The following is a 46,585-nucleotide window of genomic DNA, read 5'->3' as shown; positions in this document are numbered from 1 at the left end:
CGACAGACTCGTAGTCTGTAGCATCTTCAATCGTTTCATGAGCCAGTACTAATTCTTGAGCCAACATAAAAAATCCCCACTAACTTTGTTAGTGGGGATTATCATACGACCCGAAGATCATTCAAGTCTCTAAACCGATCGGCATTAGCTTCGTTTGAAGCGGCTTTTGCTATTCAGAGAAATAATATACTCAAAATAATTGGAGTTTCAGCTAGGCAACAAGTAAGTTCATCCCTATGCGCATAGGTGTTCTATGTAATTAGGGTGAACTTACGCAGTTAACAACGCTGCAACTTCAAGTATGAAGAGTAGATTACTCTTCTTCTTTCTTCTCTGCAGCTTTCACAGCAATCGCTAGTTCTTCAAGCGAAGCTGGGTTAGCTAGGCTTGGAGCGTCTGTTAGTAGACAAGAAGCATTCGTTGTTTTCGGGAACGCGATAACGTCACGGATGTTCTCTGTACCACAAAGTAGCATTACTAGACGGTCAAGACCGAATGCAAGACCTGCGTGTGGCGGTGTACCGAACTTAAGTGCGTCTAGTAGGAAACCAAACTTCGCTTGCTGCTCGTCAGCTTCAATACCTAGAATATCAAATACTGCAGATTGCATTTCCGCGTTGTGGATACGTACAGAACCGCCGCCTACTTCGTAGCCGTTTAGAACCATGTCGTATGCGTTTGAGTTAGCCGCTGCTGGGTTCGCTTTTAGCTCTTCCGCGTTCACACCTAGTGGCGATGTGAATGGGTGGTGCATAGCGTGTAGGTTGCCTTCGTCATCTTCTTCGAACATTGGGAAGTCAACAACCCATAGTGGCGCCCATGCAGACTCGTTTGTTAGTTCTAGATCGATGCCTAGTTTCAAACGAAGTGCACCTAGAGCTTCAGATACTGTGTTTGCTTTATCTGCGCCAAATAGAATGATGTCGCCAGATTCTGCTTGAGTGCGATCAAGAATACCGTTAATTACGTCTTCGTTTAGGAACTTAGCCACTGGAGATTGGATGCCTTCCATGCCTGCTGCACGGTCGTTAACCTTCATCCAAGCCAGACCTTTCGCGCCGTAGATGCCTACAAACTCGCCGTAGCTATCGATTTGCTTACGAGTTAGCTTAGCGCCACCCGGTACTCGGATAACTGCCACACGGCCTTTCTCATCGTTAGCAGGACCAGAGAATACTTTGAACTCTACGCCTTTAACCAAGTCAGCAACGTCTACTAGCTCTAGTGGGTTACGTAGATCTGGCTTATCGCTGCCGAAACGACGCATCGCTTCAGAGAATGGCATGATTGGGAACTCGCCTAGATCTACGTCTAGAAGCTCTTGCCACATATCGCGAACCATTTTCTCAGTAGTCGCACGTACTTGCTCAGCCGTCATGAATGACGTTTCGATATCGATCTGAGTGAATTCTGGTTGACGGTCAGCACGCAAGTCTTCATCACGGAAACACTTAACGATTTGGTAGTAACGGTCAAAACCAGACATCATTAGTAGCTGTTTGAATAGCTGTGGAGACTGAGGAAGCGCGTAGAAACTGCCTTTGTGAACACGGCTTGGCACTAGGTAGTCACGAGCACCTTCTGGTGTCGCTTTAGTTAGTACTGGCGTTTCGATATCTAGGAAACCATTGTCATCTAGGAAACGACGAACAAAGCTAGACGCTTTAGCACGTAGCTTGATGCGGTCGCTCATTTCAGGGCGACGTAGGTCTAGGTAACGGTACTTAAGACGTTGCTCTTCTGAGTTCTTCTGGTTGAAGTCTAGTGGCAGTACGTCTGCACGGTTGATGATTTCAAGACCTTTCGCAATGATCTCTACTTCACCCGTTGCCATATCTTTGTTTACTTGGCTGTCTGGACGAACGCGTACTTCACCCGTTAGCTTGATACAGAATTCATTACGAAGTGTGTTAGCTACTTCGTACGCATCTGCCATATCTGGGTCAACAACTACCTGAACGATACCTTCACGATCTCGCATATCGATGAAAATAAGACCGCCCAAATCACGGCGACGGTTAACCCAGCCGCAAAGTTCTACAGTTTGTCCTGCAAGGGACTTGTTCAGGTGACCACAGTAATGGGTACGCATAATGAATTTCCCAATCTCTTAAAATTTGTTGATTACTATCTATCGGTGTACATTTATCGATAGAGCAAAGTTCCATTTATACGCTGAAAGTTAGATGAAATCGACTACCCAGCGTACAATTTATTGCGATTTATTATCTATTGATGCTTTTTAAACCAACAAAGGCGTAAAACTGCACCAATAGCAAAAAAATTGTCGATGATTATAGCCCTATATTGGTCCGTTGAGCAAAACTCTCGCGCAACTCGTATTCATGTGAACCGTAATAACAAATATGCACCTTTATCCAATTCGCCTAGGCCTCACCATGTGGTCCAACAATCAATGGCAACAAAGCTTTTATGGCCGCGGCACTCAGCCAAGCCAAAGGCTGGAAAAGTACGCCAGTGTCTTTCATACGGTTGAAGGCAACACCACATTTTACGCCACACCCAACACGACAACGGTCAGAAACTGGCACGCCGCAACTCACGATAAGTTTCGTTTCACGTTTAAACTGCCGCAGCACATTACTCACCAACAAATGCTGCAAGGTTGTCAAAGTGAATTGAAAAGTTTTATGGCGATTATGGAACCACTGCACGAACGAATTGGTCAGTGGACAATACAGTTACCCGCCGCATTTGGTCCGCAAAACCTTGAACAACTAAAGCGTTTTTGCGCCTTGTTTCCACCCAATTTTCCTATTGGCGTCGAAGTCCGTCACCCCGCTTTCTTTGACAAGGGAGACGATGAAAAACGGTTAAATCAATGGTTAGTGGAAAAAGGGTTTGATCGCATCATTATGGACAGTCGCCCGGTGTTCTCTGAACAAATCACCTCGACCCACCCTCACTATGAATCCCTGTTAGATGCTCAACAGAAGAAACCAAGAGTGCCGGTTCATGCCATCGCGACCGGAAATAACCCGCTGATTCGCTTTATCGGCCATCCTGAAGAGGCGCTCAACCATTCCTTCTTTACACCTTGGCTGACAAAATTGCCGCAATGGATCGCAAAAGGGAAACAGCCTTATTTGATGATTCATACCTCAGACAATCTGATTGCTCCTGAGCTCGCCGCGAAACTCTACAGCCAATTGCAATTACATGCCGAACTGCCTGACTTAGCTGAGTTTCCTGGTGGTAACGGCAATGCTCAAATACAGATGTTTTAAGCTATTCAGCGACAGAACATGACATGGCGACGAATTTCTCATAAAATACGCGCCTTTTTGTGGCAGATGCACAAGCTATACCGCCATGCTTTGATAGTTATGAGAACAGAGTTATGAACCCTAAGAGCAATCCAGATACTATTTTTTCGGCTCCAATCGATAAAATTGGGGATTTCACCTTTGACGAGCGTGTTGCGGAAGTGTTCCCCGACATGATTCAGCGCTCTGTTCCTGGTTATAGCAATATCATTTCTGCTATCGGCATGCTGGCTGAGCGATTTGTTAAACCACACTCAAATGTTTACGACTTGGGTTGTTCTCTGGGTGCTGCAACCTTATCAATGCGTCGTCATATTCAGCAAGAAGGTTGTCAAATCATCGCCGTCGATAATTCATCAGCGATGGTTGAACGTTGTAAGTTACACGTTAACGCCTACCGCAGTGATACTCCGGTTGATGTGGTTGAAGCTGACATTCGCGATATCGACATTAATAATGCCTCTGTGGTTGTGCTTAACTTTACGCTGCAATTCCTATCGCCAGAAGATCGTTACACGCTGCTAGAAAAAATCTATGCCGGTCTTCGCCCAGGCGGCATTTTGATCTTATCGGAAAAATTTGTATTTGAAGATCAAGCATCTAACGAACTATTGATCGATCTGCATCACGACTTTAAACGTGCTAACGGTTACAGCGAACTCGAAATCAGCCAAAAACGCAGCGCGATTGAAAATGTAATGCGTCCAGATTCTAAGAAAGAACACAAAGAACGCTTTGCTAAAATCGGCTTCAGCAGTTACGACGTGTGGTTCCAGTGTTTTAACTTCGGTTCGATGTTCGCGATAAAATAAACTTCGCAAATTATCTATCGCTTTCGTCCCCTAGTGTAGGGAATGACATAATTAATTTTTTAACGACCAACTCAGTGAAAAACTATGTTTAATTTTGCTAACTTTTTCCAACTTATTGCCCAAGATACTCGTCTACAACCTTGGCTTAATGTGCTACCTCAGCAACTGACAGATTGGCAAAACGCTGAACATGGTGATTTCGGCCGTTGGCTAAAAGCACTCAATAAAATCCCAGAAGGTCACCCAGATCAAATTGATATCAAAAATGCGGTGATGCTGACCAACGACACCCCATTCCATACTGGTGAAATTAAAAAGTTAGAGAGCCTACTGCGTACCTTCCACCCTTGGCGTAAAGGTCCATACACAGTGCACGGCATTCATATTGACACCGAATGGCGCAGCGACTGGAAGTGGGATCGTGTACTACCGCATATCTCTCCGCTAAAAAATCGTAGTGTGTTAGATGTAGGTTGCGGCAATGGCTACCACATGTGGCGTATGCTAGGTGAAGGCGCGCGCCTCACTGTTGGTATCGACCCATCACACCTATTTTTGATTCAGTTTGAAGCTATCCGCAAACTAATGGGCGGCGATCAACGTGCGCACCTTCTGCCATTAGGTATTGAGCAACTGCCAAAACTTGAAGCGTTTGATACTGTGTTTAGCATGGGTGTGCTTTATCACCGCTGCTCACCACTGGATCACCTCATTCAGCTTAAAAACCAGTTAGTTTCAGGCGGCGAGCTAATACTAGAAACCTTGGTGATTGAAGGCGATGAAACGTCTGTGCTTGTTCCTGTCGATCGTTACGCGCAAATGCGTAATGTCTATTTCTTCCCGTCGGCTCGCGCCTTGAAGGTATGGCTAGAAAATGTCGGCTTTGAAGATGTTCGAATTGTCGATGAAAACGTGACGTCAACCGATGAGCAACGTACCACCGATTGGATGACGCATAACTCATTACCAGATTACTTAGACCCTAACGACCCGTCTAAGACAGTTGAGGGGCACCCAGCGCCACGTCGCGCGGTACTGGTTGCTACTAAACCTTAGTCGGAAATGTGAGTGAAACGGACAAATTGACAAAGAGTTAACTCAACTCGAGTATCAAACCGTTTCTCTTATGTTTAATCCCCCATACAATGATAAGGATGCAATGCATCCTTATTTTTTTGCGTATACCACTTATTCCTCATTTTTTGAGAGCTTAGGCCACACAACCACTTGTTTGCGGCAAATTTTATACGCTAAACTTGTTATTTATCTTCAATTTAAATTCATTCAGGTTTATCAATGTTGAAAAGATTGACCCCTATTATGGCGATGCTGGTACTTTCAGGCTGTACCCTGACTAACAGTACGCAATATCACCAAGAAACCTTAGCGGCAATTCAAGCCTCTGAAGCAAATCTAACCAATCAATATGAAAACCTAAATTTACAGCTAAGCAATCAATCTGATTACATCGAAAGCCTCGAAGATCAGGTTCATGATTTAGAACAGCAACTGAATGCCTTCAAGCAAGAAGCATTAGAAGAAGTTCGTAAAAAGCCAGAGCCGGTAGTGATCCCCGCTCCTGCACCGGTTGCTCAAACTCCCACTCATGGAATTATCCTTGGCGAAGTCGAGTCAGTAACAATCGACTCGATTAAACAATCTTTTGATGCGCGCGTAGATACCGGCGCAGCAACTTCATCATTAAATGCCGTAGACATTGAACAGTTCGAACGCAATGGCAAGAACTGGGTTCGATTCCACCTGTCTGATGGCGATAGAGAACTCAACGATACCAATTGGATTGAAGCACCTATCGTTCGATTCGTGAAAATCCGTCAATCAACCACCGAAGACGTTGAAAGACGCGCAGTCGTTGAGTTATGGGTTAAACTCGGAAAAATCCATGAAAAAGCACAATTTACATTGGCAGACCGTTCTCAAATGAGCCATCCTGTGCTCTTAGGCCGTGAATTCATTAGAGATATTGCGATGGTTGATGTAAGCAAAAAATACATCCACACGGAAGTCCCAAAAAAATAATAAGGTAGCGTAAGCTTATGACGTCAAAAATCCCGTTTTATATATCAGTCGCAATGATTATCGTTGCTGGTATTGTCTTAAGTATGTTTCGTCATCAGAACTACGGTGTTCCTTGGACGCCAGGTGAAACGAGCCAAATTTGGGATATCGAAGCTCGCGTAGAGTTCAACGGGCAAGATAAGCCGGTTAAAGTATCTCTCGCGGCGCCACATACACAAAGTGGCTTTACCCTAATCAACCAGTCTTCATCTTCACAAGGTTATGGTGTTTCCTACATTAACACTGAATCTGGCCGACGCGCTGAATGGTCTAACCGCCAAGCGGCTGGCGCCCAAACGATTTACTACAAAGTTCAATTCCTAGTTGACCCTCAAGCGAATGTAGACCCAATCCCGCCAAGCGGAGACATCACGCCACCGACCTTTGATGGCCCAGCAGAAGCTGCAGCAATCGCCGTCATTGAACGCGCAAATCAGCGTTCAGCTGACGACATCACCTTTACACGTGAACTGATTAAGTCTCTCAACGACAGCGACAGCCAGAATGCCTCTCTGCTCCTCAATCATATGACTAAAGTGGATGCGGTCGATAAGATTTTGGCTTATGCGAAGATTCCAAGCAAAGTTGTTGGCGTTATTGAGTTAGAAGATGGCCGTCGCCGCCAAACGATTCAACACATGAACCAAGTGTGGGATGGTAACAACTGGGTACTGTTTAATGCCAACGATCCGAACCAAGTGATTAAAGAAAATATCCTGGTTTGGGATGAGTCTAATGTTTCCCTGCTTGACGTGGTTGGCGGTAATAACAGCCAAGTTCACTTCTCGATGATTGCTCAAGATGTTTCTCCTTCTCAAGCAACTCAGCAGAAAGTCGAAGCAGATGGGCTACTAAACTTCTCAATTCATAGCCTACCACTGGAAGAGCAAGCGATGTTTAAGACCATCATGCTGATTCCAATTGGTGCACTCATTGTTGTTTTCCTACGTGTCATCATCGGTCTTAAAACATCGGGCACATTCATGCCTGTACTGATCGCTGTCGCCTTCGTCCAAACGCAACTGGTGACGGGTATTGTTGGTTTCTTACTGATCGTCGGTACTGGTCTGGTTATCCGTAGTTATCTATCCAAGCTCAACTTGTTGTTGGTTGCACGAATATCCGCGGTGATCATCACGGTAATTATGATCATTTCAGTATTTACAGTTGTCGCATTTAAGATTGGATTGACTGAAGGTTTATCTATTACCTTCTTCCCAATGATCATCTTGTCTTGGACGATTGAACGTATGTCGATCCTATGGGAAGAAGAAGGTGCCAAAGAGGTTGTTCTTCAAGGTGGCGGTTCACTGCTGACTGCGGTACTGGTTTACCTTGCAATGACTAACCCATACATTCAGCACCTAACGTTTAACTTTATTGGCCTACAGCTAATCGTTCTAGGCGGTATTCTACTGCTAGGTACTTACACAGGTTACCGTTTGACAGAGCTTCGTCGCTTTAAACCACTTGCGGAGGACTAAACATGTTTTCACGTTTTACCTCTCAATTTACTTCGCCGGGTAAACTGCGCCATAAAGGTATTATGGGCATGAACCAGCGAAACCATAGTTACATTGGGCGATACAATGATCGCTCAAAGTACCCTTTGGTTGACGACAAGTTAAAAACCAAGATCATTGCCCAGCAGCACGGTGCAACCACACCCGAGCTGATTGGCAAGATCTGTAATCAGGCAGAAGTAAGAACCATCCATAAGATGGTTGAGAATTGGCCTGGTTTCGTAATCAAGCCAGCTCAAGGTAGTGGCGGTAAAGGTATCTTGGTTATCACGTCACATAAAGATGGCGTGTACACCAAGCCATCGGGTGCCACTATCAACAAAGAGGATGTAGAACGTCACATCAGTAACGCACTAGCAGGACTGTTCTCGCTAGGTGGTAAGAACGACGTAGCTATCGTTGAGAACCTAATTAAGTTTGATGATTGCTTCGAAGGCTTCAGTTATGAAGGTGTACCTGACGTTCGTATCATCGTCTTTAAGGGCTACCCTGTCATGGCGATGATGCGCTGCTCAACGGCGGCGTCTGACGGCAAAGCTAACCTTCACCAAGGTGCGGTTGGCGTCGGTATTGATATCGCAACTGGTAAGGCAATTCGAGCGGTTCAGTTTGACCAACCGATCACTCACCACCCTGATACTGGTAAAGATCTATCAACACTACAAGTTCCTCACTGGGAACGTTTGTTAGTTCTAGCATCCAGCGCGTGGGAAATGACGGGGTTGGGCTATATGGGTACCGACATGGTACTTGATAGAGATGAAGGTCCAATGGTCCTTGAGCTAAACGCTCGACCAGGCTTAGCTATTCAAATTGCCAATGGTGCAGGTCTATTACCTAGACTGCACCACATTGAAAGCCTCGGCATGCCGGCTGAATACCCAAAACCAGCGGAACGCGTTGAGTACGCTGCTAAACAGTTTGGATCTTCCGCGCAATTCTAGTTCGCAGTTAGGTTTCAATAATAAAAGCCGAGGTTATCATGACCTCGGCTTTTGTTTTTATTCAGTAACGAATGCCTTTCTCTAGCTAAGCAAGCTCACACTCGGCCGTGTTAGTTTGTTTTAGCAAGGCATACTGCTGCTTGATACTATCGCCAACTTTCTCTGCAATCATAATGGTGGGCGCGTTAGTATTGCCTCCAACTAACGTTGGCATAATTGAAGCGTCTACGACTCTTAACCCACTCATTCCGTATACATTTAGGTTACTGTCTACCACAGCAAACTTGTCATCCGCTGTGCCCATTTTACAGGTACCCACTGGATGATATTGGGTATCGGCTCGATTACGGATGTCTTCTTCTATCGCCTTGTCATCCATTGCATCGACTGGATAAAAATTCTCCCCGCGCACATCATCAAACGCCCTACTCTCTAGCATTTGATGTTGTTTCTTCCAACCCTTAATCATGACTTCCATATCTTCAGAGTGACTAAAGAACGCAGGATCGATACTAGGTGGATCATATGGACTAGCACTATTCAGCTTTACCGTCCCAACGCTCTTTGGACGCAATAAGGTCACATGAGAGCTAAAACCATGGCTCGCATGAATCTTGCGCGCATGATCATCTACCACAGCAACAACAAACACAAACTCTAAGTCAGGCACTTGTACATCGGTATCTGAACATAAAAACCCAATCCCTTCGGCAAAGTTACTGCTCATTTTGCCGCAGCGCTGCCTCATCCACTGAGGAACTGCTTTGCTCATCTCAGCGGCCATTCGCAGTGACACTCCAAAGGTCTCTCGTTTGGCACTGCTACGATAGGTCTGAACCAAATCAATATGGTCTTGTAGATTTTCCCCCACTCCAGGCAAGTCATGAACTTGCTCAATACCATGAGCATCGAGATCTTTTTTAGCGCCGACACCTGACAACATCAGAAGTTGAGGAGAGCCAAACGCACCTGCCGACAATATTACTTCTTTGGTGCACTTGATCTGAAAGCGTTGCCCCTTCAAACCATACTCAACACCAGTTGCCTTTTTACCTTCAAATAGAACTTTGTGAGTTGTGGCCTTAGTGATAACGGTCAGATTAGGTCTAGCTAAATTTGGGGTGAGGTACGCTTTAGCGGCGCTACAGCGTTCACCATTTAACTGAGTAACTTGCGTTGGCATCGCCCCCAATTGCTTTGCGCCATTAATATCATGATTTTGGGGAACACCTATCGATTCGCAAGCTTGTAAATAACGCTCTAGCAGCTCACTTGGCGAACGAAGGTTAGCCACATTCAAGGGACCACCTTGACCATGAAACTGGTCATGATGAACTTCGTTGTTTTCTGCTTTTTTGAAATACGGCAGGCAGTCATCATAGCCCCAGCCTTTGTTGCCTAAGCTTTCCCATAAATCATAGTCATAGCGGTGTCCCCGAGCGTACATCATCGCATTAATTGAACTAGAACCGCCTAAGGTTTTTCCTCTAGGTTGATAGCCTTTGCGCCCGTTCAGTCCCGGTTGCGGAATCGTTTCAAACCCCCAGTTGTTTATCTTCGTTGGCATCATCGCCACCATACCAATCGGAGTATGAATAAACGCGCTGGTATCTTTACCGCCTGCTTCGAGCAAACAAACGCTAACATGAGGGTCTTCTGTTAATCGAGACGCTAAGACACAGCCCGCAGAGCCGCCCCCGACAACGATAAAATCATAACTGTCCATCAGCGGTTTCCTCTGCATCTAATGCGTGAAGTTCACGTTTTAGGATTTTTCCCGTTGCCGTCATGGGTAAGCTTTGACGGATAAAAATGCGACGTGGGTATTTGTAATCTGCGAGCTGCTCACGGCACCAAGATATCAAAGCCTCGCTGTTGCAATGTGAGTCTCTATGAAGCACAACATGCGCATTCACCTCTTCTCCAAGGCGCTCATCTGGCTCTCCAACAACGGCGACCATTTCGACGTCAGGGTGGCACATCAGCACTTCTTCTACCTCACGCGGATAAATGTTATACCCACCACGAATAATCATGTCCTTGACGCGATCGACGATAAACAAATTGCCATGCTCATCAATACGCCCGATATCCCCAGTTAAAAACCAGCCGTCTCGAATGGAGTCCTGTGTCGCTTCTGGCCTGCGATAGTAACCTTTCATAACACTTGGACTTTTAATACACACTTCACCGAGCTCCCCTGCCGATAACGTATCACCTTTGGCATCAATGATTTTAATCACGTGACCACATAACGGCTGTCCAACACTTCCCGGTAACCTATCCCCATCGATATGGTTAAATGTCGCGACAGGCGCCGTTTCCGACAATCCATAACCTTCGAGAACAGGGAGCTCGAAACGGCGTTCAAACTGACGAATCACTTCTACTGGCATAGAGGCTCCGCCTGAGACTCCGAGCCTTAAACTGTGTTTAACCAATTCTGATTGCTCGGGTGATTGCTCACCTGCTCTTAACAGTGCGATGTACATGGTCGGTACACCAGCAAACACGCTGATCTTATGTTGGATGATTTGCTCAATGACAAATTGCGGCTCAAAGCGGGGAACCAATACCAAGGTAGAACCGGTCAAAATACTCGCGTTCATCATCACCGTTTGGCCAAAACTGTGAAAGAGAGGAAGTGTAGCCATGGTGGTGTCGCTGTATTCCAAGCGCATTAAGTACTGAGAAGACATCGCATTACTGTGCATATTGGAGTGTGAAAGCTCCGCTCCTTTAGGCTGCCCTGTGGTACCAGACGTATAAAGAATCACTGCTGTATCATTACTGCTTAGTGCGACGGACTCAAAAGGTACGTTTTCTTCAGTGAACCAATCTTCTATCGCATATTCACCTTCGTCACATTGGTGAGATAACGAAACAAAGTACTGACACTGTTGTGATTGCTCAAACCCTTGTCGACCAAACTGACCGATCGGTAACTCATCATTACCTTCAAAACAGAAGTAGGCTTTCGCTTCTGAATCATTCAGGTGGTAAGCAATTTCTCTACCTTTAAACAATACATTGAGGGGAACGACCACGCACCCTGCTTTCAAGATCCCGTAATAAACTATCGGAAAATAACTCACATTTGGGCAAGAAAGTGCCACTTTGTCTCCGGCAGTTAGGCCTAGTCGTTTGAGGTTTTCAGCAACATTACTCGCCAATTTGTCGAACAATGCGAAACTGACTTCTTCATCGCCCATCCTTAGGGCCGCTTTGGTAGGGAAAAGCGCTGCACTACGCTCTAAGTTAACAGCAAGGTTATGCATCCATGATCTCCTTTTCAACAATGGTCAGCAGTACCTGACCACTGCAGATAGATTATTTAGGGTAATTGAAGCTTAGTGGGTTAAGTATCCTTGTTTAGATCTGCATCGGGCTTACCCACAAATGTTCTGAGGATAAGTTTTTGCACTAGGTTGCCATAAGGCGGAGAAAATAGCTGAATCGGAAACCAATCTCGCATTTTCAGTACGGTACGAGCGTGGCTTAACTCTCGAAATCCTTCTTCTCCGTGGTAATTGCCAATACCCGAGTTACCAATACCTCCAAATGGCACTGAATGATTAAGTACGTGCCAACCCCAATCATTGATAGTGACACCGCCACTGTGGGTTTGTTGCAAAAACGCCTCACGCTGCTTTGCGTTATGACTAAACAAATAGCACGCAAGTGGCCTTGGTCTGTCGGTGACATATTCAATCACCTCTTCTATCGAGCGATAGGTATGCACTGGTAGCAAGGGACCAAAAATCTCTTCTTGGCAGATACGCATATTTGGCGTCAGGTTAGTCGCGACATACAAAGGTGTCTTTCTCCCCTCACCCGGTTTAAGACATTGAGTGACCGTCGCACCTTTGCTGCAAGCATCATTAAGTAATTCGTGGAATCGTTGGTGCTGAGCCTCATCGACAAGCGCTGTATAGTCTTGGTTACCTTGGATTTGTCCGTACATGTTTTGATGTGCGTCTTTCAACGCTTCAACAAACTGCTGCTGTTTCTCTTCTGGGACGAACGCATAGTCAGGTGCAATACAAATCTGGCCAGAGTTAAACCCTTTGCCATGAGCAATGCGCTCCGCGGCCTTACCTACATCGTAATCATCAAACACCACGACGGGGGACTTGCCCCCAAGCTCCAAGGTAACAGGAGTAAGATTGGCAGCGGCATTCGCCATAATGATTTTTCCGCTAGCGGGAGAGCCAGTAAAAATCAGGTGATCAAACGGAAGGTGAGAAATCTCCATCGCTTGAGGGTGGTTACCATCCACAATGCAGACCAAATTCTCTGGATAAATCTCTGCTAACATACGGCGTAGTTGACGCGTCGTTGCTGGGCAATTAGGCGGCATCTTAATCATGCAGCGATTGCCCGCCGCCAAAGCGGTAATCATGGGGCCAATAGACAAATAAAGAGGAAAGTTCCAAGGGCATATGATGCCCACGACCCCTTTGGGTTGATAGCGGACTTGCAGCTGATTGCCTTTGAAAATCCACTCTGTCGCTCTACTGCTCGGCTTCATCCATTTGTTCAAATGACGAACCACGTGATTGATATCCAGTATTGGAGCAAGCACATCAGCCATGATCGACTCCGTATGGCTACGACCACCGAAGTCTTCACTCATCGCGTCCGCTAACACATTTTGATAGCGCGAAAGCTGCCTTTTTAATGCGACCAATCGCTGCTTTCTCACCGACAAGCTTGGTAGTGGATCGGATTGATAGGCCAGTTTAAGTTCGGAAAACCAAAACTCTAACTCGCTGTGTTGTGAATCATTGATCGCCGTTAGCTCTTGCTCGCACTGTAGTTCGGTTTCGTTATTGGCCAGTACACTCATGTTGGTCTCCCACTATTCAATCTGTCGATTGCAACATTTCGATAACATGTGGCCAAGGTTGCAAAAAGACAAAAATAGGTGATATTCGGACAGCTTTGAGACAATGGTGACGGAATCACATTTCGACTGACGCTAGGATAATGGTTCGCATAAAGGGGGAAGAATGGAATACACCGCCGTTTACGAACCAGATACTCAATCTTGTGGCATCCTAGACTTACAACTGCTTAGCCGTTATCTAGAGACCAAGGTCGATGTTGAACACTTACTTGATGGTAGTAATGTCGACGCTGCTGCGCTGTATGTTCCAGATACTCACATCACATTGGCGCAAAAACTGGCCATCTTCAGCAATGCGCTTGAACACTCACAAGAACGCGGATTGGGTTTGAAAGTCGGCCAACAAGCGCGGTTTAGTGACTTTGGCGTACTCGGTTACGCCGTGTTTAGTAGCAATACGTTACTTGATGCGTTAATGATGGGCTTTAAGTATTTACGACTTGCCGGCCCTGTGTTGAAGAAAAAGATGTGGGTTGAGGATAACCAAGGTTACTTTCGCGCTGAACAACTGATCGATCTTCAGTCCCTATTACCGTTTTGTTGTGAATATTGGTTTGCTGCGATTCAGAATTTATGTGAAGAAGTGATGCAACAGCCGTTTCCATCCACGCTAATCAGGTTCCCCTATCCCGAGCCTGAATATAGCGAACTCTATGAACAAATATTCCACTGCAAAATCGAATTCAATAGCGAACAACTAGAATGGCAATTCGACGCGACGAAACTGTATGAACCGCTCCCAGCAGCCAATACGATGACGCTCCAGATGTGTTTGAAATCTTGCGACGAGATGTTGGAAAAGGTCACTGGGGATGCCAGTCTGAAAGAGAAAATCACACAAATGTTTGTTGAACGATTAGGCGACTATCCTTCGATTGAAGAACTATCTGCCGAGTTAGGCATGTCGTCAAGAACGTTAAGACGGCATCTTAAAGCAGAAGAGACCAGCTATCAGCAGATCCTCGATCACGTGCGTTTACACCTCGCTCGCCATTACCTTACCTCCACGCAGATGTCTGTCGAGGAAATCGCGGAACGCATTGGCTTCTCAGACAGCGCCAACTTTCGCCATGCTTTTCGAAAATGGAGCGGTTGCACGCCGCGACAATATCGCCAAACGCCTATAGAAGAGAGCGCTAAATAACCGCCTGCCGTAATGAAAAAGCCCGCATCTTGAGATGCGGGCTTTTAATTTTACTTGGGTTTAGCGTTAGAGTTCTTCAACCAATTGCTGAACTTCACTTTTCGGTTTCTTCTCTTGGCCAAAGCCGCGCAGACCGACTACGTGCACGTGTTCGTGGTCTTTAAACACCTTACGCACCAGTTTGTAGGTCGTACCTTTCTCTGGGCTGATGTTCTCTGGCGCCGCAATAAGAAGCTGCATATCCAGACGGTCACAAAGCTCGAATAGAGTCGAGATAGACTTCGCATCCAGACGCGCTGCTTCATCAAGGAACAATAGGCGACAAGGCACAATGTCTTTGCTACGCAGACGACGTGACTCTTCTTCCCAACTTTGTACAACCATCAGTAGGATTGACTGACCAGTACCGATCGCTTCACCGGTTGATAGCGCACCAGACTCAGCTTGTAGCCAACCATCAGAGCCACGGTTAACTTCAACGCTTAGCTCTAGGTAGTTACGGTAGTCGAGTAGCTCTTCACCCAGAACTTGCGGTGAACGTTGGCCCATGTCGATATGCGGGTTCACACGCTGGAACAATTTCGCCATCGCTTCTGAGAAGGTAAAGCGCGAAGATTCGAACAAGTCTTTATGTTGATCTTGCTGCGTTGACAGACCGTTAAGCAGTACTTCGTGGCTTTCACGGATCTTCACATTTAGACGTACCCCCTTAACCTGACCAAACGAGATGTTTGATAGGCCTTGGTTAAGCATACGAATACGGTTTTGCTCACGCTGAATCGTCTTCTTGATGATGCTCGCCACAGACTCAGAGCTGATTGCTAGGCGGTTTTCACGCTGCGTTAGCTCTTCTGTTAGACGTGCAAGCTCTACTTCCATCTCTTCAATCGCTTCAACTGGATCGTCGGTGCGAATGATGTCTTGGCGAATACGCTCACGTAGATGCTGGTAAACGGCAATGTAGAACAGAACTTTACGCTCAGGACGGGCATTGTCTTCAGATAGACGCAGTGCATCACGCAGATCTTCGTTGTCCGCAACTGCTAGACGTAGTGCACCCAATGATTTATCTGACATTGAACGTAGCTCATCGGCTGACATGTAGGCAAGTTCACGTTTGTGCAGACGACGTTCAACATCGTTTTCACGCGCTAAGCGCAGTACGCTACACCAGCCTGCTTTCGCGGCAACCACTAAGGTACGCAGCTCAACATACTCTTTCTGAACTTTCTTCAGGCGCTTCGCCAGCGACTTCATTTCCAGCTCAGTTGAGGTGATGGTACGCTCGTACTCACTCTTACGTGAACGAGAAGTGTGTAGACGCTCTTGCAGTTCATCACGACGACGTTGTGCACGCTCTGCTGCGCCTTCATCCGCCGTTACACCGTATTCTTGTAGCTCTTGCTTGAACTCTTGCACGGTCTCAAGTTTCGCTTGGTGCGAACTCTTAAGTGATGCCAATACTTGGTTGTATTGGTTCATCTGACCTTGTGCTTGCTTTAGTTCGTCACGAGTACGTGTACGTGCTTTTTCTGCTTCTACCAGCTTAGCTTTAAGCTGCTCACTCAGTTCGCTGCTCTGGTTCAATAGGTCAACAGAATCTGAGTAAGCGAAGTAGTGACGACGTTCAACGAGATCAGCCAGTGCGAAGATTTGTGTCTTCAGCGCTTGCAGTTTCTGGTCAGCCGCTTGGTATTCACTCTCTAGTGCGTCAAACTGCTCTGGATCGGCATCCAGCGCTGAAACAATCTTCTCAAGCTCTGATAGCGCCTTGCCATGGTTAGCAACAAACGCTTTCGCTTCGGTCAGTTTTTCGATGTTCTGCTCAAGCTCGTCAAACTGAGCCGCTAGCGCATCATCTTCAATCAACGCCATATTTGGCGCAATCTTATCCAGTGCTGATAGTGCTTGTTTGCTCACCTGCAGTTGGCTACGTTGCTGCTGCTCTTTGGCATCCAGTTCAGCCAGCAGACGCGCAGCTTGGTTACGTTTTTCACGTACACCCACCAGCGCTTGTTCAGGATCAGATTCGAACGCTACCTGAATGTGTTTGGCGACAAAGTTGTTGAACGCTTGGTATAGACGCTGAAGTTTCTGCGAATCAAACGCCGCTTTCGCATGCTGCTCAACTACTTCATCACGTTCGTTACGTAGCAGCTCTAAACGCTGTTCACGTGCCGCGCGGCCAAACAGAGGAATCTCAGGTAGACGTGAGTAACGCATCTGACGATCGTTCATACGAACGCACACTGCGCCTTCTAGCTCTTCTGCATCGAAAGAGCTGTCATCAAACGCGTCGATATCGCCTTCGATGATGTACAAATCTTCTGGACAGTCGTCTAACTCAACTAGCTTCTCTTCGATACCTGATAGGTCAGACACCACAATCGCGTGACGAGCAGGGCCGTACATTGCGCTGAAATATGGCGCATCATCGATAGTGATGTCGTCATAAATCTCAGACAGCAGTACGCCGCCTAATGTATCGGCTAAGCCTTTAAGACGCGGGTCGTTTGAACCACCAGGCGATGCTAGACGCTCAATTTCAGTATCTAGCTGCGAGCGACGCTCTGCCAGTTTATCTTTCGCTAGTGATTGCTGCTTTTCGTCTTCCAGCACCACTTGCATGTGCGCCATGACCGATTGGCTATCTTCTAGCGCTGCGCCACTTTGCTCGCGTAAGCTTTCAAGTGCATCGTTCGCGGCAATCCAGGTCGGTGCAATCGCTTCAAGCTTATTAATCTCAGAAGCGGCATCTTGCTCAAGACGACGCTGTTCACTACGCTGCTCACGAAGATCCTCTTGAGACATATCAAGGGATTCGATTTGCATTGCATGACGTTCACGCTCTTGTTCAAACGCAAGCTCATCAACTAAATCAACGTTGTGCTGCTTTTGGTACTCCGCAACCAACTCTTGTGTTTGACGTTGCTTATGAAGACGACGCTCAACATCACGGTGCTGCGCACGCCATTGCTGTTCATTTTGTGCTAATTGCTGAGCATCACGACCTTGTTGAATCGCTGTTTTCGCTTTAGCCGCTGCGTCCTGACGCTCAACAGAGCCAACAATCGAGCGAACAAGTTTAAGCGCTGCTTCAAACTGCTCTGCCGCCGCTGAAGACATATCTAGCTTGTGTTTGGTTGCCAGAAGTTCAGTGGTGCTTTGTGCTTCTTGTGCCTTCAGTTCATTGACTAAGGTTTGTGCTGACTCTGCCGTTAGGCCGTCATTACCCAGTAACTGCTTGGCTTTATCCAGCGCTTGCACCGCTTGTTGGTATTGCAATGCGCGAGTCTGCTGAACATCTAGGGCTTGTTGGTAGTCAGCAAGCTGAGTCTTCAAGCTATCCACTTCTTCTTCAGAAACGGTGGCTTGCTCTTCAGCCATCAGAACACGCTCTTGCGCTTCTTCAACCACCATCATCTGCTCTTCAAGACGCTCTTGCAGCTCTTCAAGATCTTCTTGGTAGCGCTCGATTTTCTCTTGCTGACGCAGCGCATTTTGCACTAACTGTAAGTGATCCGATGCCGCTTGGTAGTCTTGCTCAAGCGAAGACTCAGACTCTACTAACAGCTCAAGCTCTTCTTGAACGCGGTTAAGCAGGTTGTTTTGCTCTAGCAGAGTTTCACGAGAACCAAATAGCTCTGAACGCAGTGATAAAGTCTTATCTAACTTGTTACGACGATCATTAGCATGACGCATGTAGTCCGCAGCAACATAGTTGGTCGACTCGGTAATCAAGTGTTTGAACAGGTCACGGTCTGCTTGAGTGGTTTTGATCGCTTCTAGCGTCATGCGGTTTTCACGCAGCGCTGATTCCATATCTTGGAACGCTTTCTTAACCCCGCCGTTTTGTGGCAATAGGTAATCACGCAGTGAGCGCGTAATCGCACTTGAAATACCACCGTAAAGCGAGGCTTCAATCAGGCGGTAGAACTTAGAACGATCGCTAGAGTTACGCAATTTCTTCGGAATCACACCGAATTCAAACATCTGTGAATGATATTCCACTACCGAAGAGAATGCTTTGAATTGAACGCCTTCAAACTCAGCAATCGCTTCTTTCACTTCGTTGATCTGACGAACACGCGCTTGAGTTGCCGATACGCTTTCAATTAGAACATCAGTCGGTTTTACGTGACTTGGCAGACCTTGAATAACGAAAGGTTTGATGTCGACTTTCTTGTCACGGCCAGCAACTTGCTGAAGCTTAACCGCAAACAATAGACGCTGGTTACGTGAGTTGACTACATCAAGCGCGGCGTAACATGCGCCCGCTTGCAACTTACCATAAAGGCCTTTGTCACGTGATGACTGGCTACTACCGGCTTCTGTTGTGTTACGGAAGTGCAGTAACGTTTGGTCAGGGATCAATGCGGTGATAAATGCCGCCATCGTGGTCGACTTACCCGCACCATTACCACCAGAAAGCGTGGTTACTAGTCCATCAATATCAAATGTACGTGCAAAGAAGCCGTTCCAGTTGACCATGGTCAGCGATTGATATTTACCTCGTTCAATCATGCTTCACCTTCTTCTATCATTTCTTCGGCTTGATCTTCTTCGCTTGCAGGCTGCTCTAGTAAGCTGCCTTGGCTTGGTTCTTTGGTGTGTACTACTGCTTCACCATCACGGATCAGACGTAGTTGAGCTTCACGCATATCATCGCCAACACGTACATCGGCACCAAAGCGGAATACCGACTCACTGATGCTGAATTTACCGGTTTCACCAATATTTATGATCATACCTAGGCGACGTAGACGACGTAGCGATGTACGAACTTTTTCAAACAGCTTTTCTTTATCTAAATCAGAGCCTGTCGCGCGGTTAGTTACCAGCTTCATTAGCTTGCTTTCGTCAGCAAGAGCCAATAACTCCTCGTATAGCTCTTGATTGGTAAAGATACCTTCGTGAGCCAAACGCTCTGGGCTTAAATAAAGGAAACACAGTACCTTACCCACTAGCATGTCGAGCTCTGACAATACACTGCGGCCAATCAAAGAAGTCGAACGTGGACGCAGGTAGAAGAAACCTTCCGGTGCTTTCACTAACTCAGTGTTGTAACGTTGATAAAACGATGACAGCTCGATTTCGAAATCTGACAGCAGTGCATGGTTATCAAGGTCTTCACTTGAAATATGACGCCCTGCTCGCAGCATGCTATCTAGCGCTGGGAATAGAGGGTTAGAAATTGCTTTTGCCAGCTTATCTGACATGTATTCATTAATATCGGTCGATGACATTTGCTTGTACCTTTGCACCAAAATCGTTAATCGCTTGCCAATCTGGCTGGATCGCTTGATAGTCGGACTCTGAATAGCCCAGACGCACAGCTTGGTCGATAACAATTCGTGCTAAATCAAAATGATGAGTCTGTGGATGCTGCGCAAGATAATCACGTAACACTAAGCCCAAATCGATTGGTGTACCTTGTTCTTTGTGCACTTTTAGCATGCCACCAATACGCTCTGACAGCTCATCGTTGACCTGTTGAAACTCTTCGTATTCCACTTCTAATGGCACTTGACCGGTAACTTCGTCATCACGAAGTACCAAAGCTTCATCACGAAGCTCTGAGAGACGCTCAGCATCTGCATAAGTCAGATACCAAGGCATATCGAAATAGTCTTTCACTGATTGGCGTAAGCGCGAGCTGAATGCTCGGTTCTTATCCATATCAATGGCAGTTCGGATAAACTTATGTACGTGGCGGTCATAGCCAATCCAAAGGTCAATCGCTTGCTGACCCCAACTGGTTATGCGGTCCAGCTTCATTTGCAGACCGAACAGTGTCTCAGCGATAAACTCTAATTCGTCATCACCGTAAACCAGTTCTTGGATATCTAAGATTTGAGTCTGAAGTTCATCGCCAGCCGCTTGCAATGTATCTTGCAGCTCTTTCAGTGTGTTCGACGTTTCAGATAGCAGCGATTCACAGTTGTTGATCGCATCACGCCAATCTTTATTCAGCAGCTCAGCGATCTGAATCTTCACAGATTGCTGCTGCTCATCCATCACACGCTGGTTAAGATCGATCTGATCGAAGATCTCGCCCACAGAGTACTTCAGCACGCCGTAGACGTTTTTACGCCAGTGACCCGGTGTGCCACCTTGACGAGCCGATTCAATCGCTTTCGCCATCTCATCAGCCACCATAGAGAGCTGAATCGATAGTTTTAGCTTAGAAAACTCACGGTGACGCACGTAGTAATCGGTAATACCAATCGCAAGCGGTGATAGACGGTAGATACTCGCACCGTCCGTCACTTCGCTGGTAAAACGGCTAATTAGGCGCTGCTTTACCATCTCGTTAATCGCGTTATTGGCACGAAATGCCGATGCATCACCCGTTTCTTCGAATAATCGAGTAACGATAGTGAACGCATCATGGAGTTCGCCCTCTCCTAGTTCTTCATCAAACCTTTCGTTACTGAGCACAGCAATAGCAATCAAAAATGCTAGCCGCTCTGTCGTGAGGTTCAATGAGAAGTCATTCTGCTTAACCCAGCCAACCAATTCATCGATGGGTTGCTCAGCAGCATTTAGAGTCATCTCGCTCATTGTTAGTCCTGCTTTTCTTTCTTTTGTGCCCATACATGTATGTATCGGCCTAACGAGAGGTATGGCTCTTGTCTACAAAGTTGTTTCTCTAGTGCTAACACATCTTCATATTCGTAGTCACCCATGTACTCCATATTGCCTATGTAGTCACTGAAACAACGAATACCAGATTTACCGCAAATCGTGAAACCAGCGTCTTCTATCCATTGATAGACCTCTTCTGGTTTTAAGCCCTTTTGCGGCTGCAGCTTAAATCGTTTTCGATGTGGCATTCCATCGAGTACATGAGGAATATTGCCACACACTACGTTCTTATATACCAATCCATGATGGTTATAGAACATAATTGACGCCACCCCACCCGGCTTCACCTGTTCAAGTACATTTTCCAGTGCGGGTTTAGGGTCTGCTAACCACTCCATCACAGCATGAAAAAGCACCACGTCAACGTGCTTATCGAGATGTTTCTCAATAGATTGAACAGGAGAATGAATGAAGCGATACTGCTCAAGCAGGCCGTTATTTGCAATATCCTGCTCTGCTAATTGCAGCATTTCAGAAGATAGATCACATAACGCTACATGATGTCCGAGCTTAGCAAGCTTTTGAGACATTTGTGCCAATCCACCACCTGCATCAAGCACATTAAGTTGTTTATTTGCCCCATCAACAGTATGAAGTACCTGTTGAAGATCTTCCCAAACAATGACTTGGCGTATCTCGCCTTTATCAGAGCCGTAAATATTTTTTGCAAATTTGTGGGCAATATCGTCGAAATTGCGGTCTTCAGTCACAGCAGCATGAGTTATTATGTCTAATCGTGCTGCTATTCTGTCACAAGAAAGGCAGGAATAAAGAGGCTTTCTCTTAAAATATAATCAATTGATGTTTTTTCGGACTATTTAAGTATGTTTGAGCTTAAAAAAGTTGTGTCTTCTTTACTAATGCCCCTACCAGCGATGTTAATCATTGGTATGTTGGGCCTTATGTTAATCATGTTCACGCGTAAACAGAAGACAGGATGCTTTGTTGTTTTATTCTCATTTATTGGCATTTTCTTAATTGCCTTCCAACCGGTTTCTTCTCGATTATTGATGCCATTAGAGCGCCAGTACTCTGCATTTTTCCCGGTCGATGAATCTATAGACTACGTTATGGTGTTAGGGAGTGGTCACGTTGTCGATGACAAGATCCCTCCTACTTCAGAATTAAGTCGTACTGGTTTGATGCGTTTAGCTGAGGGTATCCGCATTATGCGCATCTATCCTGGTTCTAAACTGATCTTGTCTGGTTATGCGGGTGGCTCAGAAGTGAGTAATGCACGTATGATGGCAAAGGTAGCGTTATCACTCGGCGTTTCAAAATCTGACATTATCCTGCTGGAAACAGCAAAAGATACTTGGGAAGAAGCAAGGCAGGCTGCTGCTTTCGTTACAACGAAGAAATTGGTTGTTGTCACTTCAGCTAGCCATATGAAGCGTGCATTGAATGAGTTTCACTCGGCAGGCATGGACCCTTACCCTGCGCCAACTAACTACCTAGCTCACGATAACATTACTCAAGCATGGGAAAAGTACACGCCAAAAGGCAAATACCTTGAGCAAACTGAACGCTACTGGCATGAAACGCTGGGGCGTATATGGCAATCACTACGCGACTGGGCATCAGACTATGAAGAACAAAGTCTCAATGCTGGCGAAAGTGCGCTTTAACAGATAAAAAAATACCGAGGCATGCCTCGGTATTTTTATGTTTGAATCTCGTTAGTCACCAGCGAACATGTAACCTTCACCGTGCACTGTAACAAAGATTTGTGGATTCTTAGGGTCGAACTCCATCTTGGCACGCATACGACGAATAAGCACATCAATCGTACGATCGTTTGGCGCATCAACACGGTGACTAATCATGTTTAGAATACGCTCACGGCTTAATACTTGGTTCGGGTACGAAGACAGTGCCACTAGCAACTCGTACTCTGCTTTCGTTAACTTAACTGGCTCGCCGTTACGGCTCAAAGCGCGACGTTGAACATCGAACGTCCAATCACCGAAGCGAACCATATTTTCGTTCGCCTTATCGCTCTCAACACTTCCTGCAGAGTTACGCGCAGCAGAAATTCGCCACAGCAAGTTTTTAACTCGAACCAGTAGCTCGCGCAGTTCAAAAGGTTTAGTGACATAATCGTCTGCGCCCATTTCTAGGCCAACAATTTTATCAATGCTATCCGTGCGTCCTGTTACCAGGATAATTCCAATGTCAGACTGACTGCGAAGTTCGCGAGTTAACATTAAACCATCTTCACCAGGTAGGTTAATGTCCAACATCACCAAATCAATCGCATTACTTTGTAGCATGTCGCGCATTTGCTCGCCGCTTTCCGCTTCACTGACGTTGTAACCTTCATTTTGAAAGTACCCCACCAACTTACTGCGAGTAACTGCGTCATCTTCTACAACTAGTACGTGATAACTCATCTACACCACTTAATTTACATTGGGATTTGCTCTTTCTATTATTCTATTCATAAATAGTAACATTTCTAGTATTTATCACTTTAAAAGCTAGAAAGATGATTTTTTATTGATTCAAGACAAAACTTTTCCGCACATTAATATCTTCCAATATTTGATTTTATCTTGTCATATAAGTGGTTACCGCTGTTCATCTTTATTGGTTACAATAGCGGTAATTATTTGGGGAGTAACACCTAATGCAAGAAATCAAAGCATTCAATGAAAAACGCGCTGAAATCTACTGGTGGCTGTCGAGCCTTTTCGCTAAAGAGCTAACTCAAGAGAACATCACGCAATATCATTCGCCTGAGATCCGTTCTTTTCTTACTGGATTGGGCGAAAACGAGCAACTTAAGCCGTCAATCGACCGCATTACTGATGCTCTAAACCGTCTTATGGACCGCGAAGACGCACAACTTGAGCTAGCGGCTGATTTTTGTGACCTTTTCTTAAAGTCAGATAAAGACTCTGCCCTGCCATACGCGTCAATGTATATCGGTAAGTCTGGCCTATTAAACGATACGCCAGCGAAAGAGATGGAAGAAGTGATGGCTGAGCATGGTGTCGAGGTAGACAAAAACCTTAACGAACCAGCAGACCACATTGCGATTGAGCTCGATTTCTTAGGTAACTTGATCATCCGTTCAAATGAAGCAGAAGACGAAGCTAAGATCGAAGAAGCTTTTGCTGTTCAAGAACAGTTTATTCGTCAACACCTTCTAAGCTGGACGCCACAGTTTTCAGACAAGTGTCAGAAGTTTGATGAGTTCGGTTTCTACTCTGCAATCAGCACATTCGCTGTTGCCTTCTTAGCTTTAGATTGTAGCTATCTGTTAGGCGAATAAAGACAACATTGTGACCTCCGGCAGGTTGCTTTAGTGTTTTTTGTTTGCTCTTAAGAGTTTTGCGGTCTAAAATTGTGACCGCAAACGATAAAAACAAACGAATCAAATACAAACCGCTAAATAGAGCGGTTTTTGTGTTTCTGATACTTTCTGCCTAGGTATTCTAAACTGAATATAATTCCGGGGCAGTCATCGACAGGACAGAACCTTATGGCCACTATTAAAGACGTTGCTCGCCTAGCTGGTGTATCAACGACAACTGTGTCACATGTAATCAATAAAACGCGCTTTGTTGCTGAAGCTACTCAAGAAAAAGTAATGGAAGCAGTGACAGAGCTAAACTACGCACCAAGCGCCGTTGCACGTAGCCTGAAGTGTAATACCACGCGCACGATTGGTATGCTGGTGACTCAGTCTACAAACCTTTTCTTCTCTGAAGTTATTGATGGCGTTGAAAGCTATTGTTACCGCCAAGGTTACACGCTGATCTTATGTAATACGGGCGGTATCTATGAGAAGCAACGCGACTACATTCGCATGCTAGCTGAAAAGCGCGTAGACGGTATTTTGGTGATGTGTTCAGACTTAACTGAAGAACTGAGCGAAATGCTGGACCGCCACAAAGACATCCCAAAAGTGGTTATGGATTGGGGTCCTGAGAGCTCTCAAGCCGACAAGATCATCGATAACTCAGAAGAAGGTGGCTACCTAGCGACTAAATACCTGATTGACCGTGGTCATACCGATATTGCCTGCCTAAGTGGACACTTTGAAAAAGCAGCGTGTCAGGAACGTATCCGTGGCTTTAAACGTGCGATGAACGAAGCAAAGCTTCCAATTAAAGAAGATTGGATTTTAGAAGGTAACTTCGAGTGTGACACAGCTGTGCTTGCGGCTGACCAAATCGCAGCAATGGACAACAAGCCAAGCGCAATCTTCTGTTTCAACGACACTATGGCTCTGGGCCTAATGAGTCGCTTACAGCAGAAAGGTATTCGTATCCCAGAAGATATGTCTGTGATTGGTTACGACAATATTGAGCTAGCAGAGTACTTCTCGCCACCTTTGACCACGGTTCACCAACCAAAACGTCGTGTAGGTAAAAACGCATTCGAGATTCTGCTAGAGCGCATTAAAGACAAAGAGCACGAAAAGCGTATCTTTGAAATGCACCCTGAGATCGTTGAGAGAAATACCGTACAAAATATTAAGAAATAACTTATTTGACATACACTTAGCCGAGATACTTTCATTGGCTAAGTGTATGAGTCAACCCTATTTACTGAACCAAGATCACACTTATCCTATTCGGACGTGATGTCCAGCCCAAAATCCATTTATCCTTATTATTGTTCGATTATGCCACGAACAGGGCAAACCATTTCGAAAGGATGGGACGCAAAGCCTCCGGCCTTCAACAAGTTAATTGTTTGGTAGCGGGGTTGCCGATGGTAAATATGCACACAAGTCATATTGTAATTGCTAGCAATCGTATGACACCAGACTGACAAAAAGCCTGCATAATTTTGCTACTCTCTCGGACCTGAATTGGTGGCGTATACATATACACCGAGAATACACAGCATGGATAAACCAATACTAAAAGACTCAATGCGACTATTTGAGCCGTTAGGCTTAATCAAGTCTCGCTCAATGTTTGGTGGCTTCGGTATTTTTGCCGACGACACTATGTTTGCATTAGTCGTCAATGATAAGTTGCACGTTAGGGCAGACGACGCACTTGCAAAGCAATTTAAATCTCTTAGCTTAGAACCTTACGTTTACAAAAAACGCGGCTTTCCCGTGGTCACCAAATACTTCGCTCTAAGCGATGATTGGTTTGAGAACAAGGAAAATACGCTTGAGATTGCCCAAGCTGCGCTAACTGCAGCGAACAGCGAAAAGAAACAGCAAGCGAAAGCTAAGCCTAATCGCCTTAAAGATCTGCCGAACTTAAGGCTGGCAACAGAACGCATGCTGAAAAAAGCCGGTATTGATAGCGTTGAAAACCTAGAGGAAACAGGTGCGGTAAACGCATTTAAAGCGATTCAATCTTCGCATTCTGCAGAAGTTAACGTCGAGTTGCTCTGGGCGTTAGAAGGCGCGATCAACGGCACACATTGGTCAGTGATCCCTCATAGCCGTCGTGAAGAGTTACTCAACCAATTAAGTCATTAATCGGCAACACATTTTCCTTTCCCTTTTTAAAAAGTCAGCCGTTGTGCTGACTTTTTTTTGTTTGTTGAAATTTACTGCTTGCTTTCCCTGTCTAGTCTATTAACACTTTGTATTAATCGGCCATGATTCTTGATGGAGCAGCACATGAATAAAAAAATCATACTTGGCGTTATCTTTGTATCACTCATCATTCTGTTAGGTGTAAACTTTGGCCAGTACCTCACATTAGACAACGCTAAAGCGCAACAAGCTGAGCTAGCGGCCTTTATCTCAGAGAATTTCGTTGTGGCTGCTGCGAGCTATTTTATCGCTTACGTCGCAATCACCGCGTTTTCTATTCCCGGCGCTGCCGTCGTTACCCTACTAGGCGCCGCTTTGTTTGGCTTTTGGACAAGCCTAGTACTGGTCTCTTTTGCCAGTACAATAGGTGCTACTCTGGCTTTTTTAAGCAGCCGTTACTTACTGCGTGATTGGGTTCAAGCTAAGTTTGGCGACAAGCTTAATGCCATAAACCAAGGCGTCGAACGTGACGGAGCTTTTTATCTGTTTTCACTAAGATTGATTCCAGTGTTCCCCTTCTTTCTGATTAATCTACTAATGGGGCTCACTCCCATTGCCACTGCACGTTTCTATTTAGTAAGTCAACTCGGTATGCTCCCTGGGACAGCGGTATACCTCAATGCGGGTACTCAGCTTGCACAAATTGACTCGCTGTCAGGAATTGTCTCTCCAACCGTTTTGGCGTCGTTTGCCCTGCTTGGCTTATTCCCAGTTATCGCTAAGTGGGTTATGGCTAAGATAAGAACAGAGCCGTCTGCGTCTAACGGAAATGTTTGATGAAAATATTTTCAGCCATAACACCCACCGAAGCTCACATCGTCTGTGAGCTTCTCAAATCTCAATACATTGATTGTGAAGTCCGTGGTGAAGGGATCTTTGGTTTGCAAGGAGAGATCCCATTTGGAGAAAGCAGTGAGCCCTACATTTGGCTATTTGATCAACGTGACAGCGCAAAGGCATCTGAAATTATTAAAGAGTTTCAGTCTGAACAAAGAAAGCAAGACTGGCAATGCGATGAGTGTGGCGAGCGGAATGAAGGTCAGTTTGGTGCCTGCTGGCAATGTGGCAGCGTAGCACCGTAATTAGGTAGGCTACTTAGTATCGATTTGCTGTTTAATAAACGCTATTGAGTGTTGGTTGAACTCATCCGGGCGCTCCACGTTACACACGTGACCACAGTTTTCAATCTCACGTAGCTGGCTATCACTGTGCGCCGCAACCATTTCTTTAACCGGCTGAATGAACATGTAGTCCCTGTCCCCCATTAGATAAAGCGTCGGAATCGGTAGCTCTCTATCTTTGAAGTAACGCATTAACGGGTTAACTTCAGCGGTGAGAATAAACCAACGCTTAAACTCTTTCTGGCAGAGCTTCTTTGCTTCCCGAATAAAAAGGTGACGAGACTCTTTCTGAGCACGCTGCGGCATGACGATATACGCAAATAAGCTGTATAACCACATATAAGGCACAATATGCTTGCACATGTTGCCCAACCTTACTAACACCTGAGATCGGGTATTCAAGCGAGTTACAGCGCCACCTAGCACCATAGACTTAACACGATCAGCAGAAAGCTCAGCAACATTGCGCACTATGATGGTACCAAGCGACATACCGACAAAATGAGCAGAGCGGATTTTTAAGTGATCAAGCACTTTAAGAATATCAACGGTCACCGCTTTAAAGGTGTAGCGATTGGCGATCAACTCTTTCAGTAGCTGATTCGATTTACCATGTCCACGCAGGTCAATCAGCAGCAAGTTAAAGTGCTGCTTATACGCCTTAATTTGTTTAAACCAAATTGACGAACTGCCTCCAGCACCATGCACAAACACCACCCACTCATCGCTAGTAGGGTGCGCAAAGGTTTTGTGAAACAGTAAAGACTCGCTCATAGTTAATTGAATTGTGCTCTGAATTTAGATTGGTTAGGAGAGTACCATAAACATAGAAGGAATGAAGTCGGAACACATCATTTCTTGTTTAAGATTGTGCAAATATGCTGCAAAAAGAGACAAAAAAAGGCGCGGTTAGGCGCCTTTATTCTTAATGGTTAAGAGCGGTATGATAAAGTTCTAAATACTCATCTGCTGCCTTGTTCCAACAGAAGTTTTGCCCCATAGCATAGAGCTGCACGCGCTTAACTTCATTTGGTTGCTGGGCATAGAGAAGCAATGATCTTTGCAGAACATTTAGCAACGCATAAGGCTCTGGTTGTTCAAAGACAAAACCCGTCGCGTTTTGCGGATCAACGTCGTAATCATTCACGCTGTCACGCAAACCACCTACCCCACGTACAATCGGCAAAGTGCCGTAAGCCATGCTGTAGATTTGGTTTAAACCACATGGTTCAAATTCTGACGGCATAATAAAGAAATCAGCACCCGCTTCTACAAGGTGCGCGAGTTCGTTACTGTACGCTTCGACAAAAGCAAACTTATCGCTGTGTTTAGCCGCAATTTCTTTCAGCTGAGAAGCTAAAACTGGGTCACCAGTACCCACGATCACGACTTGAACATCATGTTTCAGAAAATCTGAAAGAATCGGTAACAGATAGTGAATACCTTTCTGATTCGTCAGACGACATACCATGCCATAGACCGCAACATCTTCGGTTTGCAAACCAACACGCTGTTGTAGTTCTTTCTTACATGCCTTCTTACCACGCACCATGCTCTGGCGATTGGCTTTGTAATTAGCAGGCAATAGTGAATCCGTTTGCGGGTTCCATGCAGAGTAGTCACAACCGTTGAGTATGCCGACGAGATCGTCAGCACGTTGCTGGAACTCAGCAGCCATACCGTGACTGCCTAGCTCTGTTTTAAGCTCTTCAGCGTAGGTCGGACTCACGGCATTGATCTTATCAGCGTTCAGCACACCAGCGCGCAACATAGTCACGTGCGTAGGGCTGACAGCTGCATCTGGTGCATAACGTGTATGCATCTCAGGAAGTACCTGCAGCTCGTCATAGCTAAAGACACCTTTAAACACCGCGTTATGAATAGAGAGAACACTTTTCGTCGCAGAAAAGAATTCATCATTGCCATAGCGATGCTTGAGCAGATAAGGCACAAAGCCAGTATGCCAATCATTGGCGTGCACAATATCAGGCTGAAAACCTAACTTAGGTAACATATCAAGACAAGCGGCACTAAAGAAAGCAAAACGTTCGCCATTATCGGCATACGCTTGGTTGTTCTCCGCGTACATCTCTGGTCGATCGTAATATTGAGGGCAATCAATCGCGTAAACGGGTACGCCCGCGACCTCAAGCTGCTTAACCGCATACTCTGTATGAGGCCAGTGATCTAAACTTGTTTCTAATAACGTAACTGCTTGATCTAAACCCGCCATCTTTTGGTAAGCAGGCAATGTAATACGAACATCTTGTTGGAGAGTGTGAAGCGCTTCAGGCAGTGCCTTGGCTACATCAGCCAAGCCACCACTTTTGATTAAACCTTCAACTTCCGATGCTACAAAGAGAATAGATAAATTCTTAGTAGCCAATTCTAGCTCCTTTAGGAATAACTACGATACCGTCGTCCGAAACGTGGTAATGCTTTTTGTCTTCCGTTAGGTTAACACCAATCTGTGTACCTGGGGCAATATCGGCATTTTTATCTACGATTACACGGCGTAATACACAGCCTTCACCGACCTTCACATCGCCTAGCAGAATACTTTCACTGATGTCACATGCCGATGCGATGTTACTGCGGAAACCTAATACTGACTTTTCGATACGCGAACCACGAACATAGCTGCCGTTACACACTAAGCTATCAATGATTTGGACGCGGCCGTTATCAGAGTCGGTAAACGTTGCCGGTGGTAGTGGCGGATAGTACGTATGCAGTGGCCATTTACGGTTGTAGAGAGAGAATGGCGCATCTTTTTCAAGCAAGTCCATGTGCGCTTGCCAGTAAGCATCAATAGTACCTACATCGCGCCAGTAAACTTCTTCTTTTTCACCAGTAATGCGGTTAGTACTGAAGTCATACACAAAAACATCGCCACGTGGGAACATTTTCGGAATGATGTCTTTGCCAAAGTCATGTGAAGAATCCGGATTGTCAGCATCTTCAATAAGTTCGGCAAACAGAGTTTGTGCTTCAAATACATAGTTACCCATTGAAACAAGTGCATGCTCTGGGTCACCTGGAATAGATTTAGGGTTAGCCGGCTTTTCTTCAAAACCTACCATTCGACCTACTTCGTCTACTTCAATCACGCCAAACTGAGACGCTTCAGACAAGGGCATACGTAGCGCTGAAACCGTCAGTGATGCTTCTTTTTCGCTATGGAAGTCCAGCATCTGCTTAATGTCCATTTTGTAGATGTGGTCAGAACCGAAGATACAAACTTGATCAGGTTCTGATAATTCCATAAAGCGTAGGTTTTGATAAATCGCGTCTGCGGTACCTTCATACCAGCGTTTACCTGTACGCATTTGGGCAGGGATTGGGTCGATGAATCGGTCTGTGATTCCGTTGATGTTCCAGCCTTTTTTCATGTGATGGAACAGTGATTGAGACTTGAATTGAGTCAATACGTAAATACGCATTAAATCCGCGTTAACGAAGTTATTCAAAGCAAAATCAATCAGGCGGTAGCTGCCGCCGAAAGGTACCGAGGGTTTACTGCGAGACTCCGTTAGTGGACGTAGGCGTGAGCCTTCTCCACCAGCAAGGATCATTCCCAAAACTCCAGCCATGTATTTCTCTCCATTTTATTTTTTATATGTGACGGATCAGGTATTGGGGGATCCGTCAAAATTCCTAGTATTCGCGCCGCTCCATGCAGGCGTAATACGCAGCTATAGCGACATCACAAACTTTACTGGGTGAGGTAAGCCAGCTCACCCTTTGTGTGCAAACGGTTTATTATAACTTATCGTATTTCAAGAAGATTACAATTTAAAATATGCTGTACTCGGAAGCTCACACTTATTACTTTTTATCGTCCTGAGACAGCTCACACTATCCCAGTTGAAAGAAACATAGCCTTAACATATCACCTACATTAACGTGACCTCGCTCGCAACCTGAGCGCCGATAGTTTTTATAAAAGGGAGAGTAAATTACGCAGATTTCTTTTCTAAGGCGTGAGTGTGAATATAAATGATCCCTTCTTGCTGAGACTTGGCGATGTACAAAGAACTGTCGGTTAAGGCGAGCGCCTGCTGCAAAGACATATCTGGGTTAATCAGTGTCCCCCCTATCGCCAAATCACCCACATAACGAGTATCTGTACCCGGAATCATTGGGTGTTCATCGACATACTCTTGAATGCGGTTCGCCACCTGTTGCAGCGTTTCACATTGGCCGCTTCTGATCAGTAACAAAAACTCGTCATCAGCCCAACGCGCAGCAATATCATACTCACGAATTGCCTGCTGGAGGGCATCGGCCACCATCTGAAGTGAAAGGCTGTATGCCTCGTTCTCGCTCTAAACCGCGTTTATTGTAAAGCTGCGTCACGACATCAAACACTGTCAGCTTGTCTAAAGCTTCGGTGCGTGATGCCACCATGCTATCAACACCGTTGCGGTTTTGGCGCAACTCTTCTTCGAGTTTATCTAGGTACTTATCAAAAGGATTAGATTGGTAGTCTTGCCGAGAGGGCTGCACTCTGGCAAGAAAAGCGAGTCGCTGCTCACGATACTCAGTAGGGGCAATCCAATGTTTAACCAAATAGACGTAAGCGAGTAAAGCGAATAACCCTGTCAGTAACACCAAAGGGAAATAGAGATAGGTCGATAGCCAGCTTGGGACCATTTCATCAATGCTGACAAAGGTGAGCTCATACCAACCTAGCTCCTCGATATAGTGAATGGCAACAACCGCCCTGCCCACTCCCTGTTGCACCATCAGCACTTCAGATTCTTGACCCATTTTTTGTCTTTTCATTAAGGTTTCGAGTGCTTGGTATTCTTGCTCATCGGTAATGACTTCACTCAAGCGAGGTTTCAAATTCGTCGAGTCCCTGAGTGGGTAACCGACCTCTCCCCCATCAAAAGAGAGCTGAATGCGACGCCGCGCATCAACAAATATGGTTCGCAGCGCAGAGGAGTGGTGATTGGTCAATTGCTGAAAAAGAGCAGAGACTTCAATCCCTGTTCCGAGAATACCTAAGAATTGGCCGTTTTTAATGATGCTTTGATTGATCCAAACGCGCGTTAAACTGAGATGAGCATCTGTGGCAATGTTGACCGATAAATCGGTGAGACTCTCTTTTTGTTCAAAATACCAAGTATCGTACACCGCCGCGGGGTCGAGATAATGGCGAAAGAAAGTCTCACTGCGAACGGTTTTTACGTCGTTGAAGTGATAGGCGAGGTTTTGATCAAGAGCGATAAAAAAGTTTTTCGATTTAAGCTGCCAGCGGTAGTGCTCCAATGTGTCCTCTGCCACAGAACGGTACACATCATCATCACTATGAAAACCCCATGAGGTGATATTGGGGTGGCTAGACAGCTGTTTGACTAATTCAACTTCTTTAATGATTGGCCTTAGAAGGGTTTCTGCATCATAGCGAGCAGACACCTGAGCATATTTCCATAGCAAGTCAGCAACGATTTCATCGATCACTTGCTTAGAAACAGTGTATGCCGCAGCAACAAACGTCACGCTGCTCATCACTATCAACAACAGTAGCTTCAGTCTCTGTGTCATGACGCCCTTCCATAGTTCATTAGTATCAATAGAATCTATGCAACACATTGTCAAAGCTGATATTGATTATCTTTACATTAGCGGTGATTAAAATACGATTACTGAGACTAGATCTCATTAGTATGAAAACCGATGATCATTCGGCACACAAAAAAAGCAGCCATATTGGCTGCTTTTTATTTGCGATTTCCTGTTCTATTTTTTCGCTTTAGCAGGCTTCTTACGCTTATCGGTAATTTCCCATTTACCTTCTGCATACAACGCAGTGTAACCTGAAGGCTTGCCATCCACTTCCGAGCGCACGTAATTCTCTTTTGATTTACGGCTAAAGCGAACAACCATAGGTAGACCATCTGGGTCTTTAACTGGCGCATCGGCTAAGTAATGGAATTTCGGCGAGATACGATCCTTAAATCGAACCAACTCTTCCACTAGAGGCGCACGAGTTTCACGCGATTTAGGGAAAGTACTTGCCGCTAGGAACAAGCCTGACGCGCCATCACGCAGAACAAAATATGCGTCTGAGTTTTCACATGGTAATTCAGGCAAGTGCACAGGATCTTCTTTTGGTGGCGCTACTTCGCCATTTTTAAGGATCTTGCGTGTGTTCTTACACTCTTGGCTGGTACAGTCCATATACTTACCAAAGCGGCCGTTTTTAAGCTCCATGTCGCTGCCACACTTGTCACATTCGACAACTGGACCATCGTAGCCTTTAACCTTAAATTCACCGTGCTCGACAATGTAGCCGTCACAGTTCGGGTTATTACCACAAACATGCATCTTACGCTTTTCATCGATTAGGTAAGCGTCCATTGCCGTTTCACAGATCGGGCAACGTTTCTTCGCACGAAGAGCCGCAGTTTCGACGTCTTCTTCTAGAACATTGATGATGCCATCTTCGTCACCAAGGTTGATCGTTGTTTTACAACGCTCTTTTGGTGGTAACGCATAACCTGAACAACCAAGGAAAACACCTGTCGAAGCCGTGCGAATACCCATAGGGCGCGAACACGTAGGACATTCGATGTCAGTGTAAACAATATGGTTAGGCTTCATGCCGCCTTCGTCTTCATCCGCCTCAGCTTTCACTAAGTCACCAGTGAAGTCTGTAAAGAAGTCGTCTAGCACACCTTTCCAGTTCGCTTCACCTTCAGCAATCTGGTCAAGCTTTTCTTCCATGCGAGAAGTGAACTCATAGTTCATAAGGTCATCAAAACTGCCATCTAGACGGTCAGTTACGATCTCACCCATTTTCTCAGCATAGAAACGACGCTGTTCTACTTTCACATAACCACGATCTTGAATCGTTGAAATGATTGACGCATACGTCGAAGGACGGCCAATACCACGCTTCTCAAGCTCTTTAACCAACGCAGCTTCAGTAAAGCGTGCAGGTGGCTTAGTGAAGTGCTGCTTAGGATCAAGATTAACTAGGTCAATCGTGTCACCCACTTGAACTGCTGGCAGAATTTGGTCTTCGTTTTTACCTAGAGGACGTTGAACACGAGTCCAACCATCAAACTTAAGAATACGACCTTTGGCTTTGAGCGTGTACTCAGCAGCTTTAACACTTACCGTTGTTGAATCGTATTTTGCTGGCGTCATCTGACATGCCACAAATTGATTCCAAATCAGTGAGTACAGCTTATGTGCGTCCGCTTCCATACCTTTTAGGTCATCCGCTTTGACTGCCACATCTGAAGGACGAATCGCTTCGTGCGCTTCTTGTGCACCTTCTTTGCTACCGTAGACATTTGGCTTAGCTGGAAGGTAAGCATCACCATACTGTTCGCCGATAAAGCCACGAACTGTCTCTACCGCTTCAGAGCTCAAGTTAGTTGAGTCGGTACGCATATAAGTAATGTAGCCCGCTTCATACAAACGCTGAGCTAGCATCATTGTTTTCTTAACGCCGTAACCTAAGCGAGTACTTGCCGCTTGCTGTAGCGTAGACGTAATGAACGGAGCAGAAGGTTTGCTCGACGTTGGTCGGTCTTCACGCTTACACACTTCGTAGCGAGCATTTTCAAGTACCGCAATCGCAGACTTAGTCTCAGCTTCGTTAACAGGCTTAAATGCCACGCCTTCTTTTTGCGACACTTGCAGACGGAAGTCCGTTTTATCTTGCGTCTTAGTGTCGGCGTGGATATCCCAGAATTCTTCAGGGACAAAAGCTTTGATTTCACGCTCACGCTCAACCAGTAGCTTCACCGCTACCGACTGCACGCGACCAGCAGATAGACCACGTGCTACTTTCTTCCACAGAAGAGGTGACACCATAAAGCCTACAACACGGTCCATAAAACGACGTGCTTGCTGTGCGTTAACACCATCCATGCTCAGTTCGCCCGGTTTCTCGAACGCCTGCTGGATAGCATTTTTGGTAATTTCGTTGAATACAACGCGTTTGTATCGCTCTTCATCGCCGCCGATGATCTCACGAAGGTGCCAAGCGATAGCCTCTCCCTCGCGATCCAAATCGGTTGCGAGGTAAACGCTATCAGCGTCTTTAGCTAGCTTTTGCAGTTCAGCAACAACTTTTTCTTTACCTGGCAATACTTGGTAATTCGCTTCCCAACCATGATATGGGTCGATACCCATTTTCTTGATCAGCGATTTACGATCTTTTTCTTTTTTAATTCGTGCTTTTTCTTCAGCGCTTAAGCCCTTGGTCGAAACCGCGGCTGCCTTCTGGCCAGTGCTTTGGCCAGCAGTCGGCAGATCACGAACGTGACCTACACTGGACTTAACAATAAAGTCCTTACCTAAATACTTATTGATGGTCTTCGCTTTGGCCGGCGACTCCACAATAACCAGTGACTTACCCATAATTGACTCAAGTGTCCTTTATTGAATGCGAATTATCGCACAACATACTTAATACTTTGCTTCTTTTTTTACTATTGAGCGAGATTACAAGAAGATCAATATCTTTTTTAAATTTCTATCGTGACTGCTCGACAAATCAACGATGTCAGCAAATAGTTATCGCCTTTCTCACGCCAATGGTTTACTTGAACAAAATCGAGAGGTCTGGAAAGCGTCACATACTAAACGCCATAAGATTATTGATGCCAACCGAAGACGACGTTTTTTGCCACCAGTCACAAAACAACTTTACTGTTTGCGGTTTACCAGTACTGATTGACTTGATCTATCGCATTTGAATTTTATTTTGATATCTCTACAATTTTGTCATCACTTCTTACAATAGAAGCTAGTCTACAAAGGTATTTTCCATGAGCGACAAAAAAGTCATTTCTCAATCAGAACTGTTAATGATTGCTAACCATATTATCCAAGACCATGACGACTACATCGAAGGAATGCGTACTGACAGCGTCGAAGAGAAAGAAGGCGTCTTAGTCTTTAAAGGCAACTATTTCCTCGATGACAATGGCCTACCGACGCCAAAGACTACCGCTGTATTCAATATGTTTAAATATCTAGCGCACCACTTGTCAAAAGAGTTCACGTTAGAAAGTTAACTAAGACGAAAAGATAAAGGGTTGGCACACTGGGCCAACCCTTTTTGGTTTTCAATGACGGTATATTGGACCCTTAACTCTCAGCCTGTTACGAGCTCAAACCTTCTAATTTATCGAAGTAATCCGGGAACGTCTTCGAAGTACATTTCGGGTCATTAATCGTTACTGGTGTATCACTTAATGCAACCAGAGAGAAACACATCGCCATGCGGTGGTCATCATACGTGTCGATAGCTGCATGGATTAGTTTCGCTGGCGGCGTGACCACGATGTAGTCTTCACCTTCTTCCACTTCCGCGCCAACTTTGCGTAGTTCAGTCGCCATTGCGGCTAAACGGTCAGTTTCTTTTACTCGCCAGTTGTAGACGTTACGAATCGCTGTCGTGCCTTTCGCAAACAGGGCAGTAGTTGCAATCGTCATCGCTGCATCAGGGATGTGGTTGCAGTCTAGATCAACAGCTTTAAGCTCACCAACGCGGGAAATCACATAGTCATCGCCCCACTCAATTTCGGCACCCATTTTCTCTAGGGCATCTGCAAACTGAATGTCGCCTTGAATACTGTTTTTACCAATACCCGTAACTTTGATTTCGCCACCTTTGATCGCCGCAGCAGCTAAGAAGTAAGAAGCCGATGATGCGTCACCCTCTACCAGGAAATCACCCGGAGCCACATACGACTGGCCTTTACGGATCACAAACTCTTGGTAATCGTTATTTTCTACTTCAACACCAAATTGCGCCATGATGTGCAGCGTAATATCAATGTAAGGTTTAGAAACCAGTTCGCCGATAATTTTAATTGTGACGTCATCTTGCGCCAAAGGTGCTGACATCAAAAACGCAGTCAGGAATTGGCTAGAGATCGAGCCATCAATTTCAACAGTACCGCCTTTTAGACCTGTTCCGTAGATCTTAAGTGGTGGGTAGTTGTCGTTTTCTAGGTACTCGACTTCTGCGCCAGCTTGGCGAAGGGCATCAACCAAGTGACCAATTGGTCGCTCTTTCATGCGTGGCTCACCCGTAAGTACATACTCACCTTGGCCGAGACACAATGCAGCAGCAAGTGGACGCATTGCCGTTCCTGCGTTACCTAAAAAGAGCTCAAGAGCTTCTGGAGCATCAAATGGCTTGCCTAAGCCTTCAACTTCACAGACTGTTTTATCTTCTGACAAAGAGTAATTAACGCCCAACTTAGTGAGAGCGTTTAACATGTGACGAATATCATCACTGTCTAAAAGGTTAGTTAAGCGTGTAGTGCCACTTGCTAAAGCCGCAAGCAGCAGCGCTCGGTTTGAGACACTTTTTGAACCTGGTAAGTTGACCTCACCATTGACTTTATTGATAGGTTGTAACGTAAGGCTTTCCATTAAAATCGTTATTCCTTGCTCACCTCGTCTTCCTAAACGAGACGATGAAAATTCTTCGTACTTGCAGCCTATCTAAAAAGCTTCGTTAAAACCAGAGCAAAAGCATGATAAAAACTGAATAATTATGTGGTCCGCTCTGAAGCGCATTAATACTCTTTATCAACCCGCACTCCATCATCAAAATAGAGAATACGAACCTTATCGCCACGTTCGAACAGCATGTTTGAATCGACATCTTGTATCACGTCAATCAGCTTGCCATCCTCAGTCTTAATCAAGATCTCAACCAGTTTATATTCAATACGATACTCTTGATTAGCATGATTTCTCGCAACACCAGCTCCCGCAACCGCACCGACCGCTGTTGCGACCTCTTTACCCGTTCCACCGCCAAATTGATTACCGATGACGCCGCCTACGACAGCGCCCAGTAGCGTTTCCCAACCACTGCCTTGTGATTTCACAATATCTTGTTGAGTGATGTAACGTACCGTATCAACACTGCCAAACAGCACCTGATTAACCGGCCTTGCGGTATTTCTTTGGTACGCTGCATTGGCAATAAGAGGAAAAACCAATATGATCCACAGTAATTTCTTCATTTCTTGTCTCCTACACTTTAATGGCATTGTATCTCACTGAACTCGACTCCGACGAAATTTGGTTCCCTTCTCCGTTCGATGCGCTTGTCGATCCAAACGGCTTATTGGCTGTTGGTGGGGACTTAAGCCCAGAGCGACTGCTGTTTGCTTACCAAAATGGCATATTTCCTTGGTACGGACCCGGCGAGCCAATTTTATGGTGGAGCCCTTCTCCGAGAGCAACCTTTAATCCTAAGACATTTAAACCGTCAAGAAGTCTCAAAAAGTTTCAAAGAAAGCAGCAATACCGAGTGAGTATCAATCAGGCGACGGATGCTGTTATTGATTACTGCGCGTCGACCAGAGCCGCTGAAGAGACTTGGCTCAATGAAGAGATGCGCGTTTCATACAAAGCCTTAGCGAAACAAGGTCATTGCCACTCTGTTGAAGTTTGGCGCGACAATACTCTTATTGGTGGTTTATATGGCATTTCAATCGGCCAACTCTTTTGCGGTGAGTCGATGTTTAGCCTTGAAAGCAACGCATCAAAAATTGCTTTGTGGTACTTTTGCGAACATTTTCAAAAACATGGCGGACAACTCATTGATTGCCAAGTGATGAATCCTCACCTAGCCTCTATGGGAGCAAAGGAGCTGGAACGTGATGATTTCATACAAAGACTGCTATCCTTTAAGAGTCAACCACTACAATCGAGCTGTTTTACTAAACAATGGTTAATCCAAACCTCAGAGGAGCAGAATGAGTTCTGATCTACAACAAATTCGTATCGGCTTAACTGATTGTCACCCATGCAGTTATTTAGCCGACAGACAGGAAAGAGTTGCCGTTGCGCTCGACCCTGGGATGCATTGTGGGTCAAGCTATGAAGTGCTGCTTGCCAATGGATTTCGTCGTAGTGGAGACACGATATACAAACCCCATTGTGACCAATGCCAATCTTGCCAAGCTTTACGCGTGTCTGTTCCCGATTTCACGCAGTCAAAAAGCCAAAAGCGTCTGTATAGCAAAGCAAAAGATTATAGCTGGCAGTTGAAATCAGAGATGGATGAGAATTGGTTCGAGCTTTATGCGCGCTATATTGAAGCGCGTCACCAAAGTGGCTCCATGTATCCACCCAAGAAAGAGGAATTTGCTTCTTTTTCTACCTGCGCTTGGCTAAATACTCAATACCTGCACATCTACGACCAAGATAAATTGGTCGCTATTGCGGTCACTGATATTTTGTCGAATAGTGCCAGTGCTTTTTATACCTTTTTTGACCCAGACTATGAGCTATCACTTGGTACGTTAGGCGTACTATTCCAATTAGAATATTGTCAGCAACAAGGTAAACAGTGGCTCTATTTAGGCTATCAAATCGATGAATGCCCAGCGATGAACTACAAAGTCCGCTTTCAACGTCATCAAAGGCTAGTAAATCAGCGTTGGCAAGGGTAGAATACGCCCCAACTTTACTTAATTCATTTTTATCGGCATTATTCCCCCGGTAAAGATTGTCCATTTTTAAAAGAGGATTAAATGGCTAAAGAAGACGTAATTGAGATGCAAGGCACTGTCCTTGATACTCTTCCAAACACAATGTTCCGTGTTGAGCTAGAAAACGGTCACGTAGTTACTGCTCACATCTCTGGTAAAATGCGTAAGAACTACATCCGTATTCTTACTGGTGACAAAGTAACTGTAGAGATGACTCCATACGATCTATCTAAAGGTCGCATCGTCTTCCGTGCTCGTTAATCTGTGACTGCCTAGCGCAATCCGAATTAGTCGAATACAACAAAAAAGCGAAGCCTAGTGCTTCGCTTTTTTGTTTATGTCTGTGGTAGCTTAGTCATCATTAGATATAGCTAACGCTAGCCGCTTCTTTAAGCCCGCATCCGCTGCAGTATTAGTGATATACGCATGCTGCTTGGCTATATCTAATAATGCCTTCATTGCAGAATATCCACTACCTACTTTCAGGCACATTAATGAATTCATGGGTTGGTGGTGTGTAACATGCATGCGGATTCATGACGAACCAACCACTAACTACTTAGCTAAACTAAGCGGCTTGTGAAACACCACCTGCCCATGAGTTCCAAGAAGCCTTAACTTACTTACCCAGTGCTTCCTTGTAGTGCTGACGACATACAGACACGTAACGGTCGTTGCCACCAATAGCAACTTGATCACCTTCAGCAATCGCGACGCCATGTTCATCGGTACGGATTACCATGTTCGCTTTACGGCCGCAGTGACAAATGGTTTTTAGCTCAACCAGTTTATCAGCCCATGAAAGCAGGTACTTACTACCTTCAAAAAGTTCACCTAAGAAATCAGTACGCAGGCCATAACAAAGTACCGGGATATGCAGTTTATCGACAACTTCTGTCAATTGGTAAACCTGCTGTTTTGATAAGAACTGACACTCATCAATCAAGATACAATGACGCTTCTCTACTTCATTGAGAGCTGCCACTTCTTTGTATAGATCAGTTTCACCATTAAAGAGCTGTGCGTCAGATTGTAGACCAATTCGAGAGCTAACTTTACCAATACCATAGCGATCATCTAACGCGGCAGTAAAGATCACTGGCGTCATGCCACGCTCTTGGTAGTTAAATGAAGATTGAAGAAGAGTGGTTGATTTACCCGCATTCATTGCCGAGTAATAGAAGTACATCTGAGCCACTGATTAATACCTGTATAAAGATTTATAAAATTTTAAAGAAAAGGGCTGAATAAACAGCCCTTAAAGATTCTTAGCTTAACGCTTACTTACGACGCCACGTTGTGCCTTCTGGGCCATCTTCTAGTACGATGCCCATTTCAGTCAGCTTATCACGTGCCATATCTGCATTTGCCCAATCCTTCGATGCACGGCTGTCGTTACGCAGTTTGATAAGTGCTTCGATTTCAGCCACTTCATCATCGTTGCCTGCATCACCTTTTAGGAACGCTTCTGGGTCTTGGTGCAGAATACCAATCACATCCGCTAACTGACGCATTGTTACACCTAGGCTGCTTGCAGCTGCAACGTCTTCCGCTTTTAGACGGTTGATTTCACGAGCCATATCAAATAGCACTGAGTAAGCCTCAGGTGTATTGAAGTCATCATTCATCGCATCATTAAAACGCGCTACGTACTCTTCACCACCAGCTACAGCGACTGTTAAATCTAAACCTCGTAACGACGTGTATAGACGCTCAAGAGCAGAACGAGCTTGATTTAGATTATCTTCGCTGTAGTTCAGTTGACTACGGTAGTGACCAGACATTAAGAAGTAACGCACGGTTTCAGCATCGTAGTGACCTAGAACATCACGGATAGTGAAGAAGTTGCCTAGAGATTTAGACATTTTCTCGCGGTCAACCATTACCATGCCACTGTGCATCCAAGTATTTACGTACTGAGTGCCATGTGCACAGCATGATTGTGCGATTTCGTTCTCGTGATGCGGGAACTGAAGATCCGAGCCACCACCGTGAATATCGAAGTGGTTACCTAGAATTGATGAGTTCATTGCAGAACACTCAATGTGCCACCCAGGACGACCAGGACCCCAAGGCGATTCCCACGTAGGTTCACCTGGCTTAGACATTTTCCATAGAACGAAATCTAGTGAGCTGCGTTTTGCACTTTCAATCTCAACACGCGCACCCGCTTGAAGCTGCTCTAAGTCTTGGCCAGAAAGCTTGCCGTACTCATCATATTTAGCAATTTCAAACATCACGTCACCGTTGTCTGCAACGTATGCAAAACCACGTTCGATCAGTGTTTCAACTAGCTCAATGATCTCTTTGACGTATTCAGTCGCACGAGGTTCTACATCAGGGCGCTTCATGTTTAGCGCATCAAAGTCTGCATGCATTTCGCCAATCAAGCGCTCTGTGAGTGAGTCGCACGATTCACCATTTTCGTTCGCACGCTTGATGATTTTGTCATCAATGTCTGTGATGTTACGAACAAACGTTAGGTCATAGCCTAGGTAACGAAGGTAACGAGAAACCACATCAAAAGAGACGAAGGTACGGCCGTGACCAATATGACAGAGATCATAGATGGTTACCCCACAGACATACATACCGATCTTTCCGGCAGTGATTGGTTTGAATTCCTCTTTCTGTCTTGTGAGTGTGTTATATATCTTTAACATGATCTCTATCTAATAATTGGGTGAAATAAAATAGTGCATCAGTATACCAACTCACGCCCAGTTTCGTAATCCCTCAAATGCTCAAAAAGGCATCAATAGCACCTATACTCAGGTCTCAACCCTAACTTTTCACGTATTAATGTCTGAAAAGTTACGATAGAATCTTGGGCTCAAGTCAAAAACCTATGTAAAGGACAAAATCATGATCACCCTTCACACAAATTTTGGTGACATCAAAATTCAACTAAATGATGAAAAAGCGCCAGAAACAAGTGCAAACTTCCTACAGTACTGCCGTGATGGTTTCTACGACAACACACTATTCCACCGTGTTATCGATGGTTTCATGATTCAAGGTGGCGGCATGGAGTCTGGCCTTCGTGAAAAGCCAACTCGCGCACCGATCAAAAACGAAGCAAACAATGGTCTGAGCAACAAAGTAGGTACACTTGCTATGGCTCGTACTATGGAGCCGCATTCAGCAAGCTCTCAGTTCTTCATCAACGTAAACAACAACACATTCCTAGACTTCCGTAGCGAGAGCCTAGATGGTTGGGGTTACTGTGTATTCGGTGAAGTAATCGAAGGTATGGACATCGTTGAAAAGATCAAAGGCGTGAGCACTGGTTCTTACGGCATGCACCAAGATGTACCACTAGAAGACGTACTAATCACAGGTACAACAATCGAAGAATAATCTTGGATTTAGAGAGCGCATCGTGATGCGCTCTCTTGCTAAATAACTATGACCACACTATTTATCTCTGATCTACACCTCTCCCCCGCCACACCAGACATCAATCAATGCTTTGTCCGTTTCATGCGAGAAGAAGCCATTCATGCTGAGGCGCTTTATGTATTAGGCGACCTTTTTGAGTTTTGGGTCGGTGATGATGATCGTTCTGACTTTGCCACTCTCATTAGAAATGAATTTAAATCTCTGACCGCCCTTGGTATCCCTTGCTATTTCACCCAAGGTAATCGGGACTTTCTGGTTGGCAAACGCTTCGCTAAGCAGACAGGTGTGACCCTTCTTGGGGATGAAACTGTCATCGACTTATACGGCAAGCAAGCGATCATTTTGCATGGCGACACGCTTTGTACTGAAGACGTAAAGTATTTGGAATACCGAGCTAAAGTTCATCAACCATGGCTTCAATGGGTATTTAACCGCATCCCAATGTTCATCAAAAAGAAGATCGTCAGCAAAGTTCAATCTGATATCAAGACAGATAAACAGACAAAATCACTTGAGATTATGGACGTCACTCAAGACGAAGTAGAACGCGTCATGGGCGAGCATAATGTCGATCTCATGATCCACGGCCACACCCATAGACCAAACATTCATCGATTTGATAAAGATGGAAACAACTGTACTAGAATAGTGTTAGGCGACTGGTATACACAGGGTTCAGTACTGGTGTACGATAAAGATTCTTTCGAGTTACAACAACGACCATTTGGTCAATAAAACTTCGCCTTAAGCCTGTTATAGCTGCCCTTAGGTCAGCTGATATTCGAATAATATTACTCGGAGCGCGGTATATACCTTGAAATACTCTTATATTGCTAGGCAACCTATTCTAGACAAAGATAAACACACGCTTGGCTATGAGCTACTGTTTAGAGATGGGCCACAAAATACGTTTCCAGAAATCGACCCTGAACACGCAACTAGCCGTTTATTGTCCGATCATTTTCTCTCAACGCATTATGAGACACTTGGAGACAAACTTGGCTTTGTTAACTTTCCTTACCAAAGCTTAATTAACAAGGTCCCAACTCTTTTCCCGTCGGACAATCTTGTCGTTGAAATTTTAGAAGACTGCCCTCCTACAGAAGAGTTACTTGCGGTCGTAAAAGAAATGTCGCAATTAGGCTACAAGATCGCCTTAGATGACTTCATTCCAAGTAAAGAGTGGCGAGCCTTCTTACCTTATGTATCGATCATTAAGTTTGATATCCGCCAAGTACCGATTGAAAAAGCACGTATGTTTATGTTGCGCCTTAGTGGTTCAAAGATTGAATTCTTAGCCGAAAAAGTTGAAACCTACGAAGAGTTCGAACAAGCCAAAAAAGCCGGTTTTGACTACTTTCAAGGTTACTTTTTTAGCAAACCAGAAATGATCTCTAGGAAGTCGCTAGAGCCGTCTTTTATGACGGTCGTACAGCTTTTGACCGAGATCTCTAAAGAAAATATCAACTACAGCGCAATCGAGTCGTTGATCAGCAAAGATGTGACCATGTCCTATAAGCTGCTGGCATTCGTCAACTCCTCTTCAATTGTGAAGACGCGCATTCAATCGTTCAAGCAAGCGTTGGTATATTTGGGTGAAGATAAGCTTCGCAAATTTATCTCGTTAGTCGCTCTGGCCTCGACGCAAGACAGTAAACCCGATTACCTCTATGGGCTCTCCATCCAACGCGCAAGATATTGTGAACTTATCGGGTCGCGTTTGAATGAAAAACTGGAGTCAGGACAGGCATTTTTAACGGGTATGTTCTCGTTGCTCGATAGCTTGTTAGACAGACCGTTAGAACAGATTCTCGATGAGATTTCCGTCGATGAATCGATCAAACTCGCGATCACCCAAAATGAAGGTATACTTGGTGACATTCTTGTTTTGACCAAAGCATATGAAAAAGCAGAGTGGGATAAAGTACAACAGCGCTGTCAGGCTATTGGTTTAGATCAAAACGCCTTAAGTGAATGCTACGACGCTTCGGTCAAATGGACTGCTGACTTACTTTCAGTGAAAACAAATTAATGGAGCAGTTATGACCTATTGTCCATGTGGAAACACTTTGGATTACAGCCAATGCTGTGAACCGATACATAATGACCATGCGCTCGCAACAACTCCGGAAAAGTTGATGCGATCTCGCTACAGTGCACACGTGCAAGGCCTGGTCGACTATGTAGTTAACACCTATCATGCAAGCTGTCATGCAGAAGAGCAACGAAAAGGCATTGCAGAATCCATAGAGAGTGACTGGCGTAGATTAGAAGTGATCAGCACAGCTAATGGCGCGAATGAGAATGAAGGCTTCGTTACTTTTAAAGCTTTCTTTAAAGAAGATGGCAGTGAATATTGCCTTGAGGAATGCTCTCGCTTTGTTCGCGAAAACGACCTGTGGTACTACATCGATGGTACGTTCCCGACACAAGAAGTCGAGGACCCAAGGTTAAACCAATCGATACAAAGCCTCAAAGTCGGACGTAACGATCCTTGTATTTGTGGCAGCGGTAAGAAATTCAAAAAGTGCTGCGGCTAATGACGAAAAAGGCAGGTTAACCCCTGTCTCTTATACACAAATCCCCAAGCCACAGCTTGGGGATTTTTTTTGAACTAATTGCATGTTCCATGATCTGATCATCTAAGCAATGACAAGGATGATTACCATGACTTATATAGAGCCAACTCTTTGGGCGCAAAAGCAATTCG

40 protein-coding genes and 1 riboswitch are annotated in these 46,585 nt (G+C 45.2%); of the genes, 21 read left to right on the top strand and 19 right to left on the bottom strand.

All coding sequences use genetic code 11. The annotated features are described in order from the left end of the window. Positions 1-313: 313 nt before the first annotated feature. The gene (gene aspS / locus ELS82_RS18965; RefSeq protein ID WP_134836873.1) at positions 314-2,092 is read right to left on the bottom strand and encodes an aspartate--tRNA ligase; all 1,779 of its coding nucleotides are present in this window, start codon (positions 2,090-2,092) and stop codon (positions 314-316) included. 274 nt (positions 2,093-2,366) lie between these two features. On the opposite strand from aspS, the gene ELS82_RS18960 reads away from it, so the two are divergent. From ELS82_RS18960 to ELS82_RS18935, 6 genes are all read left to right on the top strand, one after another. Next, positions 2,367-3,248 (top strand): DUF72 domain-containing protein, encoded by an 882-nt coding sequence (locus ELS82_RS18960; RefSeq protein WP_134836872.1) that lies wholly within the window; start codon positions 2,367-2,369, stop codon positions 3,246-3,248. Between the two features lie 113 nt (positions 3,249-3,361). Then, on the top strand, positions 3,362-4,099 hold the full coding sequence (gene cmoA / locus ELS82_RS18955; protein ID WP_053438498.1) for a carboxy-S-adenosyl-L-methionine synthase CmoA: 738 nt from the start codon (positions 3,362-3,364) through the stop codon (positions 4,097-4,099). A gap of 84 nt (positions 4,100-4,183) precedes the next feature. Next, entirely contained in the window at positions 4,184-5,155 is a 972-nt protein-coding gene (gene cmoB, locus ELS82_RS18950; protein ID WP_134836871.1) for a tRNA 5-methoxyuridine(34)/uridine 5-oxyacetic acid(34) synthase CmoB, read from the top strand. 240 nt (positions 5,156-5,395) lie between these two features. Beyond that, positions 5,396-6,139 (top strand): ATP-dependent zinc protease family protein, encoded by a 744-nt coding sequence (locus ELS82_RS18945; protein ID WP_134836870.1) that lies wholly within the window; start codon positions 5,396-5,398, stop codon positions 6,137-6,139. A gap of 17 nt (positions 6,140-6,156) precedes the next feature. Next, positions 6,157-7,662 carry an inactive transglutaminase family protein gene (locus ELS82_RS18940; protein ID WP_134836869.1) on the top strand — a complete coding sequence of 502 codons (1,506 nt, stop codon included), beginning with the start codon at positions 6,157-6,159 and terminating at the stop codon, positions 7,660-7,662. A 2-nt stretch (positions 7,663-7,664) separates the two neighbouring features. Further along, positions 7,665-8,645: an alpha-L-glutamate ligase-like protein gene (locus ELS82_RS18935; RefSeq protein WP_134836868.1), complete on the top strand. Its 981-nt coding sequence runs from the start codon at positions 7,665-7,667 to the stop codon at positions 8,643-8,645. Between the two features lie 85 nt (positions 8,646-8,730). Here ELS82_RS18935 and ELS82_RS18930 read toward each other — a convergent pair whose 3' ends face one another. The 3 genes from ELS82_RS18930 to ELS82_RS18920 form a co-directional block, all read right to left on the bottom strand. Next, positions 8,731-10,371: a GMC family oxidoreductase gene (locus ELS82_RS18930; protein ID WP_134836867.1), complete on the bottom strand. Its 1,641-nt coding sequence runs from the start codon at positions 10,369-10,371 to the stop codon at positions 8,731-8,733. Continuing rightward, positions 10,358-11,923 (bottom strand): long-chain-fatty-acid--CoA ligase, encoded by a 1,566-nt coding sequence (locus tag ELS82_RS18925; protein WP_134836866.1) that lies wholly within the window; start codon positions 11,921-11,923, stop codon positions 10,358-10,360. Before ELS82_RS18925 ends, ELS82_RS18930 begins: the two co-directional genes overlap by 14 nt. Positions 11,924-12,003: 80 nt before the next feature. Continuing rightward, complete coding sequence (locus ELS82_RS18920; RefSeq protein WP_134836865.1) at positions 12,004-13,494, bottom strand: coniferyl aldehyde dehydrogenase; 1,491 nt, start codon at positions 13,492-13,494, stop codon at positions 12,004-12,006. A gap of 163 nt (positions 13,495-13,657) precedes the next feature. Here ELS82_RS18920 and ELS82_RS18915 point away from each other — a divergent pair, with 163 nt between their 5' ends. Further along, on the top strand, positions 13,658-14,698 hold the full coding sequence (locus ELS82_RS18915; protein ID WP_134836864.1) for an AraC family transcriptional regulator: 1,041 nt from the start codon (positions 13,658-13,660) through the stop codon (positions 14,696-14,698). Between the two features lie 66 nt (positions 14,699-14,764). Here the strand turns inward: ELS82_RS18915 and mukB are convergent, their stop codons facing one another. From mukB to cmoM, 4 genes are read right to left on the bottom strand one after another with little or no spacing between them, the layout of a single operon-like run. After that, entirely contained in the window at positions 14,765-19,222 is a 4,458-nt protein-coding gene (gene mukB / locus ELS82_RS18910; protein WP_134836863.1) for a chromosome partition protein MukB, read from the bottom strand. Then, positions 19,219-19,944 carry a chromosome partition protein MukE gene (gene mukE, locus ELS82_RS18905; RefSeq protein WP_167489393.1) on the bottom strand — a complete coding sequence of 242 codons (726 nt, stop codon included), beginning with the start codon at positions 19,942-19,944 and terminating at the stop codon, positions 19,219-19,221. Before mukE ends, mukB begins: the two co-directional genes overlap by 4 nt. Then, on the bottom strand, positions 19,925-21,262 hold the full coding sequence (mukF, locus tag ELS82_RS18900) for a chromosome partition protein MukF (protein WP_134836861.1): 1,338 nt from the start codon (positions 21,260-21,262) through the stop codon (positions 19,925-19,927). Before mukF ends, mukE begins: the two co-directional genes overlap by 20 nt. Positions 21,263-21,264: 2 nt before the next feature. Next, positions 21,265-22,056 (bottom strand): tRNA uridine 5-oxyacetic acid(34) methyltransferase CmoM, encoded by a 792-nt coding sequence (gene cmoM / locus ELS82_RS18895; protein WP_134836860.1) that lies wholly within the window; start codon positions 22,054-22,056, stop codon positions 21,265-21,267. Positions 22,057-22,170: 114 nt separating this feature from the next. On the opposite strand from cmoM, the gene elyC reads away from it, so the two are divergent. After that, on the top strand, positions 22,171-22,974 hold the full coding sequence (gene elyC / locus ELS82_RS18890) for an envelope biogenesis factor ElyC (RefSeq protein WP_134836859.1): 804 nt from the start codon (positions 22,171-22,173) through the stop codon (positions 22,972-22,974). 51 nt (positions 22,975-23,025) lie between these two features. On the opposite strand, the gene torR is transcribed toward elyC, so the two are convergent. Beyond that, on the bottom strand, positions 23,026-23,739 hold the full coding sequence (gene torR, locus ELS82_RS18885; RefSeq protein WP_134836858.1) for a two-component system response regulator TorR: 714 nt from the start codon (positions 23,737-23,739) through the stop codon (positions 23,026-23,028). A 236-nt stretch (positions 23,740-23,975) separates the two neighbouring features. Between torR and torD the strand changes: the two genes are divergently transcribed. The 5 genes from torD (at position 23,976) to ELS82_RS18860 (ending at position 27,943) form a co-directional block, all read left to right on the top strand. Beyond that, positions 23,976-24,623, top strand: coding sequence for a molecular chaperone TorD (gene torD / locus ELS82_RS18880; RefSeq protein ID WP_134836857.1), 648 nt, complete (start codon positions 23,976-23,978; stop codon positions 24,621-24,623). A 210-nt stretch (positions 24,624-24,833) separates the two neighbouring features. Next, a complete protein-coding gene (gene purR, locus ELS82_RS18875; protein WP_134836856.1) occupies positions 24,834-25,841 on the top strand; it encodes an HTH-type transcriptional repressor PurR in 1,008 nt (335 codons plus the stop codon). A gap of 144 nt (positions 25,842-25,985) precedes the next feature. After that, positions 25,986-26,073, top strand: a riboswitch (cyclic di-GMP riboswitch). 134 nt (positions 26,074-26,207) lie between these two features. After that, the gene (locus ELS82_RS18870; protein WP_134836855.1) at positions 26,208-26,801 is read left to right on the top strand and encodes a TfoX/Sxy family DNA transformation protein; all 594 of its coding nucleotides are present in this window, start codon (positions 26,208-26,210) and stop codon (positions 26,799-26,801) included. 144 nt (positions 26,802-26,945) lie between these two features. Then, positions 26,946-27,638 (top strand): TVP38/TMEM64 family protein, encoded by a 693-nt coding sequence (locus tag ELS82_RS18865; RefSeq protein ID WP_134836854.1) that lies wholly within the window; start codon positions 26,946-26,948, stop codon positions 27,636-27,638. Next, entirely contained in the window at positions 27,638-27,943 is a 306-nt protein-coding gene (locus ELS82_RS18860; RefSeq protein WP_134836853.1) for a putative signal transducing protein, read from the top strand. The genes ELS82_RS18865 and ELS82_RS18860 overlap by 1 nt, the downstream gene beginning before the upstream one ends. A gap of 9 nt (positions 27,944-27,952) precedes the next feature. Here the strand turns inward: ELS82_RS18860 and ELS82_RS18855 are convergent, their stop codons facing one another. The 6 genes from ELS82_RS18855 to topA form a co-directional block, all read right to left on the bottom strand. Beyond that, on the bottom strand, positions 27,953-28,756 hold the full coding sequence (locus tag ELS82_RS18855) for an alpha/beta fold hydrolase (protein WP_053438482.1): 804 nt from the start codon (positions 28,754-28,756) through the stop codon (positions 27,953-27,955). A 151-nt stretch (positions 28,757-28,907) separates the two neighbouring features. Continuing rightward, positions 28,908-30,368 carry a glycogen synthase GlgA gene (gene glgA / locus ELS82_RS18850; RefSeq protein ID WP_134836852.1) on the bottom strand — a complete coding sequence of 487 codons (1,461 nt, stop codon included), beginning with the start codon at positions 30,366-30,368 and terminating at the stop codon, positions 28,908-28,910. Then, a complete protein-coding gene (gene glgC / locus ELS82_RS18845) occupies positions 30,358-31,575 on the bottom strand; it encodes a glucose-1-phosphate adenylyltransferase (protein ID WP_134836851.1) in 1,218 nt (405 codons plus the stop codon). The genes glgA and glgC overlap by 11 nt, the downstream gene beginning before the upstream one ends. 366 nt (positions 31,576-31,941) lie before the next feature. Beyond that, positions 31,942-32,277 (bottom strand): diguanylate cyclase domain-containing protein, encoded by a 336-nt coding sequence (locus ELS82_RS26980; RefSeq protein WP_244230823.1) that lies wholly within the window; start codon positions 32,275-32,277, stop codon positions 31,942-31,944. Next, on the bottom strand, positions 32,243-33,535 hold the full coding sequence (locus tag ELS82_RS18840) for a GGDEF domain-containing protein (RefSeq protein ID WP_244230822.1): 1,293 nt from the start codon (positions 33,533-33,535) through the stop codon (positions 32,243-32,245). The genes ELS82_RS26980 and ELS82_RS18840 overlap by 35 nt, the downstream gene beginning before the upstream one ends. Before the next feature lie 195 nt (positions 33,536-33,730). After that, a complete protein-coding gene (gene topA, locus ELS82_RS18835; protein ID WP_134836850.1) occupies positions 33,731-36,367 on the bottom strand; it encodes a type I DNA topoisomerase in 2,637 nt (878 codons plus the stop codon). Between the two features lie 410 nt (positions 36,368-36,777). Between topA and ELS82_RS18830 the strand changes: the two genes are divergently transcribed. Next, positions 36,778-37,026: a YciN family protein gene (locus ELS82_RS18830; RefSeq protein WP_053438477.1), complete on the top strand. Its 249-nt coding sequence runs from the start codon at positions 36,778-36,780 to the stop codon at positions 37,024-37,026. Positions 37,027-37,114: 88 nt separating this feature from the next. Here the strand turns inward: ELS82_RS18830 and aroA are convergent, their stop codons facing one another. Continuing rightward, on the bottom strand, positions 37,115-38,395 hold the full coding sequence (gene aroA / locus ELS82_RS18825; RefSeq protein ID WP_134836849.1) for a 3-phosphoshikimate 1-carboxyvinyltransferase: 1,281 nt from the start codon (positions 38,393-38,395) through the stop codon (positions 37,115-37,117). Between the two features lie 146 nt (positions 38,396-38,541). Next, complete coding sequence (locus tag ELS82_RS18820; RefSeq protein ID WP_134836848.1) at positions 38,542-38,997, bottom strand: outer membrane lipoprotein; 456 nt, start codon at positions 38,995-38,997, stop codon at positions 38,542-38,544. 20 nt (positions 38,998-39,017) lie between these two features. Between ELS82_RS18820 and aat the strand changes: the two genes are divergently transcribed. From aat to infA, 3 genes are all read left to right on the top strand, one after another. Continuing rightward, positions 39,018-39,746 (top strand): leucyl/phenylalanyl-tRNA--protein transferase, encoded by a 729-nt coding sequence (aat, locus tag ELS82_RS18815; protein WP_134836847.1) that lies wholly within the window; start codon positions 39,018-39,020, stop codon positions 39,744-39,746. Beyond that, positions 39,736-40,434, top strand: coding sequence for an arginyltransferase (locus tag ELS82_RS18810; RefSeq protein ID WP_134836846.1), 699 nt, complete (start codon positions 39,736-39,738; stop codon positions 40,432-40,434). The genes aat and ELS82_RS18810 overlap by 11 nt, the downstream gene beginning before the upstream one ends. 81 nt (positions 40,435-40,515) lie before the next feature. Next, entirely contained in the window at positions 40,516-40,734 is a 219-nt protein-coding gene (gene infA, locus ELS82_RS18805) for a translation initiation factor IF-1 (RefSeq protein ID WP_001040192.1), read from the top strand. Between the two features lie 358 nt (positions 40,735-41,092). On the opposite strand, the gene ELS82_RS18800 is transcribed toward infA, so the two are convergent. After that, the gene (locus ELS82_RS18800; protein WP_053438472.1) at positions 41,093-41,671 is read right to left on the bottom strand and encodes a thymidine kinase; all 579 of its coding nucleotides are present in this window, start codon (positions 41,669-41,671) and stop codon (positions 41,093-41,095) included. 82 nt (positions 41,672-41,753) lie between these two features. After that, positions 41,754-43,136 carry a cysteine--tRNA ligase gene (gene cysS, locus ELS82_RS18795; protein ID WP_134836845.1) on the bottom strand — a complete coding sequence of 461 codons (1,383 nt, stop codon included), beginning with the start codon at positions 43,134-43,136 and terminating at the stop codon, positions 41,754-41,756. Positions 43,137-43,338: 202 nt separating this feature from the next. On the opposite strand from cysS, the gene ELS82_RS18790 reads away from it, so the two are divergent. The 4 genes from ELS82_RS18790 (at position 43,339) to ELS82_RS18775 (ending at position 46,415) form a co-directional block, all read left to right on the top strand. Next, entirely contained in the window at positions 43,339-43,833 is a 495-nt protein-coding gene (locus ELS82_RS18790) for a peptidylprolyl isomerase (protein WP_053438470.1), read from the top strand. Positions 43,834-43,881: 48 nt separating this feature from the next. Next, positions 43,882-44,610, top strand: coding sequence for a UDP-2,3-diacylglucosamine diphosphatase (gene lpxH, locus ELS82_RS18785; protein ID WP_134836844.1), 729 nt, complete (start codon positions 43,882-43,884; stop codon positions 44,608-44,610). Positions 44,611-44,689: 79 nt separating this feature from the next. Continuing rightward, a complete protein-coding gene (locus ELS82_RS18780; protein WP_134836843.1) occupies positions 44,690-45,907 on the top strand; it encodes an EAL and HDOD domain-containing protein in 1,218 nt (405 codons plus the stop codon). Between the two features lie 10 nt (positions 45,908-45,917). After that, entirely contained in the window at positions 45,918-46,415 is a 498-nt protein-coding gene (locus ELS82_RS18775) for a YchJ family protein (protein WP_134836842.1), read from the top strand. Positions 46,416-46,585 lie beyond the last annotated feature (170 nt).

Source organism: Vibrio ouci, assembly GCF_004551525.1.
Classification (GTDB): Bacteria; Pseudomonadota; Gammaproteobacteria; order Enterobacterales; family Vibrionaceae; genus Vibrio; species Vibrio ouci.
This window is presented reverse-complemented; position numbering and strand designations above follow the sequence as displayed.

Bases quoted from the DNA above. Each gene is read 5' to 3' on its own strand.
- aspS (WP_134836873.1), bottom strand. From the start codon at position 2,092: ATGCGTACCCATTACTGTGGTCACCTGAACAAGTCCCTTGCAGGACAA.
- ELS82_RS18960 (WP_134836872.1), top strand. From the start codon at position 2,367: ATGCACCTTTATCCAATTCGCCTAGGCCTCACCATGTGGTCCAACAAT.
- cmoA (WP_053438498.1), top strand. From the start codon at position 3,362: ATGAACCCTAAGAGCAATCCAGATACTATTTTTTCGGCTCCAATCGAT.
- cmoB (WP_134836871.1), top strand. From the start codon at position 4,184: ATGTTTAATTTTGCTAACTTTTTCCAACTTATTGCCCAAGATACTCGT.
- ELS82_RS18945 (WP_134836870.1), top strand. From the start codon at position 5,396: ATGTTGAAAAGATTGACCCCTATTATGGCGATGCTGGTACTTTCAGGC.
- ELS82_RS18940 (WP_134836869.1), top strand. From the start codon at position 6,157: ATGACGTCAAAAATCCCGTTTTATATATCAGTCGCAATGATTATCGTT.
- ELS82_RS18935 (WP_134836868.1), top strand. From the start codon at position 7,665: ATGTTTTCACGTTTTACCTCTCAATTTACTTCGCCGGGTAAACTGCGC.
- ELS82_RS18930 (WP_134836867.1), bottom strand. From the start codon at position 10,371: ATGGACAGTTATGATTTTATCGTTGTCGGGGGCGGCTCTGCGGGCTGT.
- ELS82_RS18925 (WP_134836866.1), bottom strand. From the start codon at position 11,923: ATGCATAACCTTGCTGTTAACTTAGAGCGTAGTGCAGCGCTTTTCCCT.
- ELS82_RS18920 (WP_134836865.1), bottom strand. From the start codon at position 13,494: ATGAGTGTACTGGCCAATAACGAAACCGAACTACAGTGCGAGCAAGAG.
- ELS82_RS18915 (WP_134836864.1), top strand. From the start codon at position 13,658: ATGGAATACACCGCCGTTTACGAACCAGATACTCAATCTTGTGGCATC.
- mukB (WP_134836863.1), bottom strand. From the start codon at position 19,222: ATGATTGAACGAGGTAAATATCAATCGCTGACCATGGTCAACTGGAAC.
- mukE (WP_167489393.1), bottom strand. From the start codon at position 19,944: ATGTCATCGACCGATATTAATGAATACATGTCAGATAAGCTGGCAAAA.
- mukF (WP_134836861.1), bottom strand. From the start codon at position 21,262: ATGAGCGAGATGACTCTAAATGCTGCTGAGCAACCCATCGATGAATTG.
- elyC (WP_134836859.1), top strand. From the start codon at position 22,171: ATGTTTGAGCTTAAAAAAGTTGTGTCTTCTTTACTAATGCCCCTACCA.
- torR (WP_134836858.1), bottom strand. From the start codon at position 23,739: ATGAGTTATCACGTACTAGTTGTAGAAGATGACGCAGTTACTCGCAGT.
- torD (WP_134836857.1), top strand. From the start codon at position 23,976: ATGCAAGAAATCAAAGCATTCAATGAAAAACGCGCTGAAATCTACTGG.
- purR (WP_134836856.1), top strand. From the start codon at position 24,834: ATGGCCACTATTAAAGACGTTGCTCGCCTAGCTGGTGTATCAACGACA.
- ELS82_RS18870 (WP_134836855.1), top strand. From the start codon at position 26,208: ATGGATAAACCAATACTAAAAGACTCAATGCGACTATTTGAGCCGTTA.
- ELS82_RS18865 (WP_134836854.1), top strand. From the start codon at position 26,946: ATGAATAAAAAAATCATACTTGGCGTTATCTTTGTATCACTCATCATT.
- ELS82_RS18860 (WP_134836853.1), top strand. From the start codon at position 27,638: ATGAAAATATTTTCAGCCATAACACCCACCGAAGCTCACATCGTCTGT.
- ELS82_RS18855 (WP_053438482.1), bottom strand. From the start codon at position 28,756: ATGAGCGAGTCTTTACTGTTTCACAAAACCTTTGCGCACCCTACTAGC.
- glgC (WP_134836851.1), bottom strand. From the start codon at position 31,575: ATGGCTGGAGTTTTGGGAATGATCCTTGCTGGTGGAGAAGGCTCACGC.
- ELS82_RS26980 (WP_244230823.1), bottom strand. From the start codon at position 32,277: ATGGTGGCCGATGCCCTCCAGCAGGCAATTCGTGAGTATGATATTGCT.
- ELS82_RS18840 (WP_244230822.1), bottom strand. From the start codon at position 33,535: ATGACACAGAGACTGAAGCTACTGTTGTTGATAGTGATGAGCAGCGTG.
- topA (WP_134836850.1), bottom strand. From the start codon at position 36,367: ATGGGTAAGTCACTGGTTATTGTGGAGTCGCCGGCCAAAGCGAAGACC.
- ELS82_RS18830 (WP_053438477.1), top strand. From the start codon at position 36,778: ATGAGCGACAAAAAAGTCATTTCTCAATCAGAACTGTTAATGATTGCT.
- aroA (WP_134836849.1), bottom strand. From the start codon at position 38,395: ATGGAAAGCCTTACGTTACAACCTATCAATAAAGTCAATGGTGAGGTC.
- ELS82_RS18820 (WP_134836848.1), bottom strand. From the start codon at position 38,997: ATGAAGAAATTACTGTGGATCATATTGGTTTTTCCTCTTATTGCCAAT.
- aat (WP_134836847.1), top strand. From the start codon at position 39,018: ATGGCATTGTATCTCACTGAACTCGACTCCGACGAAATTTGGTTCCCT.
- ELS82_RS18810 (WP_134836846.1), top strand. From the start codon at position 39,736: ATGAGTTCTGATCTACAACAAATTCGTATCGGCTTAACTGATTGTCAC.
- infA (WP_001040192.1), top strand. From the start codon at position 40,516: ATGGCTAAAGAAGACGTAATTGAGATGCAAGGCACTGTCCTTGATACT.
- cysS (WP_134836845.1), bottom strand. From the start codon at position 43,136: ATGTTAAAGATATATAACACACTCACAAGACAGAAAGAGGAATTCAAA.
- ELS82_RS18790 (WP_053438470.1), top strand. From the start codon at position 43,339: ATGATCACCCTTCACACAAATTTTGGTGACATCAAAATTCAACTAAAT.
- lpxH (WP_134836844.1), top strand. From the start codon at position 43,882: ATGACCACACTATTTATCTCTGATCTACACCTCTCCCCCGCCACACCA.
- ELS82_RS18775 (WP_134836842.1), top strand. From the start codon at position 45,918: ATGACCTATTGTCCATGTGGAAACACTTTGGATTACAGCCAATGCTGT.